The sequence below is a fragment of the Paraburkholderia sp. UCT31 genome, assembly GCF_014397655.1.
GTDB classification, from domain to species: domain Bacteria; phylum Pseudomonadota; class Gammaproteobacteria; order Burkholderiales; family Burkholderiaceae; genus Paraburkholderia; species Paraburkholderia tuberum.
Genome location: NZ_VZQP01000006.1, coordinates 171,385 through 226,474, shown reverse-complemented (window position 1 = coordinate 226,474; position 55,090 = coordinate 171,385). Strand labels below are relative to the sequence as shown.

55 protein-coding genes and 11 pseudogenes (1 of these 66 cut by a window edge) are annotated in these 55,090 nt (G+C 61.2%); 38 read left to right on the top strand and 28 right to left on the bottom strand.

All coding sequences use genetic code 11. The features are described 5' to 3' along the window. The first annotated feature begins 50 nt into the window (after positions 1–50). The 6 genes and pseudogenes from F6X40_RS42205 to F6X40_RS06965 all read left to right on the top strand — a co-directional run. A complete protein-coding gene (locus tag F6X40_RS42205; RefSeq protein WP_311540137.1) occupies positions 51–482 on the top strand; it encodes an SDR family NAD(P)-dependent oxidoreductase in 432 nt (143 codons plus the stop codon). Continuing rightward, the gene (locus F6X40_RS42200) at positions 479–877 is read left to right on the top strand and encodes an SDR family oxidoreductase (RefSeq protein ID WP_410452388.1); all 399 of its coding nucleotides are present in this window, start codon (positions 479–481) and stop codon (positions 875–877) included. The genes F6X40_RS42205 and F6X40_RS42200 overlap by 4 nt, the downstream gene beginning before the upstream one ends. 179 nt (positions 878–1,056) lie before the next feature. Further along, positions 1,057–1,551: a YbhB/YbcL family Raf kinase inhibitor-like protein gene (locus F6X40_RS06980; protein WP_187627248.1), complete on the top strand. Its 495-nt coding sequence runs from the start codon at positions 1,057–1,059 to the stop codon at positions 1,549–1,551. Positions 1,552–1,752: 201 nt separating this feature from the next. Continuing rightward, on the top strand, positions 1,753–2,886 hold the full coding sequence (locus F6X40_RS06975) for a porin (RefSeq protein WP_187627247.1): 1,134 nt from the start codon (positions 1,753–1,755) through the stop codon (positions 2,884–2,886). Between the two features lie 45 nt (positions 2,887–2,931). Further along, positions 2,932–3,297 carry a BON domain-containing protein gene (locus F6X40_RS06970; RefSeq protein WP_262421391.1) on the top strand — a complete coding sequence of 122 codons (366 nt, stop codon included), beginning with the start codon at positions 2,932–2,934 and terminating at the stop codon, positions 3,295–3,297. Positions 3,298–3,369: 72 nt separating this feature from the next. After that, a pseudogene (locus F6X40_RS06965) lies at positions 3,370–3,698 on the top strand (DDE-type integrase/transposase/recombinase); the annotation flags it as partial. On the opposite strand, the pseudogene F6X40_RS06960 reads toward F6X40_RS06965, so the two are convergent. Next, positions 3,676–3,923: pseudogene (locus F6X40_RS06960) on the bottom strand (VOC family protein); the annotation flags it as partial. The pseudogenes F6X40_RS06965 and F6X40_RS06960 sit on opposite strands and share 23 nt — an antisense overlap. 640 nt (positions 3,924–4,563) lie before the next feature. Further along, positions 4,564–5,448 (bottom strand): LysR family transcriptional regulator, encoded by an 885-nt coding sequence (locus F6X40_RS06955; RefSeq protein ID WP_184039479.1) that lies wholly within the window; start codon positions 5,446–5,448, stop codon positions 4,564–4,566. 229 nt (positions 5,449–5,677) lie between these two features. On the opposite strand from F6X40_RS06955, the gene F6X40_RS06950 reads away from it, so the two are divergent. The 9 genes and pseudogenes from F6X40_RS06950 to F6X40_RS06910 all read left to right on the top strand — a co-directional run bounded on the left by F6X40_RS06950 (position 5,678) and on the right by F6X40_RS06910 (position 12,565). Next, complete coding sequence (locus F6X40_RS06950; RefSeq protein ID WP_187627246.1) at positions 5,678–6,424, top strand: SDR family NAD(P)-dependent oxidoreductase; 747 nt, start codon at positions 5,678–5,680, stop codon at positions 6,422–6,424. 54 nt (positions 6,425–6,478) lie between these two features. Further along, positions 6,479–7,363, top strand: a pseudogene (locus F6X40_RS06945) (hypothetical protein). Positions 7,364–7,379: 16 nt separating this feature from the next. Continuing rightward, complete coding sequence (locus F6X40_RS06940; protein WP_187627245.1) at positions 7,380–7,778, top strand: DUF427 domain-containing protein; 399 nt, start codon at positions 7,380–7,382, stop codon at positions 7,776–7,778. A gap of 9 nt (positions 7,779–7,787) precedes the next feature. Next, the gene (locus F6X40_RS06935) at positions 7,788–8,531 is read left to right on the top strand and encodes an SDR family NAD(P)-dependent oxidoreductase (protein ID WP_184070362.1); all 744 of its coding nucleotides are present in this window, start codon (positions 7,788–7,790) and stop codon (positions 8,529–8,531) included. Between the two features lie 204 nt (positions 8,532–8,735). Then, positions 8,736–9,602, top strand: coding sequence for an alpha/beta fold hydrolase (locus F6X40_RS06930; RefSeq protein WP_184070360.1), 867 nt, complete (start codon positions 8,736–8,738; stop codon positions 9,600–9,602). 34 nt (positions 9,603–9,636) lie between these two features. Next, positions 9,637–10,383, top strand: a complete 747-nt coding sequence (locus F6X40_RS06925; protein ID WP_187627244.1) for an SDR family NAD(P)-dependent oxidoreductase — start codon at positions 9,637–9,639, stop codon at positions 10,381–10,383. 93 nt (positions 10,384–10,476) lie between these two features. After that, the gene (locus F6X40_RS41820) at positions 10,477–10,770 is read left to right on the top strand and encodes a hypothetical protein (RefSeq protein ID WP_222946013.1); all 294 of its coding nucleotides are present in this window, start codon (positions 10,477–10,479) and stop codon (positions 10,768–10,770) included. Between the two features lie 324 nt (positions 10,771–11,094). Next, complete coding sequence (locus F6X40_RS06915; protein WP_184039500.1) at positions 11,095–11,841, top strand: SDR family NAD(P)-dependent oxidoreductase; 747 nt, start codon at positions 11,095–11,097, stop codon at positions 11,839–11,841. 76 nt (positions 11,842–11,917) lie between these two features. Then, positions 11,918–12,565 (top strand): glutathione S-transferase, encoded by a 648-nt coding sequence (locus F6X40_RS06910; RefSeq protein WP_187627242.1) that lies wholly within the window; start codon positions 11,918–11,920, stop codon positions 12,563–12,565. Positions 12,566–12,935: 370 nt separating this feature from the next. On the opposite strand, the gene F6X40_RS06905 is transcribed toward F6X40_RS06910, so the two are convergent. Next, the gene (locus F6X40_RS06905; RefSeq protein ID WP_184012337.1) at positions 12,936–13,859 is read right to left on the bottom strand and encodes a LysR family transcriptional regulator; all 924 of its coding nucleotides are present in this window, start codon (positions 13,857–13,859) and stop codon (positions 12,936–12,938) included. Positions 13,860–13,974: 115 nt separating this feature from the next. On the opposite strand from F6X40_RS06905, the gene F6X40_RS06900 reads away from it, so the two are divergent. Then, complete coding sequence (locus F6X40_RS06900; protein WP_187627241.1) at positions 13,975–14,853, top strand: NmrA/HSCARG family protein; 879 nt, start codon at positions 13,975–13,977, stop codon at positions 14,851–14,853. Positions 14,854–15,062: 209 nt separating this feature from the next. Here the strand turns inward: F6X40_RS06900 and F6X40_RS06895 are convergent, their stop codons facing one another. Next, complete coding sequence (locus F6X40_RS06895; protein WP_187627240.1) at positions 15,063–15,866, bottom strand: hypothetical protein; 804 nt, start codon at positions 15,864–15,866, stop codon at positions 15,063–15,065. A gap of 43 nt (positions 15,867–15,909) precedes the next feature. Continuing rightward, positions 15,910–16,329 (bottom strand): alpha/beta fold hydrolase, encoded by a 420-nt coding sequence (locus tag F6X40_RS06890; protein ID WP_316251793.1) that lies wholly within the window; start codon positions 16,327–16,329, stop codon positions 15,910–15,912. A gap of 31 nt (positions 16,330–16,360) precedes the next feature. Here F6X40_RS06890 and F6X40_RS06885 point away from each other — a divergent pair, with 31 nt between their 5' ends. The 4 genes and pseudogenes from F6X40_RS06885 to F6X40_RS06870 all read left to right on the top strand — a co-directional run bounded on the left by F6X40_RS06885 (position 16,361) and on the right by F6X40_RS06870 (position 20,674). Next, positions 16,361–16,624: a hypothetical protein gene (locus F6X40_RS06885; protein ID WP_262421390.1), complete on the top strand. Its 264-nt coding sequence runs from the start codon at positions 16,361–16,363 to the stop codon at positions 16,622–16,624. A gap of 385 nt (positions 16,625–17,009) precedes the next feature. After that, complete coding sequence (locus F6X40_RS43180) at positions 17,010–19,034, top strand: FUSC family protein (protein ID WP_187627239.1); 2,025 nt, start codon at positions 17,010–17,012, stop codon at positions 19,032–19,034. 99 nt (positions 19,035–19,133) lie between these two features. Next, a pseudogene (locus F6X40_RS06875) lies at positions 19,134–19,796 on the top strand (aminotransferase class I/II-fold pyridoxal phosphate-dependent enzyme); the annotation flags it as partial. A gap of 392 nt (positions 19,797–20,188) precedes the next feature. Then, positions 20,189–20,674, top strand: coding sequence for a hypothetical protein (locus F6X40_RS06870; RefSeq protein ID WP_187627238.1), 486 nt, complete (start codon positions 20,189–20,191; stop codon positions 20,672–20,674). A gap of 74 nt (positions 20,675–20,748) precedes the next feature. Here the strand turns inward: F6X40_RS06870 and F6X40_RS06865 are convergent, their stop codons facing one another. The 5 genes from F6X40_RS06865 to F6X40_RS42185 all read right to left on the bottom strand — a co-directional run bounded on the left by F6X40_RS06865 (position 20,749) and on the right by F6X40_RS42185 (position 23,307). Beyond that, complete coding sequence (locus tag F6X40_RS06865) at positions 20,749–21,483, bottom strand: immunity 52 family protein (protein WP_187627237.1); 735 nt, start codon at positions 21,481–21,483, stop codon at positions 20,749–20,751. Positions 21,484–21,555: 72 nt separating this feature from the next. Then, a complete protein-coding gene (locus tag F6X40_RS42190; protein ID WP_316251792.1) occupies positions 21,556–21,954 on the bottom strand; it encodes a restriction endonuclease fold toxin 5 domain-containing protein in 399 nt (132 codons plus the stop codon). 159 nt (positions 21,955–22,113) lie between these two features. After that, on the bottom strand, positions 22,114–22,458 hold the full coding sequence (locus tag F6X40_RS06855; protein WP_187627236.1) for a hypothetical protein: 345 nt from the start codon (positions 22,456–22,458) through the stop codon (positions 22,114–22,116). Beyond that, positions 22,445–22,948, bottom strand: a complete 504-nt coding sequence (locus F6X40_RS06850) for a DUF4123 domain-containing protein (RefSeq protein WP_184070332.1) — start codon at positions 22,946–22,948, stop codon at positions 22,445–22,447. Before F6X40_RS06850 ends, F6X40_RS06855 begins: the two co-directional genes overlap by 14 nt. Next, positions 22,948–23,307: a hypothetical protein gene (locus tag F6X40_RS42185; RefSeq protein ID WP_262421397.1), complete on the bottom strand. Its 360-nt coding sequence runs from the start codon at positions 23,305–23,307 to the stop codon at positions 22,948–22,950. The genes F6X40_RS06850 and F6X40_RS42185 overlap by 1 nt, the downstream gene beginning before the upstream one ends. A gap of 679 nt (positions 23,308–23,986) precedes the next feature. Here F6X40_RS42185 and F6X40_RS06840 point away from each other — a divergent pair. Continuing rightward, positions 23,987–24,513 (top strand): annotated as a pseudogene (locus tag F6X40_RS06840) (reverse transcriptase domain-containing protein); the annotation flags it as partial. Positions 24,514–24,537: 24 nt separating this feature from the next. On the opposite strand, the gene F6X40_RS06835 reads toward F6X40_RS06840, so the two are convergent. From F6X40_RS06835 to F6X40_RS42180, 4 genes are all read right to left on the bottom strand, one after another. After that, complete coding sequence (locus F6X40_RS06835; protein WP_184030258.1) at positions 24,538–24,972, bottom strand: hypothetical protein; 435 nt, start codon at positions 24,970–24,972, stop codon at positions 24,538–24,540. Further along, positions 24,962–25,657: a M35 family metallo-endopeptidase gene (locus F6X40_RS06830; RefSeq protein ID WP_187627235.1), complete on the bottom strand. Its 696-nt coding sequence runs from the start codon at positions 25,655–25,657 to the stop codon at positions 24,962–24,964. The genes F6X40_RS06835 and F6X40_RS06830 overlap by 11 nt, the downstream gene beginning before the upstream one ends. Before the next feature lie 103 nt (positions 25,658–25,760). Then, positions 25,761–26,174, bottom strand: coding sequence for a hypothetical protein (locus F6X40_RS06825; RefSeq protein ID WP_187627234.1), 414 nt, complete (start codon positions 26,172–26,174; stop codon positions 25,761–25,763). A gap of 210 nt (positions 26,175–26,384) precedes the next feature. Next, positions 26,385–26,786: a hypothetical protein gene (locus tag F6X40_RS42180; protein ID WP_262421389.1), complete on the bottom strand. Its 402-nt coding sequence runs from the start codon at positions 26,784–26,786 to the stop codon at positions 26,385–26,387. A gap of 45 nt (positions 26,787–26,831) precedes the next feature. On the opposite strand from F6X40_RS42180, the pseudogene F6X40_RS06815 reads away from it, so the two are divergent. Then, positions 26,832–27,470, top strand: a pseudogene (locus F6X40_RS06815) (alkene reductase); the annotation flags it as partial. Positions 27,471–27,847: 377 nt separating this feature from the next. Here F6X40_RS06815 and F6X40_RS06810 read toward each other — a convergent pair. Further along, positions 27,848–29,158 carry an Nramp family divalent metal transporter gene (locus F6X40_RS06810; RefSeq protein WP_187627233.1) on the bottom strand — a complete coding sequence of 437 codons (1,311 nt, stop codon included), beginning with the start codon at positions 29,156–29,158 and terminating at the stop codon, positions 27,848–27,850. A 317-nt stretch (positions 29,159–29,475) separates the two neighbouring features. Between F6X40_RS06810 and F6X40_RS06805 the strand changes: the two genes are divergently transcribed. Continuing rightward, the gene (locus tag F6X40_RS06805) at positions 29,476–30,492 is read left to right on the top strand and encodes a YncE family protein (RefSeq protein WP_260336540.1); all 1,017 of its coding nucleotides are present in this window, start codon (positions 29,476–29,478) and stop codon (positions 30,490–30,492) included. An 8-nt stretch (positions 30,493–30,500) separates the two neighbouring features. After that, entirely contained in the window at positions 30,501–31,466 is a 966-nt protein-coding gene (locus F6X40_RS06800; protein ID WP_184070322.1) for a sterol desaturase family protein, read from the top strand. Between the two features lie 1,135 nt (positions 31,467–32,601). On the opposite strand, the pseudogene F6X40_RS06795 reads toward F6X40_RS06800, so the two are convergent. The 3 genes and pseudogenes from F6X40_RS06795 to F6X40_RS06785 form a co-directional block, all read right to left on the bottom strand. Beyond that, positions 32,602–33,740: pseudogene (locus F6X40_RS06795) on the bottom strand (IS3 family transposase); the annotation flags it as partial. 53 nt (positions 33,741–33,793) lie between these two features. Further along, positions 33,794–34,198, bottom strand: a pseudogene (locus F6X40_RS06790) (hypothetical protein); the annotation flags it as partial. Positions 34,199–34,712: 514 nt separating this feature from the next. After that, a complete protein-coding gene (locus F6X40_RS06785; RefSeq protein ID WP_187627232.1) occupies positions 34,713–34,994 on the bottom strand; it encodes a DUF4148 domain-containing protein in 282 nt (93 codons plus the stop codon). A gap of 918 nt (positions 34,995–35,912) precedes the next feature. Here F6X40_RS06785 and F6X40_RS06780 point away from each other — a divergent pair. Together F6X40_RS06780 and F6X40_RS06775 are read left to right on the top strand one after the other, a co-directional pair. Beyond that, positions 35,913–36,569, top strand: coding sequence for a peroxiredoxin (locus tag F6X40_RS06780; protein WP_187616109.1), 657 nt, complete (start codon positions 35,913–35,915; stop codon positions 36,567–36,569). Between the two features lie 57 nt (positions 36,570–36,626). Beyond that, positions 36,627–37,694, top strand: coding sequence for a rhodanese-like domain-containing protein (locus F6X40_RS06775; protein ID WP_090807797.1), 1,068 nt, complete (start codon positions 36,627–36,629; stop codon positions 37,692–37,694). 196 nt (positions 37,695–37,890) lie between these two features. Here F6X40_RS06775 and F6X40_RS42175 read toward each other — a convergent pair. Next, positions 37,891–38,043, bottom strand: a pseudogene (locus tag F6X40_RS42175) (EamA/RhaT family transporter); the annotation flags it as partial. Positions 38,044–38,463: 420 nt separating this feature from the next. On the opposite strand from F6X40_RS42175, the gene F6X40_RS06765 reads away from it, so the two are divergent. Beyond that, positions 38,464–39,081 (top strand): dihydrofolate reductase family protein, encoded by a 618-nt coding sequence (locus F6X40_RS06765; RefSeq protein ID WP_187627231.1) that lies wholly within the window; start codon positions 38,464–38,466, stop codon positions 39,079–39,081. A gap of 36 nt (positions 39,082–39,117) precedes the next feature. Here the strand turns inward: F6X40_RS06765 and F6X40_RS06760 are convergent, their stop codons facing one another. Further along, positions 39,118–40,062 carry a LysR family transcriptional regulator gene (locus F6X40_RS06760; protein ID WP_187627230.1) on the bottom strand — a complete coding sequence of 315 codons (945 nt, stop codon included), beginning with the start codon at positions 40,060–40,062 and terminating at the stop codon, positions 39,118–39,120. A gap of 173 nt (positions 40,063–40,235) precedes the next feature. Between F6X40_RS06760 and F6X40_RS06755 the strand changes: the two genes are divergently transcribed. Both F6X40_RS06755 and F6X40_RS06750 read left to right on the top strand, forming a co-directional pair. After that, positions 40,236–41,453: an FAD-dependent monooxygenase gene (locus F6X40_RS06755; protein WP_187627229.1), complete on the top strand. Its 1,218-nt coding sequence runs from the start codon at positions 40,236–40,238 to the stop codon at positions 41,451–41,453. Between the two features lie 267 nt (positions 41,454–41,720). Continuing rightward, a pseudogene (locus tag F6X40_RS06750) lies at positions 41,721–42,182 on the top strand (TIGR03118 family protein); the annotation flags it as partial. A gap of 283 nt (positions 42,183–42,465) precedes the next feature. Here the strand turns inward: F6X40_RS06750 and F6X40_RS06745 are convergent. Then, positions 42,466–43,203, bottom strand: a complete 738-nt coding sequence (locus F6X40_RS06745) for a transporter substrate-binding domain-containing protein (RefSeq protein WP_187627228.1) — start codon at positions 43,201–43,203, stop codon at positions 42,466–42,468. 305 nt (positions 43,204–43,508) lie between these two features. Here F6X40_RS06745 and F6X40_RS06740 point away from each other — a divergent pair, with 305 nt between their 5' ends. From F6X40_RS06740 to F6X40_RS06725, 4 genes are all read left to right on the top strand, one after another. Then, positions 43,509–44,090 carry an RNA polymerase sigma factor gene (locus F6X40_RS06740; protein ID WP_187627227.1) on the top strand — a complete coding sequence of 194 codons (582 nt, stop codon included), beginning with the start codon at positions 43,509–43,511 and terminating at the stop codon, positions 44,088–44,090. Positions 44,091–44,102: 12 nt separating this feature from the next. Beyond that, on the top strand, positions 44,103–44,411 hold the full coding sequence (locus F6X40_RS06735) for a hypothetical protein (RefSeq protein WP_187627226.1): 309 nt from the start codon (positions 44,103–44,105) through the stop codon (positions 44,409–44,411). A 2-nt stretch (positions 44,412–44,413) separates the two neighbouring features. Continuing rightward, positions 44,414–44,710, top strand: a complete 297-nt coding sequence (locus F6X40_RS06730) for a 4Fe-4S dicluster domain-containing protein (RefSeq protein ID WP_187627225.1) — start codon at positions 44,414–44,416, stop codon at positions 44,708–44,710. A 74-nt stretch (positions 44,711–44,784) separates the two neighbouring features. Then, positions 44,785–45,501, top strand: coding sequence for an O-methyltransferase (locus F6X40_RS06725; protein WP_187627224.1), 717 nt, complete (start codon positions 44,785–44,787; stop codon positions 45,499–45,501). A gap of 249 nt (positions 45,502–45,750) precedes the next feature. On the opposite strand, the gene F6X40_RS06720 is transcribed toward F6X40_RS06725, so the two are convergent. Next, positions 45,751–46,362: a TetR/AcrR family transcriptional regulator gene (locus F6X40_RS06720; RefSeq protein ID WP_187627223.1), complete on the bottom strand. Its 612-nt coding sequence runs from the start codon at positions 46,360–46,362 to the stop codon at positions 45,751–45,753. 349 nt (positions 46,363–46,711) lie between these two features. Between F6X40_RS06720 and F6X40_RS06715 the strand changes: the two genes are divergently transcribed. Beyond that, on the top strand, positions 46,712–47,416 hold the full coding sequence (locus tag F6X40_RS06715) for an SDR family oxidoreductase (RefSeq protein ID WP_187627222.1): 705 nt from the start codon (positions 46,712–46,714) through the stop codon (positions 47,414–47,416). Between the two features lie 30 nt (positions 47,417–47,446). Then, a pseudogene (locus F6X40_RS06710) lies at positions 47,447–47,581 on the top strand (alkene reductase); the annotation flags it as partial. Between the two features lie 257 nt (positions 47,582–47,838). On the opposite strand, the gene F6X40_RS06705 reads toward F6X40_RS06710, so the two are convergent. Further along, entirely contained in the window at positions 47,839–48,183 is a 345-nt protein-coding gene (locus F6X40_RS06705; RefSeq protein WP_244145114.1) for a DoxX family protein, read from the bottom strand. 2 nt (positions 48,184–48,185) lie between these two features. Continuing rightward, complete coding sequence (locus tag F6X40_RS06700; protein WP_187627221.1) at positions 48,186–49,109, bottom strand: NAD-dependent epimerase/dehydratase family protein; 924 nt, start codon at positions 49,107–49,109, stop codon at positions 48,186–48,188. Positions 49,110–49,239: 130 nt separating this feature from the next. Here F6X40_RS06700 and F6X40_RS06695 point away from each other — a divergent pair, with 130 nt between their 5' ends. Next, positions 49,240–49,845 carry a TetR/AcrR family transcriptional regulator gene (locus F6X40_RS06695; protein ID WP_187627220.1) on the top strand — a complete coding sequence of 202 codons (606 nt, stop codon included), beginning with the start codon at positions 49,240–49,242 and terminating at the stop codon, positions 49,843–49,845. 137 nt (positions 49,846–49,982) lie between these two features. On the opposite strand, the gene F6X40_RS06690 is transcribed toward F6X40_RS06695, so the two are convergent. Beyond that, the gene (locus F6X40_RS06690) at positions 49,983–50,228 is read right to left on the bottom strand and encodes a hypothetical protein (RefSeq protein WP_184070283.1); all 246 of its coding nucleotides are present in this window, start codon (positions 50,226–50,228) and stop codon (positions 49,983–49,985) included. Here F6X40_RS06690 and F6X40_RS06685 point away from each other — a divergent pair. Both F6X40_RS06685 and F6X40_RS06680 read left to right on the top strand, forming a co-directional pair. After that, a complete protein-coding gene (locus F6X40_RS06685; protein ID WP_090807765.1) occupies positions 50,220–50,537 on the top strand; it encodes a hypothetical protein in 318 nt (105 codons plus the stop codon). The genes F6X40_RS06690 and F6X40_RS06685 overlap by 9 nt on opposite strands. 69 nt (positions 50,538–50,606) lie before the next feature. Then, positions 50,607–50,858 carry a DUF1488 domain-containing protein gene (locus F6X40_RS06680; protein WP_018425166.1) on the top strand — a complete coding sequence of 84 codons (252 nt, stop codon included), beginning with the start codon at positions 50,607–50,609 and terminating at the stop codon, positions 50,856–50,858. 285 nt (positions 50,859–51,143) lie between these two features. Here F6X40_RS06680 and F6X40_RS42170 read toward each other — a convergent pair whose 3' ends face one another. From F6X40_RS42170 to F6X40_RS06670, 3 genes are all read right to left on the bottom strand, one after another. Continuing rightward, a complete protein-coding gene (locus F6X40_RS42170) occupies positions 51,144–52,706 on the bottom strand; it encodes an autotransporter outer membrane beta-barrel domain-containing protein (protein WP_316251791.1) in 1,563 nt (520 codons plus the stop codon). Then, a complete protein-coding gene (locus F6X40_RS42165) occupies positions 52,694–53,893 on the bottom strand; it encodes a hypothetical protein (RefSeq protein ID WP_262421388.1) in 1,200 nt (399 codons plus the stop codon). Before F6X40_RS42165 ends, F6X40_RS42170 begins: the two co-directional genes overlap by 13 nt. Before the next feature lie 471 nt (positions 53,894–54,364). Continuing rightward, positions 54,365–55,090, bottom strand: the 3' portion of a protein-coding gene (locus F6X40_RS06670; RefSeq protein WP_187627219.1) for a CHAD domain-containing protein. It continues 186 nt past the right edge of the window; only the last 726 of its 912 coding nucleotides appear in the window; its start codon lies beyond the right edge, outside the window — the gene reads right to left on this strand; its stop codon occupies positions 54,365–54,367.

Here is a 55,090-nt window from a genome sequence, read left to right as displayed (position 1 = left end):
AGCAACGGTCCATAAACCCGAGCCTGGAGACTGCGAAATGACGATGAACCTTGCGGGAGGACAGTTTCATGAAGAGGTTTGAGGGTAAGGTCGTAATCGTCGTCGGCGCCGCTGGCCACGGCAACATGGGGCAGTGCATTGCCCGACGCTTCGCCGGCGAAGGCGCCAGCGTGATTGTGGCTGGACGACGCGCGGAGCCGTTGGATCACCTGGCAAGCGAAATCGGCGGCGCCAGCCGGCTTTGCGATTTCACGCGCAAGGAAGACGTCGAAGCCCTCGTCGCCTTCGCGCACGAGCGCTACGGCCACGTCGATGTCGGCATCAACGCCACGGGCTGGGGACTTCTCCGGCCGTTCGAAGACACGAGTGAGGAAGAACTGCAGGCGATGATGGATCTCCAGTTCAAGGGGCCCTTTCAGTTCATGCAGGCGCTCGTGAAAGCGATGAGGCAAAATCCGACGCCGGGGGCTCGATCATCATGATTTCGTCGGCGACCGCGACGATCATGCTTGAGAACCACGCCGCCTATATGGGCACCAAGGCTGGCACCGACCACGTCGTGCGCTGTGTCGCCAACGACTTTGGCCATCTCGGAATCCGCGCCAATTCGATCTCTCCTGGCATCACTCGCACGCCGATGTCGGGTGACGCCCTGAACATCCCCGAAATATTGGGGGCCTTCGAGGCCGGCTATCCGCTCGGACGTATTGGCACTGTGGACGACGTCGCCGAAGCGGCTCTGTGGTTGGCAAGCGACGTGTGCTTCATGACGGGACAGAACCTGCAGGTCAATGGCGGTCTGACGCTGCGCCGCAATCCGACAGCGACGGAAATGGGCGCCGCCTATGCCCGGGTTATCGCGGACCTGTCCGCATGACGGAATCAATGGGGCAGACACGATTGAATATTCGTCCGCCGCCGAACGTGTCGTGCGAGGGGAGGCCGTGACGCAGCTGGAGGAAGCGGCGCCATGACAAATAAGTGCATCGGTTCTGGGGCGCATCCAGGCGATGCAGCTTCCTTGGTTCTCAAATCCAGTAAATCAAAGGAAATGGCGTGAGCATCTTCACACTGATATCGCCTGAATTCAGGGATCAGGACCGGCTGCAACTGGTGCATGAGTTCAATGGCTTCGACGGAACCGGCCAGAACCGCTCGCCCGCGCTGCAATGGCACGGCGCGCCGGCAGGCACCAGGAGCTTCGCCCTGACGCTGTACGACCCGGACGCACCCACCGGCAGCGGCTTCTGGCACTGGATCCTGTTCGATATCGATTCGTCCGTCACCCAGCTCGCCGCAGGCGTAGGCTCACCCGACGCCACTGACCTGGGCGCCAGCGGCACTCAGGCCATCAACGATTACGGCGCCACCGGCTACGGCGGTCCCTGCCCGCCCAAGGGCTTGCCGGCGCACCGCTATATTTTCACCCTGCACGCGCTGGGTGTGCCCAAGCTGGAGCTGCCGGCCAACCCGCCGAACGCGGTGGCGCGCTTCGTGATCTACCAGAACACGCTCGCCATGGCCACCCTGACTGGCCTCTACAACCGCTGAGGGTGCGCCTTGCTGTCACTGTTTGAACCGCTCGCCAGCAGCCCCAGGGCCATCTGCCCGAATCGAGGAGCACGATCTAAGCATGGGGACTGCTTCCTGCCCACTCGATGCCGGTAGAAACGCCCGGCCCAGTTTCATTCCAGCACTAGCCGTACGCCTGCCGGAAGTGTCCCGAGATTGCAACACAACTAGGAGACCGAAATGAAATCGAAGTGGGGTGGCGCTGCAGCGCTTGTCGTGTTCGCGAGCGCAGCACACGCGCAATCGTCGGTGACGCTGTACGGCATACTCGATACCGGGTTCCTGTATCAGAGCGCGAACGCGAGCAACTTTCAGTCGAAGGTGAATCTCGGGCATGTCTACGAGCTCAAGGACGGTGGCATCTATGCGAGCCTCTGGGGCCTGAAGGGCACCGAGGACATCGGCGGCGGCTACAAGGTCAACTTCAAGCTGCAGGGGTCGTTCGACACGCCCACCGGGAGGGCCGGATTGGCCGACACACCGACCGCCACCGCGATGTTCAACCAGCAGACGACGGTGGGCGTGTCGAGTCCATACGGCACGCTCGACCTGGGCCGGCAGATCCTGCCGATGATCTATGCGATGGCGGACACCGACGTACGGAACGCCCAATACTTCGGCAGCATCCTGACCGCGTGGCTCGGCCTGAACCAGGCCGCGGGCTGGCCGGGCACCAGCACGAACGGCTCGATCGGCGCGCTGTATGACGACAATGCGATCGTCTACCAGTCGCCGAAATTCTACGGCGCATCGCTTGCGCTCGAGTACGCGCCGGGCGGCGTCGCCGGGAAGTTTCAAGGCGGCACGCGCGAGTCGGCCGTGCTCAAGTATTCGAACTACGGCCTCAACGTGGCGGGGGTGTACTACAACGGACACGATGCCAACCCGTTTGCGCCCAACGGTGCCGTGACCCCGGCGACAGGCCTGAACAACAACCGGTTCTGGTACGTTGGCGCGCAATACACGTTTTACAATGTTTCCGTGTCGACGTCGTACGGCATGGGCAAGAACCCGGCGAAAAGCAGTCAAGACAGCTTCGAGATGATCTCCGCTGGCCTCGGCTACCAGTTCACCCCATTCTTCAAGGTCACGTCGGGCTTCTATTACTTGAGGGACCGAAATTTTTCCTCCAACCAGTCGAATCTGTTCGCGGTGGGCGCCGAATATAACCTGTCCAGGACCACCCTCGCCTACGCACAGGTCGGGTACGTCAACAACCGGGGCAACATGAGCCAGACGATCGTATACGCTGCGCCGGTTCCGGAAGGAACGTCGAGCACCGCAGCAATGATCGGCTTCCGTCACGCTTTCTGACCCCGTGAACCACGACAATCGGAGCATCGAATGAGCACAAGCAACATGGCACTCAGGATGGCCGGCGGCATATTGCTCGCGCTGGCATCGGTTCACGTCTCGGCGCAGTCAGGCGCAGCGAGCGCGGCGTCGAATGGTGCCGCGACGGCGGCGTCGGCCGCACCGGCGGCCAAATCGGACCGGGCGGCCAGTCGCGCACTGCGCCGCAAGGTCTATTCGGCCATCGTGAAGCACAAGGAGATCAACGCCGGGAACATCAGTGTCGTCGCGAAGGGTGGTGCAGTCACCCTCTACGGGACGGTCGTCGACCCATCGCAGATCGACAAGGTGGCCGAAATCACCAAGGGCGTCCCGGGCGTCATCTCCGTGACCACCAAGCTGACGGTCGAGAAACCGTTCGGCGGCCAGTAAGCTATGGCGGTTCTGTTGCAGTAAGGCCGGTCCGCTATGATGTGCGGAACGACATGAACGACTGAAAGCTCGATGAAGACGATGAATCCGGTGGTGGCCCGAGTGCTCAAACGCCTGCATTATCCGCTGGACGTGATTCTGACTTGCGTGCGCTGGTAAGTGGCCTATCCGCTGAGCCTACGGCACCTTGAAGACATGATGGCTGAGCGCGGCGTTTGGATCGATCATTCGACTGAGCACCGCTGGGCCATCGAGCGCTGTTGCCGGTGCTGGAGAAAGCGTTTCGCCGCCGCAAGCGTCCGGTGGGTAAGAGCTGGCGGATGGACTAGACGTACATCCGCGTCAAGGGGGAATGGCGGTATCTTTACCGGGCCGTTGCTCGATGCGCAGGCACAGATGATCCATATTGCGCCCCGCACCTGGCGCACCGCTCTCTGGGCGATCGATCTTTCCGCCGACCTTCAGCAGATCGATCAGCGAGTGCCCGGCGTGTAACTGGATGAGCCCGAGATCCGCCTGTTCCTTTTCCACACTGCAACCAAGCACATCGCAGTAAAACCGGGTCTCGAATCGAGATCGGCGGCCCTGATCACGACGTGGTCGATCTCACGGATTTGAAACTCCATGGAAAAGCCTCCTCCTTCGTCCGGTTCTTCGTGCCGCTCGCGGGAACTTTCCGAGTGTAGGAGAAGGACGAGCCGGGCGTTAGCCTAGTCGCTTCGCCGAAGGTGAATCCGCTTGCTCATCGCCATGCGGATCGCACGTTGTCGGTATTTGCAGAGACGACCTGACCGTCGGTGATGTTTTTGAATGCCCCGGTGTACGCGCACGGGGCGATCAGGATTTCCGGCGGCATCATCGCGCGCGGGCCAGATCTCCGCGCTGTCCAACAGACGGCTGCTGCCCAATAGAAAGTGCGCACGAAAATCGCGTCGCGTTTGAGCGACGTTGCGTCCGGTGCAGTTCCAGTCGGCGGGCAGTCACTTTGAGCGACCGTTGTAGCTCGCGCAGCCGACGTTCGAATGTCCGCGTGACAGCGCGAGCCAACGGCCGTAGATGGCGGCGGATTCAACCGGTGGAGCAGCCAACGGGCTCCTCGACGCCGCGATGGCAAACGGCGGGAAGCAGTCAAAACGTCCCTCGGACCTATCCCGGTCTGGAATGAGCCGCATTCCTTTCCGCCAGTTCCCGCGCTGGTTGCGAATGGATACATTGCACAGCAACGATCTCGATCGCCGCGAGGCGGTCCATGCGATTCTCCCTCACTCAGTTGGCGGCAATCAGTTCATCCGCTCTCGACAGAAACATCTTAAGCACAGGCGATGCATTCGAACGACTGTAGCCGATCGCGAGATCGACGGTCGGCGCTTCGCCTTCCAGCGGCCGGCTCACCACCGACCACGGCAACAGGTTAATCGCATACTCGGGCATCAGCGACAGCCCGCGCGTCGAAGCGACGAGCGACATGGCCATCGCCAGGTTGTCGACGCCGTGCTCCGGCTTGGGGTCGAGCCCGTTCTCGTGCAGATAGCCCGCGACCACATCGTGCAGCACGCGCGCCTTGTTCGACGCCATCACAAACGTCTCGCCTTGCAGGTCCGACGGATGAATGGCTTGCTTCGCCGTCAGCCGATGATCGCTCGGCATCAGCACGACAAGTTTCTCGCGATAGACAACGCGATAGTCGAGATCCAGCCCCGGCTCCATGCGCACGAATGCAAGATCGAGCTTGCCGCGCGCCACGGCGTCGGCGAGATCGGGCGAATAGCCGCTCGACACCGTCACGTCGATGTTCGGCAACTCGTCGCGCAGCACCTGCATCGCGCGCGGCAGCCAGGTCATTTCCTGGCCTGTCAGAAAGCCGAGTGCGAAAACCTGCTTCGCGGGACGCGCAGCACGGCGCGCCGCTTCGATCGCGGCGTCGACCTGCGCTAGCGCAAGCCGTGCATGGTCGAGAAAAGCCTTGCCGGACGCGGTCAACTCGACGCCGCGCGCGCTGCGGCTGAACAGTTCCGCACGAACTTCGTCCTCGAGATCGCGGATCTGTCGGCTCAGCGAAGGCTGCGACGTGTACAACCGCTGTTCTGCGGCGACGGTGAGGCTGCCCGTTTCCGCAACGGCAACGAAATAGCGCAGATGACGTAGCTCCATGCGTTCTCCTGTTTTGCTCCGTTCTATCGCTCCACTTCGGGCCATGCTTCCGGGCCATGCTTCCAAGGCATGCCGGCAAGCCTACAAAGTCTTTTTCCGTTACGCAAGCAATGGCTAGATTATCTGCCAGCAGTCGCATCGAGCAGCGCGGAAGCCGGCGGCCCAGTTTCGCAGCCATACCTGCCTGTTATCGCTGACGGCCCGCCGATCAACCAGACGGAGCTTCGCCATGAATGACCTCGCAGGAAAAACCGCGCTTGTCACGGGCGCATCTCGCGGCATCGGCCGCGCCATCGCACTCTCACTCGGCCGCGCCGGCGCGCAGGTGCTCGTGCACTACAGCAGCAACGAAGCGGCGGCCGATTCGGCCGTCGCCGACATCGTCGCAAGCGGCGGCCACGCGCAGAAAATCGCCGCCGATCTGCGCACCGCCGACGGCCCGCATACGCTTGCCCGACGCGTGCGCGCCGTCGTCGGCGGACGGCTGGACGTGCTCGTCGCCAACGCGGGCATCGCCAGCGCCGCGAGCATCGAAGACACGACGGTCGAAAGCTTCGACGACCTCTTCGCCGTCAACGTGCGCGCGCCCTATTTCCTCGTCCAGCAGCTTCTGCCGATGTTGTGCAAAGGCAGCAGCGTCGTGCTGCTTTCGTCGCTGGCAGCGCGTGCATCGGTTGGCGAACTGGCTGCGTACGCCGCGACCAAAGGCGCAGTCGATACGCTCGTGCGCCACTTCGCTTCCGCGCTCGGCGAGCGCGGCGTGCGCGTGAACGCCGTCGCGCCCGGCGTCGTCGCGACCGATATGTCCAGCTTCGTGACAACCGACCAAGGCCGCGATTATGCGCTGAGCCTGCAGGCCTTGAAGCGCGTCGCTCAGCCTGACGACATCGCCGGCGCGGTGAGCTTTCTTGCTTCAGACAGGGCGAACTGGATCACGGGCGACACGCTGCGCGTCGACGGCGGATCGAAGCTCTGAGTCACGTTAGAACGGCAATGGACCCGATCCATTTCAATCGATAAGGCATCCGGAATGACTGATACAAACTTAAAACTGTTCTCGTCCACCACAGTAGGACGACTGCAACTGTCACATCGCGTCGCACACGCACCGATGACGCGCCTGCGTTCCGACTCCGACGACAGCCCGAGCGCGATGATGGTCGAGTACTACCGGCAGCGCGCGTCGCAAGGCGGTCTGCTGATTACCGAGAGCGCGCATCCTTCATACGACAGCCGTGGCTATGTCGGCGCGCCGGGCATTTACATGGACCAGCACGTCAAAGCGTGGAAAAAGATCACCGGCGCCGTTCACGCGAAAGGCGCGCATATCTTCATGCAGATCGCACACGACGGCCGTCAGTCGCACGTCGATCTGAGCCGGGGCAATGCGCCCGTTGCGCCCTCTGTCGTCCCGTACGAAACCACCGTGTTCACGCGGAACGGCTGGGTGCCAAACTCGCCGCACCGTGCGCTGGAGATCGACGAAATTCCGGCCATCGTCGAGTCGTTTCGTCGCGCGGCGGAACGCGCGAAAGCCGCGGGTTTCGACGGCGTCGAGTTGCACAACGCGAACGGCTATCTCGCCGGCACGTTCCTGTAGGACGGCGGCACGAACAAACGCACCGACGCCTATGGCGGCACGATCGAAAAGCGCGCGCGTTTTTCGCTGGAACTGGTGGACGCGTTCGCGTCCGTGTGGGGCGCGGATCGTGTGGGTGTGCGTGTCTCGCCGAGCGGCCGCTGGTTCTCGTCGAACCCTGATTTGCCCGAGCGCCTGCGCCGCAATTTGCCGCTCACGCCGTATCAGCGCGACGCTTTCTGGGGCGGCGACGAACGCGCCTACACCGACTTTTCCGCGTACGACGCAGCCCGCAGCGACGCTGCCGCCGAAGCGTCGACAGACGAAACCACCTGATTCAAGGAGTCACAACATGTCGACCAGTAACACCTCCAACACAGCAAAAACCGTCAAGATTCCCGGCCCCGATCATCCGATCACGATCGAGCGCAATCCTTCGCGCGTCGTGGTCAAGGTCGCCGGCCACACGGTCGCCGACACGCGCGACGCGCTGACGCTGCGTGAGGCGCACTATCCGCGCGTGCTCTATATCCCGAGAAAAGATGTCGACATGACGTTGCTCGAACGCACCGGCCATTCGACGTACTGCCCGTACAAGGGCGATGCCGCGTACTTCTCGATCCCGTCGGGCGGCGAGCGCGCCGTCAATGCGATCTGGACTTACGAGTCGCCCTATCCCGCCGTCGAGCCGATCCGTGATCGCCTCGCGTTCTACACCGACCGTGTCGATTCGATCGAAGAACACGCATAAGGAACCGACATGAACGAACAGACAGTGGTGCTCGTCACGGGCGCATTGAGCGGCATTGGCCGCGCGACCGCTCTCGCCTTCGCGCGCTCGAAAGCACGCGTCGTGATCTCAGGCCGGCGAGCAGACGAAGGTCAAGCGCTCGCCGATACGCTCCGCTCGCTCGGTGCTCAGGCGGAGTTCATTGAAGCCGACGTGCGCGTCGAAGACGACGTGCAGGCGCTCGTCGAGCGCACGGTCGCGCGCTTCGGCAGGCTCGATATCGCGGTGAACGCGGCCGGCACGGAAGGCGAATCCGCGCCCGTCGTCGAACAGACGACCGCGCGCTATGCAGCCGTGTTCGACGCGAACGTGCTCGGCACCTTGCTCGCGATGAAGCACGAACTGCGCGCGATGTCGGCGCAGCGCGGCGGCAGCATCGTCAACGTGTCCTCGACGATGGGCGCGCGCGGCGCGGCGGGCGCGTCGCTGTATGTCGCGAGCAAGCACGCCGTCGAAGGGCTGACGAAGTCGGCCGCGCTCGAAGCCGCTGCATCCGGCGTGCGCGTCAACGCGGTCGCGCCGGGGCCCGTGCAAACGCCGATGCTCGACAGGCTCACGCAGACGTCCGAGCGCAAGACAGCGTTTCTCGACACCGTGCCGCTCAAACGCGCCGGCACGCCTGACGAAATCGCCGAAGCAATCGTGTACCTGGCGTCGGCCGGCTTCATGACGGGCGAAGTGCTGCGCGTGAACGGCGGCCGCACGGCGTCGTGAGCCAGCCCCCGTGGCATGCCTTTCAGGCATGCCACACAGCTTATAAAGTCTTTTTCTTCGTGGTTCGACGCGCCTACATTACCTGTCAATACGGCGCGATAAGAAGCGCAGACGGCCAGCCCCCCGCAACAAGCCCGACGCACCCATACGTTTCAGCTATACCGCGCCGCATCGACTTCAACCGGTTCTGAAAGGACAACTGCCATGACCCGCCATACTCACCAGACCGCGCCGACCCAGTTCGTCGAGGCCAACGGCATCCGTTTCGCGTATCGCCGCTTCGGCAATCCCGGTGCCGTGCCGCTCGTGATGAACATCCACTTCACGGGCACGATGGATCATTGGGATCCCGCCGTCACCGACGGTCTCGCGCAAAACCGCGAAGTGATCCTGTTCAACAACGCCGGCATTTCGAGCAGCTCGGGCACCGTGCCGGAGTCGATCGAAGAGATGGCCGCCAATGCCGGCGCGTTCATCGAAGCGCTCGGACTGAAGCAGGTCGACGTGCTCGGCTTTTCGATGGGCGGACTGATCGCGCAGGAACTCGCGATCGCGAAGCCTCTGCTCGTGCGCCGCGTCATTCTCGTCGGCACGGGCCCACGCAGCGGCGAAGGCATGGCGACGCTCACGCCGGAAGCACAGGAGATATTCGGCGCCTCGTATGCAAATCCCGACGACCTGTGGCTGCGCGTGCACTTTTCGCATTCGGAAGCGAGCCAGGCGGCAGGTCGTGGCTTTGTCGGACGGTTCCGTCTGCGCGCCGACAACCGCGATCCCGAAGCCAGCGACAAGGTCGCGCCCGCGCAACTCGCCGCGCTCGCGAAGTGGGGCGCGCCGCGCGAGAACCCGTACGACTATCTGGACGCGCTGAAACAGCCGACGCTCGTCGTCAACGGCGACAACGACGTGATCATCTACTCGATCAACTCGTGGCACTTGCAGCAGCACATCCCCAACGCGCAGCTGATCCTCTATCCGGACGCCAATCACGGCTCGCTGTACCAGTACCCGGAGCGCTTCGCCGCGCACGTCGATCAGTTCCTCTCGGAAGCGGACGCGCCGCAGGCGTAACGCCCTCTCACACGACATCGAACGGAATTTCATCATGACCAACCTGACAGGCAAGACCGCCCTCGTGACGGGCGCATCCCGCGGCATCGGCCGCGCCACGGCGATCGCGCTCGCCAAAGCAGGCGCGCGCGTGCTGGTCCACTACAGCAGCGCCGAGCAGGCCGCCGACTCGGTCGTCGCGGCGATTCGCGCGGCAGGCGGACAGGCCGACAAGGTCGCCGCCGATCTGCGCGACGCGCACGGGCCACATGAACTCGCGAAGCGCGTGCGCTCGCTGACGGGCGAACGGCTCGACATTCTCGTCGCGAACGCGGGCATCTCGAAGGCCGCGCCGATCGAAGAAACGACCGTCGAAGATTTCGACAACCTGTTCGCCGTCAACGTGCGCGCGCCGTTCTTCCTCGTGCAGCAGTTGCTGCCCGTGCTGGGCGACGGCAGCAGCGTCGTGTTGCTGTCGTCGCTCGCGGCGCGCGCCTCCATGAACAATCTGTCGGCATATGCAGCGACCAAAGGCGCTGTCGACACGCTCGTGCGCCACTTTGCGTCCGCACTCGGCGAACGTGGCATTCGTGTCAACGCGATCGCGCCGGGCGTCGTCGAAACAGACATGTCGAACTTCGCGAAAACGGACGCGGGCCGCGATTTCACGCTGGGCATGCAGGCGCTCAAACGCGTCGCGCAGCCTGACGATATCGCGGGCGCCGCTGTGTTCCTCGCCTCCGACGACGCGCGCTGGGTAACGGGCGACACCTTGCGCGTCGACGGCGGATCGAGGCTCTGAGGTGCTCGCAGCCGCGCGCCTTCTGAATCGCGGCGCGTGCGATCGTTCAGACGTTGTGGACGAGCGCCGCGCCCGCGATGAGCGACGCCTGGCGTGCGCGCCTGGCACGCGAGCAACACGACGATCTTCGCGATTGTCTGGGGCATGACCAACCTTCTTTTAAAACGCCTGTGTTACGGAGCAATTCGTGCAGGCGATTGCGCGGCAGCCGTATCGATGCTGTTGCTCGCACTCGCCGAGCGCGTTCATTCGCTGCCGCTGCTGATCGTCTCCGTCCTCGTGGCGCGCATCGGGTACGCGCTTCTCTTCATGGGCGGCCTCGCGTTCGCGATTACGGCGTCCCACGCAGGCCTGAGCGATGCCGTCACGAATTGCGCATCGCGATAGCTGTAGCGTGCGTGCTGACGGCAGCAAGCTCGGGAAGGTTCGGGACCTCTTGTAGCAATCCGTGATGGGCAAGCTGTCTGAGCGAACGGTTGCCCGCTTCGAAAGTACGCACGAGTGCGTGCGCAACACGTGTTTCCGGCAATATGCCCGAGGTGCTGAAAGACGTTCGGCGCCCTGATCCGTACGACATGCCTGCCAGGCATGCCCTCCAGCCTGGAAAGTCTTTTTCACGGCCGCAAGAGACGCCTAAAGTTAGCTCCGTCATGCTCACCGAGCAGCGCGATACGACCGACGTGTCGTGAAACCCACTGACAGGAGCCTCAAATGAACCAACCCGTCGTTCTCATCACTGGCGCCCTGACGGGCATCGGCCGCGCAACCGCTTTTGCGTTCGCCCGTTCAGGTGCGCGGCTCGTCGTATCCGGTCGACGCGCTGCGGAAGGCGCAGCGCTTGAAGCAGAGCTTCGCGTAGCTGGCGCCGAAGCACACTTCGTACAGGCGGACGTGCGCCGCGACGACGAAGTCCGCAACCTCGTGGATCAAACCGTCGCCCGCTACGGCCGGCTGGACGTGGCCGTCAACAACGCCGGCACCGAAGGTCGGCCTGGGCCCGTCGTCGAGCAGACCGCCGACAGTTATGCCGACACGTTCGACACCAACGTCCTCGGAACGCTGCTGAGTCTCAAGCATGAACTGCGCGTGATGACCGCGCAAAAGGCCGGCAGCATCGTCAACATCTCGTCGACTTACGGTCACGAAGGCGCTGCGTTCGCATCGGTCTATGCAGGCAGCAAGCATGCCGTCGAAGGCATCACGAAATCGGCCGCGCTTGAAGTTGCATCGACGGGTGTTCGCGTCAACGCAGTCGCGCCGGGGCCAACCGACACGGGAATGCTCGACCGCTTTACCAGCACGGCCGAAAACAAGGCAGCGCTCGCCGCCACGGTGCCGCTCGCGCGCATCGGCAAGCCCGACGACATCGCCGCAGCGGTGCTCTATCTCGCTGCCGACGGCGCCGCGTTCGTCACCGGTCAGATCCTGACGGTCGACGGCGGCAAGACGGCAGGCTAAAGCGACCTGACATGCTCGCCTGCGTAGCGACTGCTTTGCGGGCGAGTCAACGCTTCTCATCGAACTGGACCAGTACATGAATACCGATCTCACGCTTTACGAATCCACGGCTTCTCCCAACGCTCGTCGAGTCCGCATTTTTCTTGCCGAGAAAGGCATTGAGATTCCGACGAAAGCTGTGGACCTTGGTGCGAAAGAGCAATTCTCCGATGCGTACGTCGCAATCAATCCTCGCCGACAGGTTCCGACGCTTGTACTCGAAGACGGCACGGCGCTTGGCGAAGTCCCTGCAATCTGGCGCTACATCGAGGACGCGTATCCCACGAAGGCCGCATTGCTAGGCACGGCGCCGCAAGAGAAGGCGCTGATCGCGATGTGGGAGCGGCGCGCCGAACTCGACGGATTTGCGGCCGTGATGGAAGGCGTGCGAAACGCGGTCGCCGGATTGAAGGGGCGTGCATTGTCGGGCCCGCATGCTTATGAACAGATTCCAGAGATCGTCGAGCGCAGCAAGCTGCGCGTAGCCAACTTCTTCGCCGACTTCAACGAGCGTCTAAAGACGGTTCCTTTCGTGGCAGGCGACGAGTTTTCCGCCGCTGACATCACAACGCTGGCTACCGTCGATTTTGCGGCGGGCGCCATGAAGATGAGCATTCCCGCCGAATTCGATGCCCTGCAGACCTGGTACGACAAGATGTCGGACCGCCCTTCTGCGAAGGCATAAAGGACCGGACACGGAAGGCGATGCCCGATGTTTGGGCATCGCTACGTTGGCTAAAGAGTTCGTTTCAATCCTGGAAGGTGAAAGTCGCGCTATCGCGGTTCGGAACACCGTGACTGGTGGGGATCCGATGTTCGTCGTGCCCCGTCGCCATCCCGGAGGCCCGGCTTCCGAAGTGAAACGGCCAATCGAGTGTCCTGGCGGTGCCCCGGTGAACAGCCGAAAGGGGCCGGGTGCCGACTCATGCCATTGGCATACATGCTTCGCCCTTGCAGGGGTGCGTTCGGCAGCCGGGACCCGTTAGAGACACTCAATGTCGCCGAAAGCAGCCGCTCGACGGCTCGACCACGTCGCCGCGCTACCACAGAGAAAGCTAGCGGCGCGGAGAATCATTGGAGCTGCTAGCGCCACCCCATTTGCGTTCCCGACCCGGCAACTCCTGCAGCATAGTCATGAACGCTCGCACCTTCGCGCTCAGAAGCCGGCGCGAATTGTAAAGGGCCCAGATTTCCACGGGCGAGCCCGCCTTTCCCCAACAGGCGAGTCTTCCTGTCGACACATCATGCTCAACCAGCAATCTGGGCAAGAGCGCCGCGCCTACGCCCTCGAGCACCGCGTCACGCACCATCAGCAACGATGACAGCCGCAACACGGGCATCGGCCTGATCGCTATCGCACCACCGTCTTCCGTTCGCATGTGCCATAACGCGCCTGATGGTGCCGCGGCCGACATAACGGCCGGCACCTCCAACCCGGTTGCATCGGGTGCCGGTCTCGAAGGTATCGACATGCCCGGCGCCGCGACCACGAGGCGCTCGTCACCGAGGATGCGCCGTCCCACGAGCTGCTCGCCATGCGCCGGGTCGATACGGATAACGAGGTCGTAGCCGTCCTCCACCGGATCCACGATGCGGTCTTCTGCAATGACCTCAAGTTCGACCTGCGGATAGGCGAGCGCAAAGCGCGCAGCGATCCGGCACAGCACGACATGCGCGAAAACGACAGGCGCGCTGATGCGCAGCCGCCCGCGCGCCACCGGGGCGCGTGAGGCGAGCGCTTCACCCGCCTCCTGAATCTCAGCCATGAGCCCCCGCGTGCGTTCATGGAGTGCAACGCCCTCTTCTGTCAGACGCAGCCTGCGTGAGCCTCGCTCGATCAGCCTGACCCCGAGGCTTTCCTCGAGCTCGGCCACGCGCCGCGAGAGGGTGGCCTTGGGGCGGTCGAGCGCCCGGCTGGCGGGCCCAAAGCCACCGTGCAGTGCAACTGCATTGAAATCGCCGAGCGACGTCAAATCCATGATCGTTCCGTTTACGAGACGAAGTGTATGAATTCTGGCACTTTCGACTATTGAGCGAAACGACTATTGTTTGTCTCACGGGCGGACCCAGCCCATCCACTTCAAGGAGATACCCATGGCAGTCCTCGTTACAGGCAGCACGGGCGTGATCGGTAAGCAGGTTATCGAGCATCTGGGCGGCAGCGGTGCCGAGGTACGCGCGCTGACCCGCACACCGGAGAAAGCGCGATTTTCTGGTGGCGTCACCGCAGTGAAGGGCGACCTGTCCGACGTCGACGCGGTGCGGCAGGCGATGATCGGCGTCAGCACGTTGTTCCTGCTTGCGCCCAACGTCGCGGACGAGCTGACTCAGGCGGTGCAGACCCTGAGCGTCGCACGGGAAGCGGGTGTGAAAGGCGTGGTTTATCTGTCGGTGTTCAAGGGCGCCGAATACGTCGACGTGCCGCACTTCACCAGCAAACATACGGTCGAGCGCATGATCGAACACCTCGACCTGCCGGTGACAGTGCTGCGCCCCGCGTATTTCATCCAGAACGACGTCCGGCAGAAAGACCCGCTGCTTTCGCACGGCGTCTACGGCATGCCAATTGGCGCGAAAGGCATTTCCATGGTCGACGTCCGTGATATCGGCGAGGCTGCCGCGCGCGAACTGCTGCGCCGCGAGCGTGGCTCAAACCCGCTGCCGGGCGAGACGTACGAACTCGTCGGTCCTGACGTGATCAATGCGCAGACCGTGGTTTCGATCTGGGCCGAGGCGCTGGGACGTCCCGTCCGCTACGGTGGCGACGATCTCAACGTCCTTGAGCAGCGCCTCAAGTCGGTTGCTCCTGCCTGGCTCGCATACGACATGCGGCTCATGATGGGCCGGTATCAGCAGGACGGCGCGGTCGCGTCCAGCGCGCACGTCGAGCGTCTGGCGACGCTGCTGGGACGGCAACCGAGATCCTATCGGGACTTTGCCGTCGCCATGGCTGCGGCGTGGGCTAAGGACTGACCTGCCAGGATACGCGATCGCGACTTTCAGAGGCTGGCACGCGCGACGGGGGGCTTGACGGGGCCGACCCCTGCTCGCGGGTGTATTCCGCTGCTTATGAAGGCCGCGTGGATATCGACCCAGCGTGACACTCGTGGCTTCAGGGAGCGGACGTCCGTAAATCGTCTCCAGAAGCACGAACGATTCAACGCGTTTCCCGCCGACTTCAGTCAGGGCCTCGCATCCTCTGGCCTGGGGCTCCTGGCATCAGCAAAGCGGCTTTGTACCGCGACGAGTTGGTCATCAGTGGTCGCCACCAGCCACAACCGTGCGTGCTCCGCGATTTGGCGGTTGTGGTCCTTCAACGGGCCCATTGCCGCGGCGGACTTCCAGACCACGGGGCCAATTCGGCTGCTCCTGCCCGACGGCGCACCCACCAGCAGGCAGTATGGCCCAAGAGGAAGCGAGACAAACGGAAGGGCCGGACTAGCGCGCACGCGCCAGTCGATGAACGGCGCCTCGCTGATGAGCAGGGGCGTGGGCAAGCCGTAAAGCACACTGAAATCGTACAGCGCCAATTGCTCGCGCATGCCCGCGTAGATACGTCGGATATCGTCGACAACCGCAGCGCGGATTTCATCCTCGAACATGGGTTCTTGCGCATAGCGTGCGGCGGCCTGCTGGGCGCTCAACTGATATGCGCTGAACAGGCCGAGTTCCATGCAGTCCTGCACTGCGCGCTGGACCTCCACGATAGTGCCGGCGTCCTCGGGCCTGCCTAACTGCGCTGCCCTCAAAAACCGGGCGAGTCCCGCTTCCTGGATCGCAGGACCTTCCACAGGCGCATCGTCGTCAGCATCCTTGTCGAGCGGCACGTGAATGTATTCTTCGGCCGCGAAGCGCGACTTCTTGCCTTCGTCAAACTTGATTTCGCCATCGGTGCAGTCCAGATATCGGGTACCGATTCGGCCATGCTCCCAAACCCAATTCTTCAGGAGCGGACGTAGCGGATGCAGTCTGTCTTGATTAGCCATCGAAGCCTCCAGGTACCCCAGTATAGATCCACATGACCGCTTGCTACGTTGGGGAGGGACATGGCATCAAATCTAACCAGTGGACGTGGCTCGAGTTGATTTCGACCGTGGTGCTCCCGGCGCGCTTGGTCATGAAACGTTCGAGATCGGGATTGATTGCGCGGTCTGCCGTCGCGACGACTGCCCAGCTCGGCTTCGTTTTCCATGCCGGGCTTGTGATCGGCACGCCAAACGACTGGGCGGCCGGCATCACCTGTGAGATCGCCATGAACTTCGCTTCGGCGGTGGGTACGTCGGCGGCAAAATCCGTATGGAACTGGGCCTGGTCGAGATACAGGTAGCCGTCTGCGGTTGCTTTGATCGCCTTGGTCGCGGGCGGCATTTTTTTTGTCAGATCCATCGGGCTTTCGCCGGCATCCGGCTGGAATGCAGCCACGTAAACCAGGCCGGCCACCTTCTGCATAGCCGGCATGCTTGGCGCTGAGCTCCCGGCATTGCCCGAAGCAGTAGCGCGCGAGGTGAGAGCGCATTTCGAGAACCTCACTGCGTGGCTCGAACACGTGCTCGAGTCGGGCGCGAGGGGCAACCTGTTCAAACTGGGTGCATCGGTTCAGGCTGAGGCCGCAACGCTCGTGTCGTTGGTCTACGGTGCGATGCTGGCCGCGCGGGCCTATGGCAACGCCGCACTCTTCAAGGACGTCACAGACGGCGCCGTCGAAAGGATTGTCAAGCCACGCAAAAGAACCCGAATCGCCTGACGGTTGGCACGCCAGGTCTCTCGGCGTAGACGACGAATCCGGCGTCGGGGTACCTCGCGACTCGCGCTCGGGATGGTCTTGGACCGCGTGAATTTCGAGTCGTGATCACAGGGCGTGGGCGTTCGGACTTGGCGCGGGCAGTGCTCAGCGGATAATCGCAACAACCGACAATGCAAAGTGAGTGTCGCGGGCGACTGGCGGCTTGTTGGGGCGGACCGGACGCCCGAGTGTCCAGCTAGAGCGGCAGACGAGCCCCATTGCCGCCAGTCGCATATGCGAAAAGCAGACGTTCACAGCGCGGAGTCGGCGGCTATCTCAGCGCGCTGGCAGCGTGAATCCGGGGGACGCCAATTTCCTGGGCCTTGTCGTCCAGCAATCAACGTTCGTGAGCAGCAAAGGTGCGATGACAATAATAGGAAAGCTCGTATCCCTGGTAAGCCGTCGGACCTTGCGGGCTGAAGGTCATGTCTTCGCCATAACGCCCGAGCGCATCGGGATTGCGGAAGGGATACACGCTGCGCTTGCGATGGCGCCGATGCTCTGTGCCGCGGCGATTCTCGGTCGTTCGGATATCGCTTTCGGAGCCGTCGCGGCGTTCTGGAACTGTCTCTGCGATCCGCAAGGGTCCAGGTCACAGCGCCTGAAGGCGATGGCCATCTTCACGGCCATGGGCGTTGTCGTCATGCCGCTGGCGTCCTATGCCGCGCATTGGGGCTATGCCGTCAGCGTTGTCACCCTGTTTGTCCTGGTCTTCCTTTGTGGACTGACACGGTCCTACAAGCCCTCGCTCGGGCCTATGCCGGCGCAGGCGGGGTTGATTGCCTCGCTCGCGGTCGTGATCGGAATTGCGTCGCCCGAGCCGCTTGCCGCTGCACTCGCTCACGGTGGCTATTTTCTGCTCGGGTCAGCATGGACCATGCTGTTTTGCATCTTCCTCTGGCCCGTCCCGTTCCCACAGTCCGCGGGCTTCACGCTCGCGACGATCTTCGGCAGGCTCGAGGACATGGCTGGTTTTTTGGAGTCGCTGGATTCGCGGCCTGGAATGGATGTGCAGGGCTGGACCGAGTTCGATACCGTTTATCGCCGCGGGGTGCGCATGTCGATCGAGCGCGGCAGGGCATTGGCGGCGCATGATGTTCGCAACGGCCCTGATCTCGGGCCGGGCGTCGATGCCGCGGGCAGGGTGTTTTCCACGCTGATCGCAATCGGTCATGCCCGACGCAACGCAGCGATTGGCGACGACGATGGATCGCGGCAATTGCTCCAGGGCCTCCGACAGTTGCTGCAAAGCGTGGCCGCGCAGGCACAGCAAGAACTGCCCATTCCCGATACGCTGATAGCGCAAGCACACGCATTGTTGCGGCAGACGGCTGAACGGACGGACCAAACGGCAAGCGCCGTTGCCTTTGCGGCAAGGGCCATCGCTCGGCTCGCGGACGGGCGACACGCGCTCGCAATGGACCCCGAGACGCCCACGCCTGCCGCCGCTCGCGCGGTCAAGATTGAAAGGCTGGTCTGGGACCATGCGCTGAGGGTGGCTGTCGCATCGGTGCTCGCTTTCATGATCGGCACATCGCTCAGTGTCACGTTTGCATACTGGGGCGTGATCGCTGCAATCGTCGTGACCCAACCGGTTTCCGCCAATACATGGTTGCGCGTGCTGGAGCGTGCATGCGGCAGCCTCATCGGCGGAACGATCGCCGCTGTTCTTCTGACGAGTCTGTCCGGTCCGGTTGCGGTGACATTGGCAATCTTGCCGCTCGCCGCGGTGACCGTCGCATTGAGGTTGGTGAACTACGGTCTGTTCGTTGTCTTCCTGACGCCGATGTTCATGCTGATGTCGGATTTCATCCATCCGGCGGAGGGACTGATTGTCGCTCGTCTTACCAATGAATTCGTCGGTGCCTGCGTAGGCGTGGCGGCGAGCTTTCTTCTCTGGCCGCAAAAGGAGAGTAACGCGCTGAATGCCGTGATCTCAGCCGCGATTTCGGCCAACATGGCATTCGCGTCCGCCGCGCTTCGGATGGCTGGAGGATCGACCGCCACCCTCGATCGCCTCCAACGCGAAGCCGGTCTGGCCAGCTCACGGCTTGAAGTTGCGAGAGAACGTATGCTCCTGGAGGGCCAGCGGCGATCTGCGCGGCTCGAACAACTGCGGAACCTGACCGTCGCGGTGCGGGTGGTTTGCGGCGCCGCCGCGGTGATCGAAGTCCTTCGGAGCGGGGAACCGGACGCACATGACCGGGAAAGGGCCAATCGCTACGATGAGATGACCGCCACACTGCTGGAAGCCCTGACGTCGAGGGAAGCGATGCCACTGAATCAGTCTTTTGAAACGCCGGCAGATGACCTCGAACAGGCGATCCAGCATCTCGTGACCGCATTTGATAGCTACGTGGGAACCGTATAAGAACGCCAGCGAGCCCCTGTTTGACCGCGGCCTTGCGTCGGGGAATTTCCGCGTTTTCGTGACCGTATTCTTTCAAGCGAAATGACGGCAAGTCCGCTCGTCTACGCAATGCCGACGCTGCACAACCCTCTTGGCTGGGTAATGAGCGCGCGGCGGCGCCGCGAGCTTGTCAGTATCGCTCGACAGCATGGACTGATCCTCATCGAGGACGGGGCCTACGCATACCTCGCAGAAGATGCTCCGCCGCCGTTGGCATCGATTGCTCCGGAGACGACGATCTATGTCTCGAGCTTGTCGAAGAGTGTCGCGACAGGTCTGCGCGTCGGTTTCGTCTGCGCACCACGCGAATGGATTCCCAGGCTTGAACGGTTAATCCGGGCCACGACGTGGAACACTCCCGCAACCATGACGGCAATCGCCTGCAACTGGATAAACGACGGCACGGTGGCCCGGCTCGAAGACGAGAAGCGGCGGGATGCGAAGACGCGCCAAATCCTTGCCGCCGAAGGGCTCGGCAAGCTTAAGACGATGAGCCATCCAGCGTCGTACTTCATCTGGATCCCCCTGACGCAGGAAGTCCGCGCCGACGCGATTGCGATGGCGCTGATGCGTGAGCGCATTTCAGTGTCGACGGCCCTGCCGTTCGCGACATCGACGCATGTACCTCACGCCATCCGCCTCGCGATTGGGTCCGTCGATCTGGCCACGCTGCGCCGGTCGCTGGAAACAGTGGCCCGGGTTATTACCGAACAGAGCTACTGACCGGCAAGCGCGAGGGCGCGGTCTGTCCACCAGGATTGTCCGGCCAGGACCTGTCGTCTCACTACGACGTACTTTCTGTTGCGATGCAATCGTAGAACACGCCGCGACATACTCTTTCCCGACGACATCGCACGAAACGACCCTCGAAACGGAATGCGTCGCTTTCGAGTTGCCAGCACAAGCATAAGACCGCTTCGTTCCTGCACAAACCGGTGCAAAACGGAAGGGAGAAATGTGCTGACTGGTGCGCAGCGCCCGCGCACGTCCGCAGCCACCCTGGATGGATAGCATCGCGTTGTAAAGCGTCGAGGTCCCATCCCCGGACTGCGACGTGTGTGGTAGTGCCCGCACCTTCGTGTGCGGGTTTTTTTCTGCCTTTTGGAGGCAGGGAAATGAGGCTGGGTGCAAATGTCTCCAGTGTGCGTGAGTACCTCGGATGGACGCGAACCGAGTTCACGTATCGTTTCGCGCCCGCCACGTTCGACCATAACAACAGGAAGCGCTGCTACGACAATCTTCGTTCGCTCGAAGTGCGAAAGCAGCATTCGTCAGAATTGCTTGCGTGGATGGAACCCGTGCTGAGAATCAGCGTCGCCGTGTTGCAGACCGACGATCTGACCCAACTCACGCATGATGCGATGTCATCGTTGCGTGCCCGGTATGTCGGCCCGCCGATGGATGCGCTTACGGTGGTGGTGAACCGGTGCTGTGATGGTGTCGAGCCGACGCCTGATGAATACCGGGCCGCTATGGAACAGGCGGATAAAGCCGGCAACCGCGAAGAGGTGTTGCAGTTGCTGGAGAAAATCGCAACAGAACGGCGCAAGTGGCATCGTGGTGGATCGCCCCTGAGGCCCAATCGCTGGAATCAGGCGTAACGGCAAAAGGCCCGCGCAGTAGCGGGCCTCTTCGCAGAAAAAGTCCCCGCCGAAGCGGGGATAGCGAGCCGAACTCAGAGATCAACGAAACGCGGCAACAGGTCCTGATCGGCGAGGCGGATTTCGATATCGTTAGCCGCCTTGACGTGCTCCCGGTTGTTCACATCAAAGACTTCATCCGTCACGCTGACGATGATCGTGCCTTGCTGCCTGCCATCGCGCATGACAGGGATTAAGTCGCGCGCTTCCGGCACCTGGGCCGGCGCGAGAGCGTGCGGTAGGTAGAGCATCCAGCTTACGCCTAAGCGGTCATCAAAGACCTGTTGATCCTGATAAGCGCGCGGCCCGAACGTCACATACAGCGAGCGATAAAGCTCAGCCACTTTGGCTACAACTTCGGCCACGGATTTGTAATTGCCTAGCCGCGAAAGACCATTCGCTTTCTCATCCAGAGACAATTCGATGTTATTGGAAATAACTCCTGTGTCGATCATTAAGGACATGATGGCGGTCGCGCCGTCAGTTTGTCTTCCGTTCCATATGCCTATGACTTTCGGTCGATCAATTTTTTTCCCATGTCCATACTCTGCCTTCAAAACATCTATAGCAGCCTTCGACGCTGCTCCATTGGCGAAGACCTCATATTGAAGTGCATCTTGTTGCGTGTCTCCTGCGAGATACCAGTTCCCACCCAAGGTTTCGTCCTTGGTTGCAATAAAGTCGACAATGGCTTTAATGCGTTGAAGATGAAATTCGAATGCGCCTTTTGGTGCGGCAGCTTGATCCCGATGTTGTTCAAGTAAATTCACGATAATCACTCACGGTTGATGGACCGAAGGCACGCCAAACTGGCGAAGTGTGTTCATCATGTAAGCTCGCGTTTACGGTGTCTCAAAGTACCACATTAATCTGCTCGGCGGATTGGCGCGAACAGCTTCTCCTTGATTTGCTATTTGCTCCTGCATTTTTGTGAATCCTTTAAACGGAAATTTCAATTCCTTATTTTCTTTGAAAAATTGATCGTAATTTCCCTTGGCTTCCTGCAAGAGACATTGGGAATGCTGAAACCCATCAAAGTCTATGTCAAGCCAGTCCCATTCCATATTCCAGCCTTCGGCGGTCTCACGGCCTTTTCCGTCCGTTGCTATCGCATACTCGAAGCCGGTAATGCGCGCCTGGTATCGTCGCGGCTCAGGGTTCATGCTGTGGTTCTTTCGCACCAGTGCGCCTTTCTCCGGGGGGGCACTTGCACGGTCTTTCGCGTTCGCGGCTCCGGTCACGCGGCAGTTCGTCCCATCCGCCGTCTGCACCCGCACCAGTGCCGCTGCTGCCTGCGGGACCAGCAGACGGTGCGGCGGTGGGGACCGGAACAGGCATAGGCATTGCATGCGCCATTGCGTTTGCTGCGCGTGCGAGCGTCGCCGGGAATGGAATACCCATCACCGTTTCTCCTTCATTTCCTGTTGCCTTTTACCCGTTGCCTGCATCAACACTTCGAATCGCTGTTCACCCGGAACGCCTGATTTGTACAGCCATGCTATGACCGCCGGAATGCTGTAAAACTCCGGCGTCGTTGCTTCCACATACAGGAAATCGACTATCGGCACGTCATGCGTGAAGCGGAGCAACTTTGTTCGCGCGAAGGCCGCATTAAGCCGGTCGCGCAAAGTCGGATCATTGGCCAGCGCGGGATAATCGCGCACGATATGACCACGGATAAAGTCCACATAGTTACGGTCTTCAGAGGCTTTCAGAAGCGCCCATTGCCCTTCAGTAAATTCCATTGTCGTTGATGGTGAGCCGTTGTCGTTCGTTGAGGTAGTGCCACGCGTCGGCAGCCCTGAAAAGCTCGCGCTCGCTCTTGCCGTGGCATACCGCATTGAGCGCATGCAGCACCCTGGGGTCCCAGAAGCGCAGCAGGGCGGCTCGTCCTTTCGGTATGCCGGTATTCAGGTACGGGCGCAGCTTTGCGGCCTGCCTCTCCAGGCTTTCTGAGGTAATCAGCCAGATCACGCCAGGGCGGGCCTGTTCGAGTTCGCCCAGGTCCGCAAGATGGTCGCGCGCCGTCTTCGGATCAACCAGCCACGGCCCCGCGTGTGCGAGTGCCATGTCGTTCGTGCCCGCGAACAGCGAAACCGTCATGTGGTCTTCGGGCGTGAGTTGCTGGCCGGTATGCTGCTCGTACTGGATTCCGTCCACTAGCGCCAGCACGCGGCCGCTGTAGTGCCGTTCCCCATACTGTCGAAGCTGTTCATTGACAGAGGCGGGAATCATCAGCGCTCCAGGGTCATCGCGCCTTGCCCGGCAGCGTGAATCATGCATTCGAGACAGATGGACGACTGCGGAAGCACCGGCCAGGGCGTTGCGCCGTAGCGCGATAACGGGCCTTTTTTCTGCACGGTATTAGGGGAGCGTCCGCGACAATCGCACGCCCACGCGTAACCCAAGGCTTCGGCCATCTCGTAACCGGTTGCATACGACTTCAGCGTGTCGAACGGAAACCATTCGCCGGTTTCGGCATTCAGCGCCATTGCCGACGGCATTGGCGGGAAGTTCGAGTAGACTGAATAAGTGATACGGCAAAGCCCGCACTCTTCCTTGTCCCCGGTTTCATTCAGTTTCTGTTGTTCCATCTGACCTCTGCTGTTTTCCAGACACATCCGACGAATTAACCATCTAAAACGCGACACGGTCAACGACTTTAAATTGAGATAAAACTGTTTTGACAGATATTCACAATTGCTCTGCCTATCTCATTTTCAGGTGCATTTTTCCAGTGTCACCGTCCAACAAAAAAAGCGGCATTGAGCCGTAATGCCGTTCAGTTAAGGTCTTTTTTGAGGTATCGAACGGTATAACGGAAAGGTCTGGATTTGACGACCCGAGCGCAAGTGCGCCCGGGCCGTTTTTCGTGTGCGCCCAGCATGGGCGCACTCCTGGAGGTGCAAGTCCTCCCATAAGCTGACCACAGCGAATGAAGTGAAGCGCAACTGCGTAAGGGTGACCGAGCGTGGGGAGGAAGCGTGGAGCAAAGCCGTGAGCCGATGGACAAGAACCGGATATGAGGCGGCACCGATCAGGGCGAGCGGGCACGAATCTGCGAAGCTCTTGTGGTCAAGGATTGGTGCCGTAAATCCGGCGGTTGTGCGGTGAAGGAGTGCTTTCTTACCTGGGGAGATCTCGCCTCATGCCTGAAAGGGCAACGGTGTCGAACCGGAGCGAGAAGTCAGCCGAGGTCGTAGTAGTCACAGGACAGGTCGGCAAGGCTGAAGCTGGTGACGAAGGACCGAACGGGAAGGAGTGTTCAGGGATATGCCGATGCGGCAGGCAATGCGTCAGATGCCCGTGCAAACGGGGCGAGCGGGAGCAGCGCGTGGTGAAGCTGCGCATGTACCTGTGAGCGACGAAGCCGGCTGCCCGCGGCATGAACCCGGGAGCACAGGGTCAGCGTTGATGGAAGCGGCGTTGACGAGAGAGAACCTGAAGCGGGCGTTCAAACGGGTGCGGGGCAACAAAGGAGCCGCTGGCGTGGATGGTCTGAGCGTTGACCAGACTGCGCGCCATCTGGTGACGGCGTGGCCAGCGATTCGTGAACAACTGCTGAAGGGGACGTACCGGCCCAGCCCGTACGGCGGGTGACGATTCCGAAGCCGGACGGAGGCGCGCGCGAGCTTGGTATCCCGACGGTAACGGACCGGTTGATCCAGCAGGCTCTGCTGCAGGTGCTGCAGCCGGTTCTGGATCCCACCTTCAGCGAGCATAGCTACGGCTTCCGGCCCGGACGGCGTGCACACGATGCGGTGCTTGCCGCGCAGTCGTACGTGCAGCCATGCCGGAAAACCGCGCTTAGGGACGTGCTCGCTTCACTTTCCGTCGCAGCAATTATTAGGACAACCGGGGGACAGTTCAATCTCCACACGTCGGACCTTTTCAGGCGGCTCGACGAAATGCTCAAGGGGCTTGTATATTCCAGCGCGGACGTCGTATGGAACTTGAGTAAGACCAAACTGCATCAGCATTGCCTTTGCTGTGTCCGCACGTTGCATTGCCAACTGCTTAGGCTCTTTTTCGCTTGCCTCAGCCACTCCACCAATGGACAGTACCTCTTGAATAGGATACTTAAGGCGCATGTCGATGGCCCAATTTGCCAATTTTAAAATTTGATCCGCCGATACCTGCGTCGAGTTTCTTTCAAAATACAAATCGATATTTTGACCCGGAAGGTTCTGAGATGTATTGCATGCTTGTGCGCTGATAGACAGCAGCCCAAATGCCAAGGCACCCAATTTAATATTCATATACGACGTATCCCGCCAGGCTATCTGCATTATTAATTGCTTGCTGCGGATTTTCTTGCCCCCAGGTTGCCAAGAATCTTGTGATCGTATATTTCCAATCTTTGCTCCAAAAAGTGTCCGTAAAGTGCGTGCACTCATGAATGATCGTTGACAGCTTCGAATCCCCTCCTGACGTGAAATCACGGGTTTCGCAAAAGACCTCGTGAATACTAATGGTATGCGTGGCTGTATCAGGGGCGCAAACGTGCGCAGCAGAACCACTGCTGACCGGATGGGGCAAACACCCAAGAACACGGTCAAGCTCAGGAGACTGCCGAATAAAATTCTTGGGTTGGAGACCACGCATAACTCTATTGACTGCGGTAAATCCTTGAATCAGAAGATTGCGCGTTGCATTGTCCTTCGTGCCAAACCAATTGGCGACGCGCGCTTGCTCTGAAAGACTCCATGTGTTCAATGCAGCTATTCGCTTGTCAACCAAAACAACCGCATCGTCGCGCAACTTCATGACCTTGGCGCGAAATTCGGCGTCCGTCATGTTTGGGCATATTGGTGTAGTGTCAATTGTCACATAAACCATTGAGCCCGGATTCGTGTTCGTCACTGCGCCAGAATGAACCTCGAACCATTCTTCATTTTCGTTCGCCTTGAAACCGTACTTATTGCGTTCACCAGATTCGTTCATTCCGGATTTCTCCTGTAATGTAAAGTATCAAGCTTGATACTGCATTCGTCTTGATGCGTTCGGTCTTTCCATGCGTCTCGATCCCTCACTACAGGAATCCCCATCAGACGCCCGCGCTGATTTCGAGTGTTAGCCGCCGCGCGTCTTTGGTGCTGATTCGCTGTGTGCGGCCTGCGGCGTCCGTGACGCCACTTGCTACTACGTTCAGGCCAACACGCGCTCGATAGCGCGCGTTCGCGAATGGTCGGCCTTTACGATCTCTCAGTACGAACTGTTCATCGAAACGATTCCGGGAGCGTTCCCGGCAATCGCACGCCCATGCGTAACCGAGGGCTTCAGCCATCTCGTAACCATTTGAATACGACTTCAGCCTATCGAACGGAAACCATTCGCCGGTTTCTGCGTTCAGCGCCATTGCGGACGGCATTGGCGGGAAGTTTGAGTAGATTGAATAGGTGATACGGCAAAGCTGGCATTCTTCCTTGCCCTCGGTTTCATCCTGTTTCTGTTGTTCCATCTGACCTCTGCTGATTTTCCAGAACGCACCCCGAGGAATTAACCATCCAAAATGCGACACGGTCAATGACTTTAATTCGAGATAAAACCGTTTTGACAGATCTTCACAATTGCTCTTTCTATCTCATTTTCAGGTGCGGTTTTCCAATCTCACCGTCCAACAAAAAAAGCGGCATTGAGCCGCTTTTTTTCCGTAAGTGATCGACGCCGGTTAGTGCTTTGACCACGAAGCGTCCATAGCCGCCAGTTTCCCGTTCGCGCCCTGCGCAGCGTCAGCGAGAATCGCTGCGGCGTCCTGCGGTGTCAATTGGCGGTTAGGAAGCCCCTTGGGGTCGAGCGCAAGCACCGTGAACAGTTCCTGATCGCAGCGATTGGCGGCGTAGTAGTCCTCGCCGAGCTGGATCATCACCTCCAGCAGGTTCCGGTGTTCGTGCCTTTCCTCGGCAGTCACAGCAGGACTCCTGAACATCGAGGTCGCAAGTGTAATCAGATGTCGGAGTTGCTGCCCCTGCCAGTCGCAAAGATGGAAGGCGGCCAGCGCGAGCCGTTCATACTGGAGAGCGTCTACAGGGGGACGGTAGGGAGATTGCTGCTTCCTGGTGGGTTTTGTCATGCGCGGTCCCGGTTATCGTGAAAGATCGCCCGGACACATAGGGAGGTCCCGCGCGCGCTGGAAACCGACGAGATCGCCGGCGTGGTTGCGGCCTACCGGCACGGCGCTGAAAACGCCAGAAAGGCAGGGTTCGACGGCGTGGAAGTCCACTGCGCCAACGGTTATCTGCTTGACCAGTTCCTGCAGGACTCCACCAATCAGCGCACTGACGCATATGGTAGGTCGATCGAGAACCGTGCGAGACTGCTGCTCGAAGTCACGGACGCGTGCGTCGCCATATGGGGCGCCAACCGGGTCGGCGTGCATCTGTCTGCGCGCGGTGACGTGAAGTCGATGGGCGATTCGGACCCTGCGGCCACCTTCGGCTATGTCGCAGGCGAGCTCGGCAAACGCCGCATTGCCTTCATCTGCGCGCGTGAAGCGCTGGGAGACGACCGGCTCGGACCCGCGCTGAAGGCAGCATTCGGTGGCATCTATATCGCCAACGAAAAGATGACCAAGCACACCGCCGAACGTTTGCTTGCGGTCGGCGACGCCGACGCGGTTGCTTTCGGGCAGATGTTCATCGCCAACCCGGACCTGCCGCGCCGACTTAGATTGGACGCATCGCTCAATGAGCCGCGGCCCGAGATGTTCTATCACCCAGGGGCAGAAGGGTACATGGATTACCCGGCGCTTGCCTGACCGTACAAATAGCCACCCCCGGGCCTCGCACCGGCGAGGCTTTCTTTGGGACGATCAGCCCAGACAACGGAGAAGCCCGCCAGGTCGACGTACGCTTGCACCAGGAGATGCCGCTTCGGACCTCATCCGCATAGCCAGCCAGGTGCCCATGGGTCAACGCCGTTCTTACCGTATGTTTCACAACTCAAGGCGAACATGGAAGCAGCGATCGTCCCTAGGCATGCACCGGCATCGCAGACGAAAGCGAACGAATCGACAAGCCGTTTTTGGAGCCGGAGCTCTGGTCCCCCAGCGGTCAGTCGATGGCTGGCGAACAAACTTCGCCGTCCATCGCACCGGGAGCGCGGCCCATCCCGAAAGAGTCCGGGTGGGCTGCATCAGCTTGCAGGCATGCCCGGAATGCTGACGCCGAACGACTGAAGCAATAGCACCGCATTCAGCGCGAGGATGACGACCGTCGCGGCAATCGCTGCAATGTCCGTTAGCCGTCTATTGACGAACTCGCCCATGATGTCTTTGCGGCGAGTGAAGAGCACCAGCGCCACCATCGGGATCGGCAACGCAAACGAAAGAACGACCTGACTGATCACCAGCGCCTGGGTGGCATTCACGCCGAGGCCGACGACCACGAACGCCGGCACCATGGTCACCAGACGTCGCACCCAGACGGGAATCCGGAAACCGACGAAGCCCTGCATGATCATCTGGCCAGCCATGGTGCCGACAACGGAGCTGGAGATCCCCGAGCTGATGAGCGAAATCAGGAAAACCGCCGCCGCGCCCGCACCGAGCAACGGCGTGAGCGTATGGTAAGCAGTTTCGATTTCCGCGACGTCGCGGTGGCCGGCATGGAATGCCGCGCTGGCCATGATTACCATGGCCATGTTGACGAGTCCTGCGAAGAAAAGCGCAACGATGACTTCCCGGTTCGAAAAACGCAGCAGTGCGCGGTGCTCGCTCGCGTTGCTCGCCGGAGTCCGGCCCTGAGTCAGCCCGGAATGGAGATAGATCGCATGTGGCATCACGGTGGCGCCCACGATACCGACCGAAACGGTCAGCGCTTCCCGGTTCTGCATTGAGGGCAAGATCGAGTGCAATCCGGCCTGTCCCCATGCGACGGGCGCAATGAACAATTCCACCAGGTAACACAGACCGATCACAGCAACGAGCGCGCCGATGATGATCTCCATTGGCCGGTAGCCGCTTTTTTCAAACACCAGGATGCCGTATGTCACCACGGCGGTCACCGCCATGCCGGCCATCAACGGCATTTTGAGCAGCAACGCGAGGCCGATTGCGCCACCGAGGAATTCGGCCAGGTCGGTTGCCATCGCAGCCACTTCGCTGACACACCACATGACGAAGACGGCCTTGCGCGGCAGTTGCTCGCGACACATTTCCGCCAGATTACGGCCCGTCACGATGCCGAGTTTGGCAGAGAGCGCCTGGAACAGCATGGCGATCAGGTTGGCCATCAGTACCACCCACAGCAGCGTGTACCCAAACTGGGAACCGGCCTGGATGTTGGTCGCGAAATTGCCTGGGTCCATGTAGGCGATCGAGGCAATCACTGCGGGCCCGGCGAACAGCAGCGCAGAGCGCAAGCCGGTTCGTTTGCCGGCCAGCACATCGCGAATCGCAACAGTCGTGCGATCTGTGAGCGTATTTTTGCCGGCAGTGCTGTTCATGGACACTTCCCGACTTCTCTGGACGAACGTGGCACTGCTATTACTCCAGGTTCTTTAGCGCGTGATGGCAATATACAACGGCCAAACTCCGCGGATGAACGGGGCGGGTGCTGCGCAAAGCGCGCCCGGGGCCGCGGGAAGCTCGGTCAAATACGGCGAAATCGCATGCGCATCGTCAGCTTCGCCTGAAATTTGTTAGGCTACTGACAGGAAGCGGTTGAGCATCGCTCCATATCAGCGCCATTCGCAATTCGTCCTTGCGTGACGGTGAATCCATCCAGCAGAATGAGTGGTTAATTCTCTCATGCACGCCCTCCATGAAGCTTTCACGTCGCGAAGTACTTGGCCGTAGTCTGGCCATTCCCCTGAGTCTCGGCCTGTCGCCTTTCCTCGCCCTTCGTTCAGGTATCGCCAGCGCGGCGCCCCCCAATCTCGCTATCGTAATGAATTCCGGCGAAGCCAGCGTTTCGGTCATCGACATGGCGTCGCACAAGATCGTCCGGACATTGCCGACGTTGCGCGAACCCAGTCACTGGGCGCTTTCGCGCGACAGAAGCAAGCTCTATATTGCCGACGCCAGCGGCAATGCACTGTTCATTGTCGACCCGCACACCGGTTTGGCGCTTGGCCATAAGGTGATCGCCGATCCGTACCAGCTTGGCTTCACGCCGGATTTCCGCTACCTCGTCGTCAATGCACTGCGGCTCAACTATGTCGACATCTACCGCCCCGACGACCTGACGCTCGTCAAGCGCTTCTCGCCCGGCGGCATGCCGAGCCACCTCGACTTCTCGCCGGACTCGCGCTGGAGCTTCAATTCGATGCAGGAGTCCGGCACGCTCGTTTCATTCGACCTGACGAACCTGACGATCCGCTGGAAGTCGAACGTCGGATCGACCCCCGCCGGCGTGCTCTGGCACAACGGCAAGGTACTGGTCTGCGTGATGGGCAGCGACCATGTGGCGGAAGTCGATCCAGTGACGGGTAACGTGCTGCGGCGGGTGAAAACCGGCGTCGGCCCGCACAATGTCTTTCTTACGCCCGACGGCGCGACGCTCTACGTGAGCAACCGGATCGGCGGCTCGCTGGTGGCGCTCGATCCAACCACCCTCGAGCTTCGTCGTACCTATCCGTTCCACGCTGCGGGGCCAGATGATATTGCTGTCGGCCCCGACGGCAAGCTATGGGTGACGCTGCGTTTCCGGGAGCAGGTCGCCGTACTCGATCCAGCCAGCGGTAACTATGAGACCATTAATGTCGGACGCTCGCCGCACGGCATCTTCCTCACCACCGAAATGAGCCGCCCAGGTCTCGTTACCGCCGAAACGCTCTAACGCCCATCATGCTCATATTTCTCGACAGATTCTTCAATATGCTGGCCGGTGAAATCGACCAGTATCTCGTTCTGCCGTTGCTGTATCACTTCGGCTGGATGCAATGGGAAGAGCTTTCCTTCGACTGGGCGCTCATCTGCGTCTATGGCCTCTTCGCGGTTATCGTCACGTATGCGGTTTGCTGGCCGCTCGAAGCACTCTTTCCGATCGAACGCTGGGATGACCGCAAAGCCGTCGTAACCGACGCGTTCTATACGATCCTCAACCGCGTCGGGGTGTTGCCTGTCGTCAGTTTCCTGCTGTTCTACCAGGTGCAGGTGTGGGTGAACGGCTTCGTGGTCGATCACGGCTACATACCGCCAACGCTTGAGACGTTGATACCGCCGCTTCTCGGACATCCGGTCATTACCTTCATCGCGTACGCGCTGATTCTGGACTGTGCCGATTACTGGCGTCACCGCCTGTCGCACTCATACCGTAGCTGGTACGCACTGCATGCGTTGCATCATGCGCAGCGACAGATGAGTTTCTGGTCGGACGACCGCAACCATCTGCTTGACGACCTGGTCGCCGCAATCTGGTTCGGCATCGTCGGCCTCGCGATCGGTATTCCGCCGCTGCAGTTTCCGCTGCTGTTCCTGTTCATGCGCTTCATCGAAAGCCTGAGCCACGCCAATATCAAGCTTTCGTTCGGCTGGCTCGGGGACCGGTTGATCGTCTCGCCTCGCTTTCACCGGTTGCATCATGGCCTGCGCGCGGCCGGCCGCAATTCCTGTAACTACGGCGCCGTCTTCCCGATCTGGGACGTCGTGTTTGGTACAGCGGACTTCTCCGCCGAGTACCCGCCTACCGGCGACCGGCGCGCACCGGAATCGATGGCCACGGGCGGCTACATCGCACAGCAACTGGGCGGCTTGCAGTTTTTCCTTGAACAGTGGCGGCAACCGGCAAAGGCTCGCCGCAGTTCCTCCTGAGAACATCCCTGCATTGCGCCAATGCCCAAACGGGCCGGTTCATGTGCGCCTGGATTTGGTCCGGACCGGCTGGTGCAAAGAACCTGTCAGCAGACCGTAAAGCATCTGCTCTGTGCCTTTGAACCTGAGGTGCGATAATTGCAGTTGCCGGTTTCAGAATGCCCGGATACCGGCATCTACCCGCTCTATCCACCTATCCTCAGTTCAAAGAGTTCGAAGTGGAAAAGACTGTCAAGCAAAGATCAGGGCACATACACGTCGCGATACGGCCTGCGCTCCGGCAATATAGGGGGCTGTCTCTCCCCGACGCGACGCGCCCGTCAAGGCGCCCATGGAGTGAATGATGTTGCGCAGAACCAGTTCCTGGTTTGTGCGTTACACGCCCCGCGCGCGCGTTCGCACGCTCGCGCGTAAAGCGATCGGGCTGGCAATCTTTGTCAGCGGTTCCGCAGTGATTGTCGTGTATCTGCTACGACGCGTCTCCGAAGGCTAAACGTCAAAGACAGGCGTGGCGCATTTGATTTCCAGGCAGTCCCGCGATGCAAACGTCGGGCGTCTGGAGCTACAGAGCAGCGCCCTCGCGGCTGGCAGCCCCACGCTTCGACTTCCTTTCCCTGGTGTTCAGGCGCGATCACCGGAGGCACAAGGCAGCCGTAGTGTTAGAACGGGCAGCGCAGGTGACGCAGTGACGTACCTGCTAAATCTGGTTGGCGATGACAGTTACGGTATGGCCGTGAGTGCCGCAATCTCGATGACAACGTCTGTCACTTGAATGGCAGCGTTCGCGGAGTCAGCGGTCGCTCGGGTAATGCCGTTAGACGTCTCAAACTAGCCGACACCCGTCCGACGCGATCGGCCGCGCCCGGACCCGTTTCTGCCACTGCGGTAAGTTTCCCATGATGGACACCTCCTGTTCCAAAGGAGAGGTGTCCACGAAAGCGGGTCAACTCCACCTGAGATTGGCCCGGTTCGACGGACGGATTTGCAGCCAGCGATTTGATGTGATCTAGCCTCCGTTAAGCGTTGAGTCGCGGGTTGTCCACGGGCGGGCGGCGGGTCGCCTCTCACGACCATGACGCTGCCCGCCGGTGGACAACCCGCAAGGCGACACGGTTTGCCCTTTAACGTTGATGTTCTCGAATTCAAGCGGCGAACGATAGCCAATGCTGCTGTGCAGGCGGCGTACGTTGTACCAGCCCTCCAGGAACCAGAAGATGCGCTGCCGGGCCTGTTCATGGGTAGCAAAGGGTTCGCGCGAAAGCAGTTCCGCTTCGAGCGTGCCGAAGAACGATTCGCACATCGCGTTGTCGTACGCGTCGCCGGCCGTCCCCATCGACGGTTGTACGCCGGCTTCGCGGCAGCGCCGCCCGAATGCAATGGATGTGTATTGACATCCTTGGTCCGAATGTAGAATGACGCCCTCGTGGCGTCGCTGAAGCAACGCCATATCCAGTGCGCGCAGCATCAGTTCGGCATACAGATGAATTGACATCGCCCAGCCCACAATGCGGCGACTGAACACGTCGAGGACAACGGCCAGGTAGAGAAACCCCTCGCCGGTCGGGATGTAGGTGGCGTCCGCCACCCACAGCACGTTCGCCGCCTCGGCACGGAAGTGCCGACGCACCAGATCCGGAGCGCGGCGTGCTCCCACGCGTTGCCGCGTAGTGTGCGGCCAGCGCCGCCGGCTCGCACCACGCAAACCGGCCATGCGCATCAGACGTGCGACCCGCTTGCGTCCGACGTGTACGCCTTCACGCGCGAGCTGCGCATGGATACGTGGTGCCCCATACGTACCGCGCGAACTCGCATGCAGCGTGCGGATGCGCGCGAGCAGTTGCGCATCGCCACACGAGCGTTTCGATGGCTCACGCACCACCCATGCGTAGTAGCCGCTCGTGGAGACCCTGAGCAGCCGTGCCATCGTGGCAATGGGCCAGCGGGCCCGGTTCGCTCTCATGAATCCGTACCGCCCTTCGGCGGAACGGCTCCCGTCTCCCTCGCGAACCAGGCCGCGGCCTGCGAGAGAATGTCTCGCTCCATCTTCAGTTGCCGGTTCTCACGACGTAGCCGCGTGAGTTCCTGCCGCTCGGCCGTCGTCAGCCCGTCATGACGCACACCCGCATCACGATCGAACTGCGCGACCCAGTTGTTGATGGTCTGTTCGGTCGGCTCGAACTCGCGCGCCAGCTCCTCAGGCGTTCTTCCGGCCTTCACCAACTCGACCATGTGGGCCCGGAATTCCACAGGGTATGGGGTACGATGCCTGCCCATTTCGACACCTCCTGATCAAAAGGATAGGTGTCCGTTTTTGCGGGTCAATCTCAACCGTCATTGGGTAGTCCTGTCCACGTGGACTGCACGACAGCCGGAAAGGAACCATTGGCGGGCGCGGAGACACCCGCATCGACGATCTCGGTCAACGGTTGCCAGATGTCGAGGAATCGCGAGACGACACGCACGCCCGCATTCGTGGCGAGCGTCGCATATCGCGCATCGCCGCGCTGGTTAGTCGCAATCGTGTCGACGAACGCGGGCACGTCGGGGATTGCGGCGTTGTCGACAAAACCGGGGTCGGCAGGGGGCGCCGGGATCGAGGCCGTCGCCGTCGTCGTCGAAGTGTTCGAGGCGCTCGGCGTAGAAGAATCATTGCTACCACCGCACGCGGCTAGTACCGCCACGCTTGCGAGCACTGTGAGGCGCAGCGGGAGAGGGACGCGAAAATGTGGCATCACGAGACTTTCTTGTGGTTGTTGGTGGCGTCGGATTGTGCGGGTGAATTATTACGGCATTGTTGCGACTGATTACGCGGTATCGGATATCGTGGCGCGATTCGCAGGTATCCCGGAAGACCTGGTGGTCGAAGCTGCACATGCGTCGCAGACGTGTGAACGCAGAACTCCTTAGTATTTGATTGCGGCTCATCCGCATTCGCGAAGCATGCGAAAGGTTTCATTCCGCGAGGTATTGGTGCAATGTCGATTCGGAACGCCAACCACAGGGCGATCCTTTAACGGACAACCGTTTCGCGTGAGCCTAAAACCACCCCTTTACCGTCGCCACTCGCCAGACGACAAACATGACGAGGCCCACCGACGCGGCGGTCAACAGAATGAAATCAATCGAGCGCACTAGCTTTTTCATATCGACGTTGGATCGGACGCGCGACGTCCGCATGAGAACCGGAAGTTAGGCGCGTGGAAGTACCGAAACGCTCGCATGGAATGTCGAACGCTCACCAGCACATCAGTGATGCGAGAAAAGCGCGTTATCTGAGGGCGTTGCGAAGGAAAGGCGATGTCCGGATTGCGAATTCACTACTGGCCCTGAACCGTAGTCGTTATTCGCGTGTGCCTGCCGCGGGCTGCTCTCGTCCGGATAGTGCACTTTCGACTGATGGAGCGTGCCGTTCTGTTCCGCCTGTATGACGTTCGCTTCCACCTCGGAGCGAGTGAGGGGCTGCGCCGACGAGAGCGCTGGAATGGCGATTGTGGTTGCAAGGATCGCATGAGCGATAAGTGCTTTCATAAGTTGGCTCCTTGGTGAATAGGCAAATTTCGATGGATCGAATGGACCACGCTAACTGCATTGAAAGCGAGTCGTTCTTCACGCTGAGGTGGACCGCGAACAGATAGCCATCGACGGGGCGCCCGGGATTCAGTGCGTGGATATGAAGGTACGCCCTGCAACCTTAAAAGCCGCTTATCCCGTCTCCGAAAAATGCGCGGCATCCGCCAGCCATGTTCCGACCGTTTATCAATGAAAAGGCGATCTGGCAGTCGTCTTTGACGAACCGGGTTCGCCTGACTCGCCAGGCGCTGCGGACTGACCCGCCGCAACCGCGAATATCCGCATTGCGCCGCCAAACCGGGCCATCATGGCGAGCATTCAGCAGATGTTTTTCGAGCGGACGGAGGCTGCGTTTGTTGCAAGCGCTTCAGTACCGCACGCTCCGACGCGCCTCGCGCTTGCTCGCATGGCGTGGACGACGAGACGGCCACGCCGGGCACCACGCGTTAGCGCCCGGCATTGGACGACCGAACGGTCTGATCAAATCAGGGTCGGTAAATCTGTGCGCTATCGAACACACGCCGGCGAGTCGAATGTCCATGATTTACCGGGAAACGTCATTCCCCTAAGCCGTTTCGAAGTGGCCAGCCGGACTGACTTCGATGGGTGTCAGCATGGCTTGTGCGTAACGCGCTATATTTGATACCTCACTGCGCGATGCGGCAATGCTCGTATTCGCCCGACAGGCGACGATCTCGAGCTTCTTCTGCACGGCGACGCCCTACTTGCTGCGCGTGTATGCGCCGCGAAAGCTTCGTCTATCGTTGTGAGCGTTGGTGATTTTCAATCCCCGAGATTAACCGGGCTCGTGTTGGACCGTTGCAGACAGGCCTGGCTCGGGTCTTCCGCTTAACCACGACTTCACAGGACGGCAATATGTCACTTCGTATCAATGACACCGCGCCCAACTTCACCGCGCGGACCACGCAGGGCACCATCGATTTCCACGACTGGATCGGCGACCAATGGGCGGTCCTGTTCTCTCATCCAAAAGACTTCACGCCGGTTTGCACGACTGAACTGGGCTACATGGCGAAGATCGAGCCGGAGTTCACCAGGCGCAACGCGAAGCTGATCGGGTTGTCGGTCGATCCGGTCGAAGACCACGAAAAATGGGCCGCGGACATCGAGGAAACGCAGGGCGCCGCCGTCAAATACCCGATGATCGGCGACACCGACCTCGCGATCGCCAAGCTGTACAACATGCTGCCGGCCGACGCGGGCGATACCAGCGAGGGCCGTACCGCCGCGACCAACGCGACCGTGCGCTCGGTCTTCATCATCGGTCCCGACAAGAAGATCAAGCTGACGCTGACCTACCCGATGAGCACCGGCCGCAACTTCGACGAAATCCTGCGCGTGCTCGATTCGATCCAACTGACCGCCAAACACAAGGTCGCGACGCCGGTCAACTGGAAGCAGGGCGAAGACGTGATCATCACGTCCGCGGTCAGCAACGACGAGGCGCAGCAGATTTTCCCTGGTTTCAAGACCATCAAACCGTATCTGCGCACCACCAGGCAACCGGGTTGACAGATGTGGCACGGCGGCCGCGTGCGGCCGCCTCGCCGACCTTCCTAAGGGATACAGATGATTTTTCGTCAGCTGTTCGATCCTGCTTCGTCGACCTACACGTACTTACTCGGCGACAGCGGCGAGGCGGTGCTCATCGATCCCGTCTACGAGCAGGTGCCGCGCGATCAGGCGCTGCTGCGCGAGCTGGGCCTATGGCTGCTCACGACGCTCGATACCCACGTGCACGCTGATCACGTAACCGGCGCATGGCGCATGCGTTTGCGTTGCGGCAGCGAGATCGGGCTTGCCGGGGTCGTCGAGGCGAAAGGCGTCACGCGAGCGCTCGCGCATGGCGATCGGATCGACTTCGGCACGCGTCATCTGACCGTGCGCGCGACGCCTGGCCATACGAACGGCTGCCTGACCTACGTGCTCGACGATCTGAGCATGGCCTTTACCGGCGACAGCCTGCTGATTCGCGGCTGTGGCCGCACCGATTTCCAGCAGGGCAGTCCGCAGCAGTTGTTCGCGTCCGTGCGCGAGCAGATCCTGTCACTGCCGGACGACTGCCTCCTCTATCCCGCGCACGATTATCGCGGCATCACGGTGACGAGCGTGACCGAGGAGCGGCGCTTCAATCCGCGTCTGGGCGGCGACGTCGACGTCGGCGATTTCGCCGGTTACATGAACAACCTGAATTTGCCGCATCCGAAGCAGATGGCGGTCGCGGTGCCCGCAAACATGCGTTGCGGGCAACCGGAAGGCGGCGCCGAAGTTGCGACCGAAACGCCGGATTGGGCACCGTTGACGCTGCGCTTTAGCGGCGTGTGGGAAATCGAGCCGATGGCGCTTCTCGAGCATGGCGCCGCGTTTCAGATCGTCGATGTGCGCGAGGCGCCCGAGTTCATCGATCGTTTGGGTCATCTGCCGGGCGCGAAGCTGGTGCCGCTGTCGCAATTGACAGGGCGGCTCGATGAACTGGAGCGCGAGCGGCCGGTGGTCGCGGTGTGCCGGTCCGGCGTGCGCTCGGCGCAGGCAAGCGTGTTGCTGACGAAGGCGGGGTTTGGCAAGGTGGCGAATCTTGCCGGTGGGATGCTGCGGTGGAGGACGGAGGGGTTGCCGGTTGCGTCGGATAGTGTTTGAGGGGGAATCGGCGCTTCGGAACCCCCACAAGCTCAGCCTTGGCCTTGGCGACAGCCTCGACCTTGCCCCAAAGCCGCGCCAGCCTTCGAATAGCCAGCGCTCCGTTGCGCCGGCCGCGTGACCAGCCAGATCCCCCGCATACGAGCACCAGGAAATTGAAAACGGTAACTTTGCCAACGTCGTTATATTTCAGCAGAAGACTCCACAAGGTGAAGGCCACTGCGGACAGCAAAGCGAGATAGGCCAGCAATGCCATCGATCCCAGCGTGAACGCGTGCAGCGAACCACCGGTCGCGTAGCCCGCCGCAAGCAGAACGGCGCCGCCAAACCCGAGTTGATAACCCGTCATGACCATGACGTCCATGCTCTGCGAAATGTGCTTTCCGGGCGGTTTCAAGGGTGAAGCGCAACGGGGTTAATGAAACGCAGGCGGATGCGGCTGCTTCGCGTCTTGCCACGCGTCGCACGGGCACGCCAAATACGGCCGCTGAGACCCATCGGCCATCGAACGAAATGCCACGGGCGACCGGACGTTACGCCGGCTGCTATGTCCGCATCACTGTGTCGGGCGATCTTCCGACCATGCGCTGGCGAGTGGTGCGCACCTTCACACCTGCGGCGCAGGCACCCGTGGGTCCAGTCATTGTGCGCCGACCGCGCGATGCTCGCTCGCGCGGCTTCACCCGGTGCGGACGTCGATTGTCGATCCGCACGCGACTCGTTCGTCGTATAGATGGAACCGATCAGGTTCATCGCCCAGGAGCACATCATGCGCAAGCACATCGTTTCCATGTTCCTCAGCCTGGATGGCGTCGCTCAATCCCCCGGCGCGCCCGAGGAGGATGCCAGTGGTGATTTTCGTTTGGGTGGCTGGATCGTCCCTTACGCCGACGAAGCGGTCGGCGCAAGTGTGCATCATCTGCTCGCGCAGCCGTTCGAGTTGCTGCCAGGGCGTTGCACGTACGACATATTCGCGTCTTATTGGCCATATGTACCGGCCGATTCACGCAACCGCGACATGGCCGACCAGTTCAATCAGGTCCGCAAGCACGTGGCCACGCATCGATCCGATGCGCTCGGTTGGCACAACAGTCATGCGCTGAACGGAGACCTTGCCGACGCGATACGCGCGCTGAAACTTCAGGACGGTGCCGATCTATTGACGTTCGGCAGCGGCGACATGGTGCGCCAACTGCTGGCGGCGGGCCTCGTGGATGAACTCCAACTCCTGATTTATCCCGTCATGCTCGGGCACGGCAAACGCCTGTTCGGCAACGACGCGCAAGCGTCCGCCTTCACGCTGGCACACGCGACGAGCACCCCCGGCGGCGTGCTGATCACGCGCTACACCCGCAACGGCGAAGTCCGAACCGGAACGTTCGAGTAAGCTCGAAGCTTCCGATCGACGCTTACAAACGAAGGCCTATTTCTTCCTCACGTCCCGCGCTCGCCTGCCACGCGCCACGGTATCGGCGAACAGGTCGATCACGACCTCGCGCAGCCAGCGATTGCCTTCATCCTGATGGACGCGCTCGTGCCACAACAAATGGATCGGCGCGGCGGGCAGCGTCATCGGCAGCGCGCGCAGGCTGAGCGAGAAGGGCGTGGCCAACTCCAGAGCGAGGCGCTCGGGCACCGTGGCGATCAGGTCGGTACGTTGCAGGATGTAGCCGACGCTCATGAAGTGCGGCACCGTCAGTCGCACCTGACGCCGCACGCCGCGCCGTTTCAGCCACTCGTCCACTTGACCGTGGCCGGTGCCGGCCGACACCACCACCAGATGCTCAGCTTCGCGCCACGCGGAAAGCGTGAGCGGCGCGTCCTCGAGTGGGTGAGTGCGCCTGAACAGACAGACGTAGCGCTGATCGAACAGACGCCGCTGATAGAAACCACCCTTCAACTGCGGCAACAGACCGATCGCCAGGTCGACCCGGCCGTCGGCCATTTCGTTGCTCAGATTGACGCTCGTATTGCGCACCGTATTCATCGCGATGCCTGGCGCGATGCGCGACAATCGTTCCAGCAATGCGGGCAAAAACACGACTTCGCCGATGTCGGTCATACCGATCGTCATCGTACGGATCTCGCGCAGCGGATCGAAGCCCGTCACCGGATTGAGCGCGGCGTGCAAGGTGGCGAGCGCCTGCGAGACCGGTTCCGCGAGACGCAGCGCGAACGGGGTAGGCACCACGCCACCCGGCGCCCGCACGAACAGCGGATCACCGAGCAGGCGGCGCAGCTTCGCGAGGGCATTGCTGACGCCCGGCTGGCTCATGTTCATTTGCTCGGCGACGCTCGCCACGCGCCGCTCCTGCATCAGCCGCTGGAACAGCAGCAGCAGGTTGAGATCGAGATCGCTCAGTTCCATGGTCTCGGCATGACCTAAGGTCATTCATTTCAGTGATGAAGTAGATTCATTTCATCTTATTGAGTAATGATCGTCTAGTGCTGAAAATACCAACACGGTATCCGCATGCGACGCGCCGGGCGCGCGTTCCAGAGTGGCCCGAATCGATAAACCCGCATATCGGAGACACAATCATGAACCGGATGGATCTGAGCATCGCGATCGTCGGCGCCGGCATCGGCGGCCTTACGCTGGCGCTCGCACTACGCGAACATGGCATCGATGCGCAACTCTACGAGCAGACCGATGAGTTGCGCGAAGTGGGCGCGGCCGTCGCACTGTCGGCCAACGCGACGCGCTTTTACGAGCGCATGGGGCTACGCTCCGCGTTCGAAAACGTGTGCGCCGAAGTACCCGGGCTCATTTATCGTGATGGCCGCAGCGGCAGCGTCATTGGACATCATCGCGGCATGCCCAGCTATCGCGAGCAGTTCGGTGGCTCGTACTGGGGCGTTCATCGCGCCGATCTGCAGGCGGTGCTGTCGAAGGCAGTTGGTCTCGAGTACATCGAGCTCAGCCATCGCCTGGTCGATCTCGTGCAGCATCCCGATCGCGTGAGTCTCGCGTTCGACAACGGTCGGCGCATCGATGCCGATCTCGTGATCGGCGCCGACGGCGCACGCTCGATTACGCGACGCTGGATGCTCGGCTACGACGACGTGCTGTATTCCGGTTGCTCGGGCTTTCGTGGCATCGTGCCGGCCGAGCGCATGGACCTGTTGCCCGATCCGGAGACGATCCAGTTCTGGGTCGGGCCCGGCGGCCATCTGCTGCATTATCCGATCGGCGACAAGGGCGATCGGAACTTCCTGCTGGTCGAGCGTCATCCGTCGCCGTGGCCGTCGCGCGACTGGGTCATGCCGTCGACCGAAGGCGAGCAGTTGCGCCTGTTCAAGGACTGGCATCCGGCGGTCGTTCAGATGATCACGGCCGTGCCGATCAGTCAGCGCTGGGGCCTGTTTCACCGTCCGCCGCTCGGCCGCTGGAGCAAGGGCCGCGTAACGCTGATCGGCGATGCCGCGCATGCGCTCGTGCCGCATCACGGCCAGGGCGCCAACCAGTCGATCGAGGATGCCGTGGTGCTGGCCGCGCAACTCGCCAAGGCGGGCCCGGGTAAGTGGCGGGAAGCGCAGGAAGCCTACGAGCGTCTGCGCCGGGGCCGCACGCGCAAGGTGCAGTACGCGTCGATCAGCACCGCGGACGTGTTGCATCTGCCGGACGGCCCCGCCGCGCAGGAACGCAACGCGCGGCTAGGGGCGCGCGACAGCATGCTGCATCACCTCGACTGGATTCACGATTTCGATGCGCTTGCGCAAGAGCCGAGCGCGCGACAAGGCGGCACGTGGCTTTGAGCCTCTCCATGAGGCTTCAATAGGGAGGCGGTGGGCCGCATGCTCATGCCAGGCGCCTCTCTCCAGCCACTACGCGTCACATGCAACCCATTGACCGAGTGGCGCGTCAACCTGATCACGTTACCTATATTGCCGCTCCTCTACTTTCTTGGCGCATACCTTCCTGAATTGCGCGGTCGTCCGCTGGCAATCGTCTACGCGTTCTGGGAGCCATTTGTCGCGTGGGGAACGATATTATTTCTCGCAAGCAGTTTCCAGCGACGCTTCGACAGACTCGTTGGCGCGGGGCTCGGCATGGTCGATGTGTACGATACCGCGGGCAACCTGAAGCAACGCTTCGCGACAGGCGGTCCGTTGAACGCGCCGTGGGGCATTGCGCAAGCGCCCGGTAACTTCGGCTCGATGAGCGGCGCAATTCTGATCGGCAATTTCGGCGATGGCATGATCAATGCCTTCAACGCGTCGAGCGGTCAGTCGATGGGACAGATCAGTGGACCGAACGGCAGTCCGATCGTCGAGCAGGGCGTGTGGGGCATCGCGTTCGGCAACGATCTCAGCAATCAGCCTTCCAGCACGCTCTTCTTCGCGGCGGGGCCGAATGACGAAGCCGATGGCGTCTACGGAAGAATCGATCTGAATACGGCGTCGAGCTCAGGTACGAACACGGGCACGAACACGGGTACGAACACCGGCACAAGCGCGGGCGGCGGGATGAGCATTGGAATGTAGCGCTAAGCGCGCAATTGAGAAGCGCCGCTCTCGATGCGAGAACGGCGGTATTGCTTATGCGAGACGATGTGTGCTTGAGCAGTGCGTGTGATGATCATCACATCCACGCGTGGTTGAGCACCAGCGATGTCAGGTCCTGGCTGCCCTGACTCACATCTGATTCTGACGCCGGCATGTCCGCAATATCTGCAGAACTGCAAATGCCCCTCGCACGGTTTGCACATTCTGCAGCGGGCAATCGTAGCATTTTGCGGTTCGGTGCAGCACTTGGCCGACGCCCGTCTTATACTCGACCCGCGAGAGCGGGATCGATCTCGTTGTTCGTCAGGCCGAATTCCGCCATGCGAGCACGATGATCTGGCGAGCCCAGATATGAACGAAGGGCTGTGTTTACCGCCTGGATCAGATCGCTGTTACTTCTATTGAACGAGAATGCCCCGAGCGGAGGCTTCTGCTGCTTGCCCTTCGTTCCCGGTTCGTGCTCGATAGCCTCGAGCATTGAGCCTCCGATCCGGTTCGCAATGTTCCGATTCCCCAAGGCCGTGCTCGCATACGCATCGACGGCGCCAGAGAGAACCGCTTCGACAGCGTCGGCCTGATGCTCGAAGACGACTATTTGGTCCTCGCTTACGCCAGACGCTTTCGCTGAGTCGTGCTGCACCTGTCCGGCTATGATGCCAAGGCGCGCATCAGCGCGTTTGGCAAGCGACACGTAGCTGTCGAGCGCTTTCGGGTTTCCAGTCCGAACCAGAAAACCGTCTGCGATCCCCCATACCGGGACGCTGAACGCGACCATATTGGTGCGTTCGCGTGTGACGAACAGCGGAACGTTCATATCCCACCTGCCTGCTTCAACGCCGGGCAGAAGTTCACTAAACGACGTCAGATGATGCTCGATCCGGGCTACGCCGATCCCTCGAAGAACCGCGTCGGCCAGATCGATGTCAGCGCCCGTGGCGGTACCATCTGCTTCCGTCCAACCGAACGGGGGTTCTTCGATGTACGCAATCGTTACCTTCATCGCTGTGTCTCGCCAATTGGGAACGGCCATCAAATGCCGGGCCGAATGTTGACGATTCTACTTACATGCGCGGTTGTCGTTGCGGCGGCTCTCTCTGAAACGAACGCGGTTATGCCTGGATCGGGTGTCGGTCTTATGGACGTTGGTTGGATTGCGCGGCATCGCTACGGAAACGCACCCACGTCTTCCGGTCAATCAATGGTCACAACCCTGTCACGCACTGCCTCAAGCGAACCGGCAGTTGCTCAAGGAAAGATTTTTCGCGCTCACCACAATATTCGCGCGCCTGAAACGTCTTCAGGCGCATGGAACCGCCACCCACCTCGCACCCGATGACCGACCGAGACAGCGACATCACCGCGACCGTGGTGCGTGAGCGCACGAGGCTCGTCAATTTTATCCGGCGTCGAATACGCGACCCGGATGATGCCGAGGACATCCTGCAGGATGTGTTCCACGAATTCGTGCAGGCTTACCGGCTTCCCGCTCCGATCGAACAGGCGAGCGCGTGGCTATTTCGTGCGGCGCGCAATCGCATCATCGATCGTTTTCGCAAGAAGAAGGAGCAACCGCTGACCGATCTGTCTGAGGCCGAGGACGACGCCAGCGGTGAGTATCGCCTCGACCTCGCCCTGCCGGCGCACGATGCAGGCCCCGAAGCGCTTTACGCTCGCGCTGTATTGCTCAAGGCCTTGCAGGATGCGCTCGACGAGTTGCCGCCGAATCAACGTGAAGTATTTATCGCGCACGAGCTGGAGGGGCGGTCCTTCAAAGACATGGCGGCGGAAAGCGGTGTCACGCTCAATACGCTGCTCGCGCGCAAACGCTACGCGGTCTTGCATCTGCGCGCCCGACTGCAGGCCATTTATGACGAACTGGATATATAGAGGAGTCGCGGGATGAAGTTTCGAATCAGATGTGTGGGCAAAGCGCTGCTGGTGGTGGCCGCCATAGCCGTGCTCGGATGGGTGGTCATGACGCTATGGAATTGGGTGATTCCGGCGCTATTCGTTGGCGCCCGTGCGATCGACTTCGCGCATGCGTTGGGCTTGCTGGTTTTGAGCCGCATCCTGTTTGGCGGATTCCGCGGACACGGCGGCTGGCGCGAACGGCGTCACTGGCGCAAATGGGAAGCGATGACGCCCGAAGAACGGGAGCATTTCCAGACGGCATGGCGATCGGGCCGCGACCGGCGCGCGGGAGATTGACCATGCGCGAGACATCAACGGGCGACTGCAAACAGAAGCCGGGCGTGATTGCGCCAGTCGTCGACCTGAAACGTTGCGAAGGCAAGGGCGATTGCCTGGAGGTCTGCCCTGAGAATGTGTTTGAGATCCGGCGCATCGATGAGGTCGATTATCTCAGCCTCGATTTGATGCACCGCCTCAAGCTACGCGTGCATGGAATGAAAGTCGCCTACACACCGAACGCGTACGCCTGCCGGTCGTGCGGTCTTTGTGTGACGGCGTGCCCTGAACGCGCGATCAAGCTCGCCAGAACGGCATAGCGTTACGCGTTTTAAGAGCAGCGCAGGCCGCCTGGCGCAGTGGTCAGTATTATCGATCTCCTCAAGGAGCGCACATGGCTTCATCAACCACGGATCTTCTGCGACAGCTTCACGAACAGAGCCAGACAGAAGTGATAGCCCGCGCACAGGCGCAATTTCAGGGATCGAGCGAGGAGTTTCTGACTCTCGCGGAGGAATACGAAACGCTCGTACCTCGACTCCGTGGACGGTTTCTCGAAACGCTCGGGCTATCGAGCGAAGATTTCGAATCCTCGCAAGGCACTCCTCTATCGTTAGCCGTGTCAGCGGAAACGGGACGGTTCTTACGCAACATGGTGCTTTCGCACAAGCCGGCTCGAATCCTCGAGCTCGGCAGTTCCTGCGGCGTGTCCACGCTGTATTTCGCCGAGGCCCTTCGCACGTTAGGCAGTGGGACGGTTGTCGCGACTGAACTCGATGCTGTTAAGTGCGCACATCTTCGGGCTCACGTCAGGACGGCGGGCGTAGATGCTTATGTTGACCTGCGGGAGGGCGACGTCTTCCAGACCGTTTCCGAACTGGACGGCACTTTCGACATGGTGTTTATCGACGTATGGGCCAACACCTATCTGAATCTGTTCAAGCAGATTGAGCGCCTGCTACGCCCGGGATCCATCGTTCTCGCCGACAACATGTACACCGCCGAGGACGCCGTTCGGCCATACAAGCACTACCTCGACGGCGATCCGCGCTTTTCGACCACGACGCTGGACTTTGAATCAGGGGTCGAATTTACAGTCGTCGTGTCATAGGCTGACGAAGAGTGGACGCCGTCCAGAATCCGGTTCATGTGCCATTCAAGCTGGAAGGTTCGGCGATGCGATGTCTTGTCGACCATCCGGGGCGGATGCGCCAAATGTCATAGCAACTCCTCGTTAAGTCCGGACAGCACGATGGCGGAATGGCCTGCGCTGCGCCTGTGGACAGACTGCGCGCAAGTCGTGCTGCCCCCGCCGACCTACGCATTCCCACGCAGGGCCCCCGGGGCCGCAGGCCGCGTATCAGCCATCCGACCTGCTGCGGCGCCCGTTGTTCGGCGTGACCGGGTCGTCGAGCACGTCGACGAGCGTGCGCCGCCCCGCGTCGAGGATTTCGTCGGCGAAGGCCGGATCGGCGCCTGCGATCGCACGCGACAGCACGAGCGCCCCGACCATCTGACTGAACGCTGCAATCGCATCGCGGCGGGTTTGTTCCGTCGTCGCGCCTTCCGTGGCGATCATGGCTGCAAGCCGGTCGAGATACGCGGCGAGGCCGCGCGCGTAGGACGCACGCGCCGCGTCGGTCATCCGCGGAGCGTCGCCAGCGAAGCCGGACAGCGGGCACCCTGCTTCGACGTTGTCGCGGTGCGAGGCGGACAGGTAGCGTGCCGCCTGCTTCCCCAGGCTGCCGCCGTTTGGCGAATCCGCGTAGTCTTGCATCGCCTTTTCCATGACCGCGGTGACCAGCGCATCCTTCGACTTGAAGTGGTTGTAGAAGCCGCCCTGGCTAAAACCGGCTTCCTTCATCAACTCCGTCAGCCCCACGGCATCGACTCCGCGTACCCGGAAAAGCCGCTCGGCGGCCGCGACAATCGCGCTGCGGTTCTCGGCGGCCTGCTGTCGTGACACCCCCATCGATTTCTCCCTTATACAAGCGATCGCGTCGATTGAAAAACACAATGTCGATCATCATTGACATGCCGTAATTACGTCGACACAATGCGCCGTAAGACGATGGTGACCGACATTGTCACGAGTGTAGCCGACTTTCGCGCACAACGCGAAGCAACGCCGGCGTGGCACGGATGGCAGTCCAGGTTCATCGCGGTTCTTTGATGCCGGCGGGCGGCGGGCGGCGGGCGACCGACGTTGGCGCCGTTCGGCGGCGCAACGGTTCGGTACGCAAGGGCAGGTTTGTTTTCTCCGGGTTTCACGCGCGCTGCGAACCGGCGCACATGCGATTCATCATGCGAAAGGATGAGATATGAAGATCGAAGGTGCTGTTGTTTTCGTGACGGGTGCGAACCGCGGGCTTGGCCTCGAGTTCGCGAAGCAGGCGCTCGAAAGAGGAGCGCGCAAGGTCTATGCGGGCGCGCGCGATCCGGCCAGCGTAATGCTGCCGGGCGTCGTGCCCGTGAAGCTTGACGTGACCGATCCGGCGGCCGTGGCCGCTGCCGCCGACGCGGCGGGCGACGTCACGCTTCTGATCAACAACGCGGGCATCGCGCGGCTCGGCAGTCTGACGGACGACGGCGCGCTCGACGCGTTACGCGATCACTTCGACACCAACGTGTTCGGGATGCTGTCGATGTCGCAGGCGTTCGCGGACAACCTTGCCGGCAACGGCGGCGGCGCGATCCTGAACGTACTGTCTGTTGCGAGCTGGATAAACCGGCCGATCCTCGCGGCTTATGGCGTGTCGAAGTCGGCCGCGTGGGCGGTGACCAACGGCCTGCGTCACTCGCTGCGCGAGCAGCACACGCAGGTGGTCGGGCTGCATGCCGGTTTTATCGATACGGATCTGACGCGCGGGCTGGAAGTGCCGAAGGCGACGCCGGCCGACGTCGTGCGTCAGGCATACGACGCGATCGAGGCAGGGGCGGAGGAAGTGTCCACCGACGAGTTCACGCGGCAGGTGAAGGCCGGGTTGTCGGCAGGCGTCTATCTCGACGCTCCGGCGCCGCACTGAAGGCGCTGGAGCGCCCGCTCGTCGCGCGCGGGCATCTGGACGGAAAAGCAGGTCGCGGGCTGGAAGGAGGTGACCTCTGCGGTTCACGCAGCCGACGGTCTGATCGTCTCCCAGCTCTGGCACGTCGGGCGAGTCTCCGATCCCATCTTCCACGCCGGGGATATGCGCCACGAATGGCCGGTAGTGGCCGCGCGCTGCCCCATGCATGAGGGACCGTTTCCCGTAGCACGTAAAGCGGCGATCTGCGGCAGGCGACCCGGAGCGCCCAGCCATCGCTACAAAAAGCGGACGCATGACGCACGTGATCAAACTGGAGTTGCTCCAATGCAGCTATCCGTATGCGTATTTCAAGTACCTGCAGCACGGATTGCCCGCACGGCCTGTTAGCGTCCCGGGCTCACTCGCCTGGTGGCAAGGAAGCCTCAACCGCGGACCGCCGCAGTAACCACAATGAGAGCCGAGAAGATCAGCGCCGGGGCGAGATGCCGGAACGGTTCCCGATTTCGTAGCAACGTGAAGAGCGCACCGATCATGATCGCACCGGCCAGCGTTAGGCCTAAGACTCTGGTTTGTCGTCCAGCAAGAAGTGCCGCACTCAACAACTCGAGAGCGCCACAGAGCCACTGAAACCATGCCGGATAACCCCAGCGTGCGAAGTCGCGCTTCACCGCGCCGGGTCTTGCGAGATTGACCACCCCAGCAACCGCGAACAGAACCGCTACGATCGTCGCGAGGATCGATTCTAAAGACGCACTGTTCCATGCCATCGTCATGCTCCGTTGATTTGCTGAAAGTGTTTTTGTGCAGAGAGGTCCGCAATCAGGCCGGGGCCATGGGGCTCCCACGCAAGAACTCGGCGGGCATGCTGGCCGCTTACTGTCTGGTCGAGCGCCAGTGCGTCAGCGAACAGTCCAAGCGATTTGCGAGCATCGTCGAGCGACCAGAGTTCGACGCGATCGGCGCCGACCGAGGCCCGAATCGCTTCACCCATTTCGGCAACGGCAACGGCATCTTCCGCGACCACGTTGAAGATCTGTCCCGTGACCCGACCGTCCCCGCTCGCCGCCTGCTCCACCGCGCTCAGGTAAGCCGTGGCGAGATCGTCGACATGAACGGCAGGCCAGTGATCGCGACCATCGCCGACGACCCTCACACTGCCGGTCTGACGGACCATCCCGGCAAGCATGCCGAAGACGCCACCGCCGTAGCCGTGCACCATCGCCGGCCTGAGAATCACTGCGGCAATCGAGCGGCTCGCCGCTAGCGCCCGCACATGTTGCTCCACTGCGGGCCGCCAGGCGATGAGTGGTGTCGGGTTCAGCGCCGAAGCTTCGGTCGCGGGCTCCCCCTCCGTATTGCCGTAGACCCAGGTGCCCGACGTATAGACAAACGCCGCGCCCGGCTGCAAATGCGAAAGCATCGCTACAGCCGCAGCCTCATCAACGGCACCGGCGGAAGCATCATTGGTCGACGCCATGTGCACCACGCCCTCGGCGGCCCCGGCGGTCGCAGCGAAAGACTGTGGCTCACGCAGGTCGCCGGAATGCAGTTTCACGCCGAGATCTGCTAGCGCGCTGGCAGCAGCCGACCTGTCCTGGCGCACCAGCGCCGTCACCTGATGGCCGCGGCTGATTGCCTTGCGCGCGACCGCTTGCCCGATGTAGCCAGTACCACCTGTCATGAACAGTTCCATAGCGTTCTCCTCGATGATTGCCTGCGAAGTTGATAAGTCACACGAACGAGACTTGCCGGTCTCGTTTTGACGAATCTAAACGAGACTGACCAGTCTTGTCAACTACTCGGCGATCTGTTATTTATCTGGGATGAACACTCCCTCTCTCCCCGACCTGAGCCCGCTGCAACGCCGTAAGCGGTCCGCCATCCTCGAAGGCGCGAGAACCGTTTTTTTAAGCCAAGGTTTCGGCCTGGCAACAATGGACGATGTCGCCGCGGCCGCTGGCGTCGGCAAACAGACGGTCTACCGCCACTTCAAGTCGAAGGAGGCACTCTTCGTTGGTCTGGTGAGCTCGATGTGCGCTCAGGTGGGTGGACTTCTTGCCGGGGATCAGGACGAGCAATCCGATGGATCACCCGAAGCCGAGTTGCACGAGTTGGGGTGGTTGCTGGCACGAAGCCTTATCGTGCCGGATTACCTGCGGCTTTACCGGGCCATCGTCGCTGAGGCCGAGCGTCTTCCGGAACTCGGTCAGGTGTTTTACGAAAATGGCGCAAAGGTCGTGCGTGCCTTCGCGGCAACAATTCTGCGAAAGCGATTTGACGAATCGACTGCTGTATTGCGGGCAGCGACATTCGTTCAGTTGGTGCTAGGCGACGCGTATCTGGAACTGTCAATTGGCTACACGGTGCCCGATGTTGAAGCGCGCTTTGCGCTGCAGATTGACGAGGCCGTGGCGGCTGCACTTCGCTAAAATGGGCCAACCCTGTCAGTTTTCCGCGTAGCGACACTCCACATTAGTTCATTTTGACGCCGCAACCAGACTAAGCGCGTATGCTGGGAATACCACCTTGTCACGCAACGCATCAGGAGCAACACCATGGCCAAGAGTCAATTACGCAGCACTCGCGAAGCGAAAAAGCCCAAGCAACCCGCGAAGCCGTCAGTGCCGGCGAAGCCGTTCAGCACGGTTCGTTCGCGGGTTGCGAACGAAGCTGTCGCCAAGAAGAAGACGTAAATCGGTTGGCCGCGGACACGCGGCACAGCGATCACATGCAACTTGTAACGTTCACCGCAGTAAATTGATATCTCCACATTGAAGGCGCAAACCGCTTCGGGAGGCGCATCATGATCCATCACCACTCGGACCCCACTTTTCGTGGGCTTCCGCTCACGGCCGAGCAAGACTCGGAAATTCGTCATTACCTGAACAGAAAGGCCAAGCTGGGCAAGCCATGGAATACTCCCGAGCTGCGCGGGATGCTTGAGGACATGCTGCTGCCGCCAAGTACCGAAGACGACAGCGAGAGCGATATCCCGGGCGACGCGTCGAGCGCCGCTGAGCGCGCAGCCGCGTTCGTCGATCAGGACATGGAACCAATCGAGGCGTATGAGGAATTGCATGCCGCGATGGAAGCCGAAAGCATGAAAGGCGATCCGCACTAGCGGGAGCGCTCCGCGCAGGTAGTGAGCGTGCAACCCGGTCCATCTGAGGCGTAGAACGAAGGACGACACATGGCACTCAGTTTTTCCAACCCCAGCCGCAGCTATGATGGGATCAGGCATGGCGTGTGGTTCTGGGGATACGACAAAGCACGCGAGATTACCTTCTTTGTGGAAGACCGCGTACTGAAGCATTTCGACTCCGCCCTCGGTACTGACGAAGCCGAGGTGCTGGCCTCCTTCGACCGGAATCGCAATGAGATCCTGAAGGTCGCCATGACCCTCTATGCCGAGGGGCCGCAGACTCTCTACACGCTGCACTAAAGCTTCATGCGGTCACCCATGCTGAATGAGTTGATCCAGTTCAGGCGATCAACGCGTTTTCATACAGGCTCGATCCGCTGCTGCCGGTCGACGGCTTCCGCATCCTGAGGCTGTTTTTGATGCACTTCGGCCAGTCGCCGGGGCGATCGCTGACGACTTCTCGACCGAAGTCGACTCTTGATATCAGGACTGGCAAGGCAGTTATAAGTCTCCTTTGCCTGCCTACATTTGTGCATCCACGACCTGGAAGGTCGGGATGCAGGACACCTTGCACGTCTGGAGGCCCTACCATTGATAGCGCACGCCGAGATCGCCCGCGACGCCACTACGGCGGACATTGCTGTCTCCACTCACGGCGAACTGGTAGCCGAACTGTCCGTAAAGGTTCAGCCGCTCCTTGAGCCTGGCGGTGACACCGCCGGCGAGCTCCAGTCGCGTGGCCTGCACATTCAGCGGCACCCGGTCATTGGCGAAGGTCGTGGTGGCCTGGGCATTGAAATCCCGCCACAGGTTGGCACGCACATACGGCTGCCACACCGCTCCCTGGCTGCCTTCGATGGTCCACTTCCCGCGCACGCCGAGGCGGCCACTCGCGCCCGAAGTGGAGCCGAGGGAGACTTCACCCAGACCATCGTTCGCGTCGGAGAACGACACGTGCTGCCAGATGATCTGCGCCTGCGGCTCCAGCTCGAAACCCGGGCCGAGCGGAAGGGGGATCGGATAGCCCCCCTCGAGTGATGTCGCGAAGCCCGTACCCCGGACCGGCAGATTCGCAAACTGAGTGGTCGCGGCGCCGTCGTAGTGCGTACCCTGCACAACCGCATCGACATACCAGCCGCTGGGGCCGTAGTCCGTCCAGTAGCCTCCGCCTGTATATGCATTCAGATGCATTGAGCCGGTGTGCTCCAGCGTGTATCCGGTTGCCGCTGCGTTGGTGACCAGGCCATCGACATCTGCACTGCCGTAGCCGTATGCAAAGTAGACGCCGGCAGCGTCGCGATGACCGGGCCAGACGCTTCCACGCCATAGGTCGAGACCGGTCTGCACGCCTCCGACTCCGCCGCTCACGCGCGGATCGGCGTAAGCCTCGTAGCGGTTGTCGATCTGGCCGCCGAACACGCGTCCCCAGGCGGAGCTTGCCCAGCCCGAGCCGCCAGCGCCGCCGCTCTCCGTCGTGAGCGTGTCGCCGATGCGCTCATGGAGCGTCCCGAGCATCTCGACACCCATCTGCCGGGCGACCGGTTGAACTACGCCATAGGTGGCCAGTTCCGGCCCGATGATCGGGTAGACGCCTGGCGGCAGCGGATCCGGTGGGGGCTCGGTGCCAGGTCCAGTTTCCGGTTCCTCTTCGCCTCCCCCCGGTGGGGGCGGCACGACGAACGACGAGCGCAGAAACCAGTCCTCGGGATTGCTGCTGTTGAGGCCACCGCGAAACAAACGATAGTCTTCGGCGCCACCGCGCGCCTCGCCGACGAGCGCAAAGGCGTCCGACGCCGTGGTGCCACCGTTGGTTGTCTCGACGACGAGAATGCCGTTCCCCGTCGTCAACCCACCGGAGCCGCCCGCGTTCGTGATACGTACGGCTGAAGGGTCGGCGCTGCCGCCGTTGATGATGAGTCTGTCCGACGGCGAGCCATCCAGACCGAGGAAGGTGCGCAGCGCGAGCGTGCCGCCGGCACCCACGAAATTTTTGACAGTCATTGCACCGAATTGCCCTGCCGGGAGCCCGAAGCCCGGCTCAACAGTTCCGGCATTGGTGACGGTGTTCAAGTCCGTTCCTGTACCGCCCAGGGTTCCGTTCGCCTCCACATTGACCGGCGACTGCAACGAGCCGGTCAGATTGAGCACGCCATTGCGAACGTTGGTCGGACCAGTAAAGGTGTCTGGCCGGATAACGTGAGCACGCCGTTGCCGGCCTTGGCCAGTGCCCCGCTTCCGGAGAGCACGCCGGACCAAGTCGCACCCATGCCGTTGGTGTCGATGGTCGACGTCGTGCCTCCGACCAGCGTTGCGTTGACGCCTGCGCTCAGCGCCGAACCCACCACCTGTATCGTTCCTCCACCGAGATTGAATGCATAGGTGCCACCCAGATTGTTGAAGTCGCCGAACAGCGAACTTCCGCCAATCTGCAGTGTGCCGCCCGACAGGTTATACGTGCCGTTGCCGGCCGCCGCGAGGAACAGTCTCGACGCGCTGCCGATTGCAAGGGTACCGCCGGTCTGGTTGATCGTACCGGTGCCCTGGCTACCCGAGGACGCGACGTTCGAGCCGATGAACAGCGTCCCATTAGCCACGTTGAAGGTGCCGCCGCTCAGATTGAGCGTGCCGCTGCTCGGGTTGCCTTGCGTATTGCGGCCGAGCGTCATGAAGTCGGTGGTGCTGTTGCCGAATGTGACCGTTCCGCCCGCCAGGTTGTAGGTGCCCGTACCGCCCTGGTTGCCGATGTTCAGCGACACCGGCGTGCCCGGCATACCGAAGACGACGTTGCCCGCGGTCTGCGTAACCGTGCCCGTGCCGCCGAAGTCGCCGACCTGGAGCGCGGAGTTGAACGTTAGCGTGCCGCCGCTCACGTTCAACGTGCCAGACGACGTCGATCCGGGAAGAGTTGGGGCATTGCCCAGGCCCAGCGAAAGATAGTCGATGGCGGCGTCGCTGCTCGTCGCCGCCAGTCCACCGCCAATCACGAATGCGGAGCCCCCCCGGATCCTTGCGCCGTCGATCGTCAGTGTTCCGCCCCCCGTTTTGACGAACTGGCCTTGTTGCGACGTTGGATCGCTCGCAACGCCAGCATTGTTGATCGTGCCGGAGAAGCTGGTGCTCGTGTTATCGGTGCCAACGAACAGGACGTTGTTGGCGGGGGTGTCGATCGTTTCGCTCCCGGAGAGATTGGGCCGCTCAGTCACCGTCTGCTGCGCCAATGCCGGCACGGGTGACAGGCCCATGAGCCATATGGCATGGAGGATGCAAAAAGGGTTGAGTCGCTGGTGCCGCGTCGTCAGCGGAATCGTCAATCGACCGCGCGCGCCGCCGGCCAACGTGCTTAACGATGCGCGATGAATCGCTCTTGCCGTCACGATGACCCTCCGTTACTTGCCGGTGAAAGTCTGCCAAGTCAAGCGAGCTTGACTTCGGGAGACCGACCCATCGACGTTGACTTTGGAAAGCATCTCCCCGAACAGTCGTTGCCTTACTGGTTATGCGCACGCGATTGAGTTGTTGCCAAGTTCTGCTAAGAGTAGGTAGGCAGATTGAATTGTCAAGAATTAGCCGGGAAGGCTTCGATTGCGGTCCTGTCATGCGAGTTACCAACGGCTCGCCACCCGAGAAAAGCGCCTAAGCATATCGTCGTGTCCCGATTGGATCTCCGCTTTCCAGATTGCCACTGACGTTTGACTGTCCCGGCGATGCTTCCGGTGAGCGGCTCCTCGCGGCCGAGCGCAGCCGTTTACCAACCGCGCAACAACCCGGTGATACTTCGGCATCCACTCAGTCAGATCGCGCCCGCCTCAGTTAGAGATGCCTCGGACCCGCCGCGATGCCGCCCGCATCCGTTGGGACTTCTGCTTTCCCAACCATTGCAGCGATTCCCGCACGACCTCGGGCGGAACCTCATTGAATGACGCGCTGCGAATCAGCGCCTCGCTTGCGGCAATGTCGTTGAACTGCCCCAGCTTGTTCTGCACGGATGTCAATTCCTTGATGGTGCGACCGTGTCCGCCTTTGATAACGGGTTGAAAAAACTCCAGCAGGTACCTCAGTTTTTTGCCTGCCTTTCGAACGTCGTGAAGATCCTCCTCGTGGGTGTCCTCGCTGCGTGCAGCGCGTCTGCTTCGCTTTTGAAGTGCACGCCGTGCTAGACGGACACGCTTCTCGGCGAACGCCTGAATGGGTAGATTGTCGCAACGCGACAGCAGTGTGGTTTGCGCGCGAAGCAGGACATCGTTCAGAAACGCCTCGACATCGTCGCTTTTGATCATCGTCCGGCTATGCACCACCGCCTGCGCGCGCTTCTCGCGCGCCGCGGCCACCAGCAGTTCGATCGAGGCGCCGGACTCCTTGGCGGCTCTCAGCAGATCGCCTGCTATGTCCCAGTCACGGGTTCGGCCTGCCACGGCCGCAAGACGCTTGAATTCTTCGGTGGCTTGCGCGGTCGATTCCTCTCCGAGGTATGGAGAGTACGCCCAGTACAAAGCCCGAAGCTTTCTGAAAGCGACGCGAAGCTGATGAAACCC

Excerpts from the sequence above, each read along its gene's own strand:
- F6X40_RS42200 (WP_410452388.1), top strand. The coding sequence starts at position 479 with ATGATTTCGTCGGCGACCGCGACGATCATGCTTGAGAACCACGCCGCC.
- F6X40_RS06975 (WP_187627247.1), top strand. The coding sequence starts at position 1,753 with ATGAAATCGAAGTGGGGTGGCGCTGCAGCGCTTGTCGTGTTCGCGAGC.
- F6X40_RS06970 (WP_262421391.1), top strand. The coding sequence starts at position 2,932 with ATGGCACTCAGGATGGCCGGCGGCATATTGCTCGCGCTGGCATCGGTT.
- F6X40_RS06955 (WP_184039479.1), bottom strand. The coding sequence starts at position 5,448 with ATGGAGCTACGTCATCTGCGCTATTTCGTTGCCGTTGCGGAAACGGGC.
- F6X40_RS06950 (WP_187627246.1), top strand. The coding sequence starts at position 5,678 with ATGAATGACCTCGCAGGAAAAACCGCGCTTGTCACGGGCGCATCTCGC.
- F6X40_RS06940 (WP_187627245.1), top strand. The coding sequence starts at position 7,380 with ATGTCGACCAGTAACACCTCCAACACAGCAAAAACCGTCAAGATTCCC.
- F6X40_RS06935 (WP_184070362.1), top strand. The coding sequence starts at position 7,788 with ATGAACGAACAGACAGTGGTGCTCGTCACGGGCGCATTGAGCGGCATT.
- F6X40_RS06930 (WP_184070360.1), top strand. The coding sequence starts at position 8,736 with ATGACCCGCCATACTCACCAGACCGCGCCGACCCAGTTCGTCGAGGCC.
- F6X40_RS06925 (WP_187627244.1), top strand. The coding sequence starts at position 9,637 with ATGACCAACCTGACAGGCAAGACCGCCCTCGTGACGGGCGCATCCCGC.
- F6X40_RS06915 (WP_184039500.1), top strand. The coding sequence starts at position 11,095 with ATGAACCAACCCGTCGTTCTCATCACTGGCGCCCTGACGGGCATCGGC.
- F6X40_RS06910 (WP_187627242.1), top strand. The coding sequence starts at position 11,918 with ATGAATACCGATCTCACGCTTTACGAATCCACGGCTTCTCCCAACGCT.
- F6X40_RS06905 (WP_184012337.1), bottom strand. The coding sequence starts at position 13,859 with ATGGATTTGACGTCGCTCGGCGATTTCAATGCAGTTGCACTGCACGGT.
- F6X40_RS06900 (WP_187627241.1), top strand. The coding sequence starts at position 13,975 with ATGGCAGTCCTCGTTACAGGCAGCACGGGCGTGATCGGTAAGCAGGTT.
- F6X40_RS06895 (WP_187627240.1), bottom strand. The coding sequence starts at position 15,866 with ATGGCTAATCAAGACAGACTGCATCCGCTACGTCCGCTCCTGAAGAAT.
- F6X40_RS06890 (WP_316251793.1), bottom strand. The coding sequence starts at position 16,329 with ATGCAGAAGGTGGCCGGCCTGGTTTACGTGGCTGCATTCCAGCCGGAT.
- F6X40_RS06870 (WP_187627238.1), top strand. The coding sequence starts at position 20,189 with ATGAGGCTGGGTGCAAATGTCTCCAGTGTGCGTGAGTACCTCGGATGG.
- F6X40_RS06855 (WP_187627236.1), bottom strand. The coding sequence starts at position 22,458 with ATGGAATTTACTGAAGGGCAATGGGCGCTTCTGAAAGCCTCTGAAGAC.
- F6X40_RS06850 (WP_184070332.1), bottom strand. The coding sequence starts at position 22,948 with ATGATTCCCGCCTCTGTCAATGAACAGCTTCGACAGTATGGGGAACGG.
- F6X40_RS42185 (WP_262421397.1), bottom strand. The coding sequence starts at position 23,307 with ATGGAACAACAGAAACTGAATGAAACCGGGGACAAGGAAGAGTGCGGG.
- F6X40_RS06835 (WP_184030258.1), bottom strand. The coding sequence starts at position 24,972 with ATGAATATTAAATTGGGTGCCTTGGCATTTGGGCTGCTGTCTATCAGC.
- F6X40_RS06830 (WP_187627235.1), bottom strand. The coding sequence starts at position 25,657 with ATGAACGAATCTGGTGAACGCAATAAGTACGGTTTCAAGGCGAACGAA.
- F6X40_RS06825 (WP_187627234.1), bottom strand. The coding sequence starts at position 26,174 with ATGGAACAACAGAAACAGGATGAAACCGAGGGCAAGGAAGAATGCCAG.
- F6X40_RS42180 (WP_262421389.1), bottom strand. The coding sequence starts at position 26,786 with ATGACAAAACCCACCAGGAAGCAGCAATCTCCCTACCGTCCCCCTGTA.
- F6X40_RS06810 (WP_187627233.1), bottom strand. The coding sequence starts at position 29,158 with ATGAACAGCACTGCCGGCAAAAATACGCTCACAGATCGCACGACTGTT.
- F6X40_RS06805 (WP_260336540.1), top strand. The coding sequence starts at position 29,476 with ATGAAGCTTTCACGTCGCGAAGTACTTGGCCGTAGTCTGGCCATTCCC.
- F6X40_RS06800 (WP_184070322.1), top strand. The coding sequence starts at position 30,501 with ATGCTCATATTTCTCGACAGATTCTTCAATATGCTGGCCGGTGAAATC.
- F6X40_RS06785 (WP_187627232.1), bottom strand. The coding sequence starts at position 34,994 with ATGAAAGCACTTATCGCTCATGCGATCCTTGCAACCACAATCGCCATT.
- F6X40_RS06780 (WP_187616109.1), top strand. The coding sequence starts at position 35,913 with ATGTCACTTCGTATCAATGACACCGCGCCCAACTTCACCGCGCGGACC.
- F6X40_RS06775 (WP_090807797.1), top strand. The coding sequence starts at position 36,627 with ATGATTTTTCGTCAGCTGTTCGATCCTGCTTCGTCGACCTACACGTAC.
- F6X40_RS06765 (WP_187627231.1), top strand. The coding sequence starts at position 38,464 with ATGCGCAAGCACATCGTTTCCATGTTCCTCAGCCTGGATGGCGTCGCT.
- F6X40_RS06760 (WP_187627230.1), bottom strand. The coding sequence starts at position 40,062 with ATGGAACTGAGCGATCTCGATCTCAACCTGCTGCTGCTGTTCCAGCGG.
- F6X40_RS06755 (WP_187627229.1), top strand. The coding sequence starts at position 40,236 with ATGAACCGGATGGATCTGAGCATCGCGATCGTCGGCGCCGGCATCGGC.
- F6X40_RS06745 (WP_187627228.1), bottom strand. The coding sequence starts at position 43,203 with ATGAAGGTAACGATTGCGTACATCGAAGAACCCCCGTTCGGTTGGACG.
- F6X40_RS06740 (WP_187627227.1), top strand. The coding sequence starts at position 43,509 with ATGGAACCGCCACCCACCTCGCACCCGATGACCGACCGAGACAGCGAC.
- F6X40_RS06735 (WP_187627226.1), top strand. The coding sequence starts at position 44,103 with ATGAAGTTTCGAATCAGATGTGTGGGCAAAGCGCTGCTGGTGGTGGCC.
- F6X40_RS06730 (WP_187627225.1), top strand. The coding sequence starts at position 44,414 with ATGCGCGAGACATCAACGGGCGACTGCAAACAGAAGCCGGGCGTGATT.
- F6X40_RS06725 (WP_187627224.1), top strand. The coding sequence starts at position 44,785 with ATGGCTTCATCAACCACGGATCTTCTGCGACAGCTTCACGAACAGAGC.
- F6X40_RS06720 (WP_187627223.1), bottom strand. The coding sequence starts at position 46,362 with ATGGGGGTGTCACGACAGCAGGCCGCCGAGAACCGCAGCGCGATTGTC.
- F6X40_RS06715 (WP_187627222.1), top strand. The coding sequence starts at position 46,712 with ATGAAGATCGAAGGTGCTGTTGTTTTCGTGACGGGTGCGAACCGCGGG.
- F6X40_RS06705 (WP_244145114.1), bottom strand. The coding sequence starts at position 48,183 with ATGGCATGGAACAGTGCGTCTTTAGAATCGATCCTCGCGACGATCGTA.
- F6X40_RS06700 (WP_187627221.1), bottom strand. The coding sequence starts at position 49,109 with ATGGAACTGTTCATGACAGGTGGTACTGGCTACATCGGGCAAGCGGTC.
- F6X40_RS06695 (WP_187627220.1), top strand. The coding sequence starts at position 49,240 with ATGAACACTCCCTCTCTCCCCGACCTGAGCCCGCTGCAACGCCGTAAG.
- F6X40_RS06685 (WP_090807765.1), top strand. The coding sequence starts at position 50,220 with ATGATCCATCACCACTCGGACCCCACTTTTCGTGGGCTTCCGCTCACG.
- F6X40_RS06690 (WP_184070283.1), bottom strand. The coding sequence starts at position 50,228 with ATGGATCATGATGCGCCTCCCGAAGCGGTTTGCGCCTTCAATGTGGAG.
- F6X40_RS06680 (WP_018425166.1), top strand. The coding sequence starts at position 50,607 with ATGGCACTCAGTTTTTCCAACCCCAGCCGCAGCTATGATGGGATCAGG.